We start from the raw sequence: 57,671 nt of genomic DNA, 5'->3' as shown, positions 1-57,671 counted from the left end.
CGCTTTGTGGTGCATTCTTTGTCGACTTGATTAATGCAACTGTGATTCAGCTTATGTTGAAATTTATTGCTTAATTAAAAAAAGCCCGTAAGGGCTTTTTTTATGGGGCATTTTATAGCCAACAATTTAAACCGTTAAATCTGCTGCACTTAGCATTTCTTGACCCACAATCATTTTGGCAAATTGATTGGCAATTCTTCCTGAGCGGTTGCCTTGCTGAGTTGCATATTGAATAGCTTTTAACTGAATCGTTTCCCAAGTTTCCCGTTGTTGCCATTTGTATTCATTTAGCCAGTATTGAACAGTTTTTAAATACTCTTGTTGGCTAAAGCCATAGAAATTAATTTGTAAACCAAATCTGTCTGCTAAAGAAATCTTTTGTTCAATGCTGTCGCCAGGGCGTAATTCGCCATTTTCCCCGACATTTAACTCGGTATTATCTTTATTGTATTCGGCCACCATATGCTTTCGATTTGATGTTGCATAAATGAGTGTATTGTCTGAACTAGAGGCCAGTGAACCATCTAATACAGTTTTTAAAGTTGCGTAACTTGAGTCACCGGCTTCAAAGGCCAAGTCATCACAAAAGATGATAAAACGCTCAGTACGGTCTTGTAGTAAGTTAATAATCTTAGGCAAATCTTCTAAATACTTTTTCTCAAGTTCAATCACTCGAAGGCCTAAGTGGTGATATTCATTTAAACAGGCTTTTACAATAGACGACTTGCCTGTACCACGTGAGCCTGTCATGAGTACATTATTTGCTAACAAGCCTTTTGCAAAGGCTTCAGTATTTAGTTTTACTTTGGTGAGTTGGCTGTCGATATTGCACAGATGATTAAAAGAAATGAGTTGAGGTTTACGGATCGCGACGAGCGAACCTTTATTATTTTCTCTTCCCATCTAAAGGCAATCGCCTCATCTAAGACATCTACAGAAATTTCTTGGGTTTTAGAAATTTTTTCGACTGCTTGAGTAAGCTTTTGAATTTCAAAAATAAGATTTGAAATTGTCTGACTTAATTCCATGAGCTCAACCTTTAAAATGCATGAAAGAGAAATTGAACAATTAAACATAGGATGATAGTATCACCGTATGTTTAAGCTTACTAGTACCAATTTTAATGATTGAGCAAATTCAAAAAAGATCTCTGGTCGATGAAGTGATTCATGTCATACGTCAGAATATTAAAAATGACATTTGGAAAGTAGATGAGAAAATTCCGACTGAACCTGAGCTTGTTCAAGGTTTGGGTGTGGGTCGAAACACCATTCGTGAAGCAATTAAAATTTTAGAATATTTAGGTGTTTTAGAAGTCAAACAGGGGCTGGGTACTTTTGTACGTACGAAGAATGACTTTTCGATTGTGATTAATTCAATTCATCATTCTGATTTATATGAACACGTAGAAGTAAGATGTTTATTAGAAATCGAAATTGCTAAATTAGCTGCTAGACATTGCACGCCTGAAGATATGCGCGATGTTATAGCGTGTTTAGAACATAGAGCAGCAACAAATCAACAAGATGTTGCTAACTTTATGTTAAGTGATAAGAAACTACATTTGGCAATTGCCAAGGCGACTCATAATAAAGCTTTACAGGCAACTTATGAGTATTTCTTAAACTCAAGCTATCAATACACCTTAGAGCTAGTGACTAATAAAAATTTACCTGACCCAAACCAGCAAATACATAGTGAACTTGTTCAAGCTATTCAACACAAGTCTGAGTCAGAAGCCATGCGAATTGCGGAGTCTATGTTGGCGCCCATATTACGTTCGTTAGATTCAATTAAAGCTGACTTTGTCCAAAATCACTGAATAGCTAGATCAAATACTATGAGTTTTATGATTGTTTCGAACAACTTTGCTGTTCCTTACTATTTAAATGTGAGGAAAGAAAAGGGAATGACAGCTTATTATTGGGCAACTCATCAATCTCAGTTAGCTCTATTTGACTCTTACGAATTGGCTTATCGCTTTTACTTTCCATCTCGACATATTTTGATTCGAAGTGAAATTAAAGCTTTCGCTCAGTAATATAATAATTGAGTACAACACCACCATATATTAAAAACATAGGAGAACTGGCTCCTATGTTTTAAAATTTATGGTTCACTGACTAATCTTAATATATTTTTTAACAGTATACTTCTTAAAAATTCTTTATAACTTTCATCTGTATTTTTGTTCGAATGTTGAACTAAATATCCATTAAGTTGAGTGATTATAATAATCGCTCTTTCTTTATATTCTTCTGAAGATATTTTATTATGAATGGGAGGATGATTTTATAGATAAGTTCGAGATTATACTTTTGTATGATTGACAAAGCTTCATATACATAGGGTAAATGATCTGAAATAGAGAAAAACTCTTTAAATGCATTTGTGATGATCGGTTGCTCTATTTCATAAATTATATTAGTGATAATATTCATAAACCGAATTAAAGGTGGTTCATTTGCATTCAAATTAATTAAAATTTCAATACGCTGTATATAGTCACAAATTAATTTATTAAGTAAAGCTTTTAATAAAATATCTTTATTTTGAAAATAATGTTGCAAAGTACTTAAACTAATATTTGATTGAGTTGCAACTCCTCTCATACTAAATCCGGAATAACCTTTAGTAAGAAAAACTATTTCAGCATTTCTTAAGATCTGCTTTATTCTTTCTTGCCCTTTTAGAGTGGTAAAGGACTTCTTTATTTGCATAGTATCAAAGGTATCAATTTTGATCATTATCCAGCCTGTAAGTACTATTTAAAAAAAGGCATTCTAAACCATGAAATTAAAAAAATATATAGGACTTACGCACTATTATTTATAGATTCTCTGTGGTAGCAGATGATTTTTATCGAGAATAAAGTCATCAATGAAGTTTTTGATAACTGGTCTAAATAATTTCTTCTGCCAACGATATACATTTTCAAAGATCCGCTCAAACTGGTTCTTTTGTATCTCAACGTAGGCCATCAAGGCTGAAAAAATATGATTCAAAATCAGTTTAGATCGTCTTACTTGAAACTTTTCAATATGACAAACCTGTTTAATCACCCGGTGATATTGCTCTATTTTCCAATGACTTGAATGTAATTCATGAAAACCCTCAAAGGACAATAAATCATCTTCATCTTGATGCACAATATAAAACCTCTGCTGTTCTTTTAACTGAGTCTTAAATAATTGTACAAAGCCAAAATCTTTGAGCCAGACCACTTGACCCTGATGGAAATCTGGCAATAAACGCAGTTGAAACCATTGTCCTTTTTCTGGGGAAACCTTACGGTTACAGTCGATACCAAACATAAATCGAATACCATATTTTCTTATGGTTTTTAGATTTCCAGTCGATGAATACCAACTATCACCTGTAATAAATTGAATCTTTGCACCCCAACTGAGTACTTCACTTAACATATCCATAAAGTAATCATTCTTGGTTTTACTTTCAGATTTGTCATAAATTCGGAAATTAATTGGAATATTTTGACCATTTTGATCTGTCGCATACAAGGTAATGAGATTAATACCCTTGACGGATCGGTGGTGTTTGCCTGACCAAAAATAGCTAACCAAGTCCATATGTTGACTATATGGTTTATCTAAAACAGTATCATCAATACTGACTATAAGTTTATTATTATCAATATGTTGAATTGATTCTTGATATAGGTCGTGCGGTGTGTAGTCTTCACGCTCTAGAAAGCGATTTACACTATCATGCGAGATATTATAAGTCTCGGCAAGTTGTGTGCAGCTAATAGAGTTCGGTTCTGTCATGAGAAAGCCCATATAAATGGGTAATGTACAAGTTGCTGTAGAAGCATGTTTAATTCGTCTGATCACAGATACTTTATAAAGTATTTTAATACTTTTTTGAATCCGTCAATGCGTAAGTCCTAATATAAATAAAATATTTAAATTCTATTAAACTAAAATTAGGTCGAACGACCTATATTTTTTTAATCTAGGTCATTCGACCTAATTAATGGTTAAAAAATGGGTCAAATGACTTATTTTTATTTCTTTAGGTAGGGTTAAAATAGGTCATGTTACCTATTTTAATAAAAACAAATAATACTTGTTTTTGTTGTGTGTATAAATAATTGTATTTGAATAATTATTTAAAAAGTATGATCGTTAAAAAGATAATTTCTTTTTCTAATTTTTAGCCATTTTAATAAAGTAGGGGTGGGTATTTAATTGGGAGTTTTTGTAAGATTAAAAAAATTGATTTTAAATAACTCAACATAGTCTTTTTGTAATATATGTATACAAGTTAAATAATTGTTATTAAATTGTGAAGAGAATCACACAATAGTAAAAGGTAGTTTGTTTTATATATAAAACAGATTAGCCATATTTTATTTGTCGAGTTTGATTCATTTTGTTCTACAAATCTAATCATTATATATGTAGGTTATGAATATGAAAAACATTCAGAAATCACTTCTTGCAGCATTAATAGTTGCTGGTTATGCGGTAAATACTCAAGCAGCTGTTACTGGTCAGGTTGACGTTAAATTAAATATCTCAACAGGCTGTACTGTAGGTGGTAGTCAAACTGAAGGAAATATGAACAAGTTTGGTACTTTAAATTTTGGTAAAACTTCCGGTACTTGGAACAACGTATTAACAGCTGAAGTTGCTTCAGCAGCAACAGGTGGCAATATTTCTGTGACTTGTGACGGAACAGATCCTGTTGATTTTACAGTCGCAATTGACGGTGGTGAACGTACAGACCGCACTTTAAAAAATACTGCTTCTGCTGATGTAGTTGCATATAACGTTTATCGTGATGCTGCACGTACAAACCTTTATGTTGTAAACCAACCACAACAGTTCACTACAGTAAGTGGCCAAGCTACTGCCGTACCAATTTTCGGTGCAATTGCTCCAAACACAGGTACACCAAAAGCACAAGGCGATTATAAAGATACTCTATTAGTCACTGTAAATTTCTAAATATAAAAAAGAAATAATTAATTGAGTAGCAGGTTTGCTCAAATATGAGTAGACCTGTTTTAAATGGAGGGAAGATGATATTCAATCGTGGTTCAGCATTTATAATTTCTTATTTTTTAATTTCTTTAGTAAATGCGGGTGAAATCGGAGCTAAATTAACTAGTCAAATTGAATTATTGCCTTCTTGTTCTGTTAATAATAATGTTGTAGAAAATAATGCAACAAATTTAAATTTTGGAACTATAGATTTTGGTGAAGCTACCACAGCTTTTAAAGGGGTTTTAGAAGCTAGTTTAGTTAATAATGGTAATTCAGGTTTTCAGATCGAGTGTGCTGGTATTTCAACTGTAAAAATAATATTTGGAGCAGGAAATAATGATAGTAATATTCCAGCTTCATTTTCACAAAATTATTATCATGCTTTAAGTAATGGTAGAGATTTTATTGCTTATAACTTGCTCTATGGTTTAAATAAACAAGTCATTAAAGCAAATGAAGCTTTTATTCTTAATGATATGAATAATAAAAAGAATATCGATATTTTTGGTCAAGCAACCCATGATGGTAGTCGTATATCTAAGGGTGAATATAAAGATATAGTACCAATTACGATTGAGTTTTAAGAAAAATGAAATACTTATATTTTAAAGCAATATTTTTGCTATCTGTTAGTCAATTTATATATGCAGCAGATCCTCAGCTCAATTCAAGTTTTAAAGTACAAGCTAAAATTGAAAATGGCTGTTCAATAGATAATATTGAGCAAAACATGGATTTTGGTAAATACTCTGCTTTATCAAAAAATAAAGTAGTGACTAATATTATTAATAGCAAAGGTTCTTGGAATATCCGTTGTACGGAAAGTTTACCTGTAAGTGTTTCTATAGATGGTGGTGAAAACCTTCAAAATAATACAAGACGTATGAAGAATGGTTCGTCCACTAATTATTTATCTTACAAGCTATATAACTCTAGTAGTTTATCCAATGAATATATTGTAGGTAATAAATATTTATTGCCTGCTACAACACCTACAAACCGTCTGGCAAATTTTGAAATATATGGTGTCGTTGATTTAGAAAATAATAATGAACCCCATACGGCCGGAATTTATAAAGATACTGTTTCAATAATGATTACATGGTGATTTGTATGAACAATTCTGCATTTATTAAAAATGGCATTTTAAAATCTTTTTTATTTGCAAGTACATTATCACTTGTTACACCTGTGATGGCACAAGCAACTTTTCTAATTTGGCCGATTTATCCAAAAATTGAAGCCAATGAAAAGGCAACTGCGGTTTGGCTTCAAAATACGGGTAAGACCGATGCGATGGTGCAAATTCGGGTATTTAAATGGAATCAAGATGGCTTAAAAGATAACTATAGTGAGCAATCAGAAATTATACCAAGCCCGCCTGTAGCTAAAATTAAAGCAGGCGAGAAGCATATGCTTCGCTTAACCAAAAGCGTCAATTTGCCGGATGGCAAAGAGCAGTCATATCGTCTGATTGTAGATGAGTTGCCGATCCGACTTTCTGATGGCAACGAGCAAGATGCTTCTAAAGTAAGTTTCCAAATGCGTTACTCAATTCCATTGTTTGCTTATGGGAAAGGAATTGGCAGTGGATTAACCGAAGAAAGTCAAAAACTTAATGCAAAAAATGCTTTAGCAAAACCGGTTTTACAGTGGTCAGTTCGCAATAATCAACAAGGCCAGTCTGAGCTATATCTTAAAAATAATGGTCAGAAGTTTGCGCGTCTTTCGGCACTGAAAACTTCAAAAACAGGTAATGATATCTCTTTAGGAAAGGCTGCTTTTGGCTATGTTTTATCAAATAGCACTGTAAAGTTTGCTATTGATCAGTCAACGGCACATGAGTTGGCAAAAACATCTAAAATTTATGGTGTGGACAGTTCTGGTATTAAACAAGAATTGATCGAAATCACCAAAATGGAGGATCCATCATGATCCTTCGGCATAATAATTTATGCAAAAGTATTTTGCTGATTTTATTGTCGGGTGGATGTTTAAATATTCCAAATACTGTGTTTGCAGGCGATTTGCCTCCACCACCAAGAGACATTAATGAAATTAATCAACTTTTTAAACTGTATCTCGATTTGGTTGTGAACCAATATTCGGTCCAGCAAGTTGTGCCAGTGATTGTGAAAAATGATGAGTACTTCATACAAAAAAAGAAGCTGATTGATGAATTAGAAATTAACATCCCTCAAGAGTTATTAACAAACACTGACACATCTTTATCGAATCAAGATGTTTTGACCTTGGGGTTTAGTGGTGATGCGAGTGATTGGATATCTTTAGATAAATTAAAAGATGTAAGCTATGAATATCAATCTTCGAACCAATACTTTAAGCTCAATTTTCCGCCCGCTTGGATGCCCACTCAAGTTTTGGGTAAAGACTCATGGTATAAGCCGGAAGTCGCTCAGTCTGGTATAGGGCTGCTCAATAACTATGATTTTTATACATATAGACCCTATCAAGGCGGTTCAACCAGTAGTTTATTTACTGAGCAGCGTTTTTTCTCTCCGTTAGGGGTCATTAAAAACTCTGGTGTCTATGTCAAAAACCAATACAAAAATGAAGGTAACGCCGAGTCTGTAGATAATGACGGCTATCGTCGTTATGACACATCTTGGCAGTTTGATAACCAAAAGAATGCTACATCTTTTTTACTGGGTGACATTATTACCGGTAGTAAAACGACGTGGGGAAGTTCTGTTCGACTAGGTGGTTTTCAGGTACAGAGAAACTATTCAACCCGACCGGATTTAATTACCTATCCATTGCCACAATTTATTGGGCAAGCCGCGTTGCCAAGTACAGTCGACTTAATTATTAATGGGCAAAAAACTAGCTCAACAGAAGTACAGTCCGGACCGTTTATTTTAAATAATGTTCCTTTTATTAACGGTAAAGGGGAAGCCGTTGTGGTTACGACTGATGCAGTCGGGCGTCAAGTCACAACATCGGTCCCATTTTATATTTCTAATACTTTGCTCAAGCCTGGCTTATTTGATTACTCATTGTCTTTAGGAAAAATTCGAGAAGACTACGGACTTAAGAATTTTTCTTATGGAAAATTTGCAAGTGCAGCCGATGCCCGTTATGGGGTAAATGACTGGCTGACTGTAGAAGGACGCACCGAGCTTTCTTCAGATTTACAGTTATTGGGTGCTGGGTCTGTACTCAAGCTTGCAAATTTAGGTGTGCTGAGTGCCTCTTTTACCCAAAGTAAAGCCGACAAATCTATGTCTGAAGATCGAACGAAAGACTTGGAAGGTAACCAATATACAGTTGGATACAGCTATAACCGTAATCGGTTTGGTTTTAGCATTAACCATAACCAACGTGATGATGAATATACCGACCTTTCACGGCTGCAATATAGCAATTTAATTTCAGTAAATAGCAATAAAAGCTTAACGGCCAATACTTATTTTGCGACCAAAAACTCTGGAACTTTTGGCGTCGGTTATATCAATACCAAGGCAAATGACTTTAAAAATCGCTTCTTAAATTTGTCTTGGGCGCCTGTTTTACCGACTTATATGAATGGTGTGACTGTTTCATTAAGTGCCAACCGTGATTTCATCGAAAAAGAATGGAGTGCTGCATTTCAGCTTTCGATACCGTTGTTTCAGCGAAACGCGACTGTTAACTCAGGTTATGCGTTTAATAAGCAGGGCGATACTGGCTACGTTAACTTCAACCGCTCTGTTCCGTCTGAAGGTGGTTTTGGTGTCGATTTAACCCGACGCTTTAATGAAAATAGTGAAGATTTAAATCAGGCACGTGTCAATTATCGCAACAGTTATATTAATACTGACTTTGGTCTGTCTGGAAACCATGACTATAACTACTGGTTTGGCCTATCCGGTTCCCTAATTTATATGGCAGGTGATTTATTTGCTTCAAACCGATTAGGTGAATCTTTTGCATTGATTGATACAAACCAAGTGCCTGATGTTCTGGTCAGATACGAAAACAGTTTAATTGGCCGCAGTAATAAAAAAGGCCATATTTTTGTGCCATCGGTGACGCCTTACTATTCGGGTAAATACAGCGTCGACCCAATCGATTTACCTTCAAACTTCACTATCACGCAAGTTGAACAACGTATTGCTGCTAAACGTGGCTCGGGTGTTGTGATTAAGTTCCCAGTTCATCAGTCTATTTCCGCAAATGTCTATTTGACTCAGGCAGATGGCAAACCTGTGCCGGTAGGGGCTGTAGTACATAGAGCTGATCAAGAGTCTTCTTATGTGGGAATGGATGGCATTGTCTATTTAGAAAATTTAAAACCGAATAACACCGTAACGGTTCAGCGTTCGGACCAAAGTATTTGTAAAGCAGATTTTTCTGTAGATGTAGAACAAGCCAAGCAGCAGATTGTGGTGGTTAAACCTGTTACTTGTCACGAGGTATCTTTGCCATGAATATAAAAACAAAAAAATTACTCAGACATTTATGCATGTTCTCTGGACTGATGTTGACGGGAAATATGGCTCATGCTGCATGTAGCGTGAGCGCTTCAGGTACATCTTCTATTTCGGTCCCGTCTATTTACTTAATGGAAAATGGTGAAAACTCATCACAATTTAATTCGGGTTTGTCGTGTACGGGTTTTAGCTTGGCTTTAGCAAACATGACCTACCTAAAATATCGGGTTGAGCAAATGTCAAATTCATTTACCAATGCTCAGACCGGAGAAAAACTTAACGCCATTATTCTAGACAGTAACAATGAAATCATTAGTCTAGGCCAAGAAAAAGACATGAGTAGCTTTACGCTGGTCAATCTTTTTAGCGGGCCTGATGGCAATTTACCTTTCTACATACGGCTTCCGGCTGGACAAAGTGTATCGCCGGGTGTTTATCAAGCCGACTCACCGTTAAAAGTAAAATGGTTCTATTCTGTGCCCGCAGTCGCGATTGTGGGAATCGGGGTGTTCTTTGAGAGTCCTGGGTTTAGACGCGGTGCATTGGGTATTGGTTTTAACTGGGGAAGTGGGGCAGACTCGCTTGGTTCACTCTCAATTACCGTACTTCCAGACTGCCGAATTTTAGCTCAAGACGTAAACTTTGGTACGGCGGCGTTTGCTTCCAAGCTTGAACCTGTTCAGTCTTCTATGGGAATACGTTGCTCTGTAAATACACCATATTATGTCAGTTTAAATAATGGACTTTCCCCGCAAAATGGCAACCAGCGAGCCATGAAGTCACAAACGGGAAATACATTTTTAAAATACGATATTTTCAAGAATTCATCGAATGACCGATGGGGAAGCGGTAACGAGCGTTGGTCGAGTTTAAATGCAACAATTAACCCGGGGGTACATAACGGGGTAACTCAGCAGAACTATGTGTTTACTACAAAAATTGTGGATGAAAACGCAGACACGATACCAGCGGGAACTTATCAAGATACGGTCACGGTACAAGTCGAGTTTTAAAAGCTGTTTTATATAGGAGATAAAAAGCTCAGTTCATGGGCTTTTATCTTTAACCAAACTATTCAATTTCTAACTGATCATCATCTTTGGTAATTTTAATTTTTATCTTTTTATATTTCCGCTTATTTGGATCGAGCGCCGAGTTTATTACTTCATCGGCAAAAGGCGGGCACTGCATGAGTTTTGCATAAGCTCTATAGCCGATGCGTATTCGACTAGGCGGGCAATCGGTTCTTTTTGAATAGTATTCAATGAGTGAGTTCAGTTCTTGTAATAAAGTTTGCTGTTCCATCATACATACTTAACAATTAGATAACTCAAGCATAATAGATTTAAACCTTTTGCTGTGTAGCTGTTTATCATAAGCACCCATCAAAATTGTGATGGAGTTCTCTAAAATAACTTATATATGTATTAAGTTTGTTTTGGGGTAGGCTGAGGCGTTTTTTTAATTGAATTGTCACAATGGAAAGCTAAGTTAGACCTATAACAAAAACGAATGAAGATTGTTGCGAACAATAAAACCAAGAAGCAATTTTCAACTAAAGCTGGTCTGCTGTAATTAAGCTAATTCGAAAGAATTGGCTTTTTTATTTATTAAATATTATTCCTAATAATAGATTTACTAAGTTAATTCTTTTTTACTATCAAATTGAATGAAAAATATATTAAAAGAATAGCGACATTTAAGTCGCTACTCTTATGAAAAACGTTGCTTCACTCATGCTATATCAGGGTGTTTATCTGCAAGTTTTTGACGTTTTTGTTGAAGCTCCTGAATTTTCTGATCAATATTTTCAATTTTCTGTTCAATAGTTTCATGAAACTCTTCAAGTAACTCTTGTGCTTCCTCTATATTGTGAGCAATAGGCACGCCCCCAATTAAAGGCTTATTGGCTGTTTCCTTTAAATACATTGCAGTAGCAATACCTACCACCCCGCAAATCATCAAGTAATAGGCTGGAACCATCAGATTATGGGTAGTTTCAACTAGCGTTGCGGTAAGAGTTGGGGTTAAACCAGCGATAACTACTGAGAAATTAAAGGCAATACCTAAAGCGCTATAACGGATTTCAGTTGGAAATAGGGCCGGTAAAGTTGATGCCATCACTCCGATAGACATATTGAGAGATAAAGCAAGAATAAGTAAGCCTATAAAAATTTGATAATTTACCCCAGAGTTAAGTAATACGAAGGCAGGATAGGACAAGAAAATAAGAGAAAAGCTTCCAATAAAAATAAATGGGCGACGTCCGAACTTATCACTCAAATAACCAATCACAGGTTGTACAAATAACATGCCAACCATAACCGCAATAATAATAAGTGCACCATGTGCTTCTGAATAGCCTAAGTTATGCGAAAAATAGCTTGGTAAATAAGTTAGCAACATGTAGTAAGTAACGTTAGTGCTGATTACTAGACCAATGCACACCAATAAACTACGCTTATGTTTAACAAAAATTTCTTTGAAACTAAATTTTTGAGGTTTGCTTTTTTGTGCTTGTTGCTCTGAATGCTGTTGATATACAGGGGTTTCTTCAAGGCGGTTTCGTAAATATAAACCGATTATGCCCAGTGGTAGAGCGAGAAAGAAGGGAATACGCCAACCCCACTCGGCAAAGCGTGTCTCACCCACGGCGTGTGTGATCAAGGCGACAGTTGCAGCCCCAAGTACAAAGCCAGCTATCGATCCAAAATCAAGCCAGCTTCCCATAAAGCCACGTTTTCGGTCCGGAGAATATTCAGCTACAAAAATCGCAGCACCTGAGTATTCACCACCAATGGAGAAGCCTTGTACAATTTTTACGATGAGTAAAAGAATAGGTGCCCATAAACCGATTGTTTCATAAGATGGAATAAGGCCAATACCAAAGGTACTGATGGACATAATAATGACAGTAATGGCCAGAACTTTTTGACGTCCGTATTTGTCACCTAAATGTCCAAAGAAAAGACCACCTAATGGACGGAAAATAAAAGGTACTGAAAATGTAGCAAGCGCGGCAATCATTTGCACACTTGGTGAAGCATCTGGGAAAAATACTTTACCGAGAACGTATGCCACATAACCATAAACGCCGAAATCAAACCATTCAATTGCATTACCTAATGCAGCTGCAGTAATCGCTTTTTTGGTTTTTTCGTTCTCGATGATATTGATATCATCAATCTCAATAGGTTTTACTTGTTTTTCAGATGTGCGCATATCTAGCCTAAGAATTGAATCTCAGTATTTAAAGTGAAAATATACGGTTTTAAATACTGAATTAAAAAATTGCAGAATAAAGAGACAGAATAACGATAAGTTACTCAAGAAAAGGGAATTAAGAGGTGTTCTCTTAATGATCAACAAGATAGCAAAAGAGAACTAATTATTTGTTTATGTTAGAGTTTTAAATTGTGGAGAAATTGTATGGATAAAGTTACATAAGTTTACTTAGTGGTAAAACTGAATCATGGGGTAAGAAAATTATATAAAAATTGATAAAAGACATAAGATTAGCATAAAAGTTAAGCGCTATTTTTTGAGTTTAAAAGACCAAGTTTTTTTTACTTTTCATATACAAAAACTGAGCTTGCCTTATATCAGGTTTTTATTAATCAAACTTCGTTGCTTCAGGGATTGACTCTAAATAATCAAAAAATTGTTGAATCTGTTCTTCAGTTACACGTGCTGTAGAAATCGGGGGTAATTCATCTCTACTAAAGAAGCCAACTTCTGGTGTTTCAATACTTGGGGTAAGCTCGCCATCAATAATTTCACACCAGAAAAATGCCTTATACACATGTAAAAACATTGGAGGATGAGGGTGCTTGGTTCTATCAGTTAAAGCTAATAATTTAATGGCTTTAACCCGCAATCCTGTCTCTTCTAAAACTTCTTTTTCTGCATTTTCCGATGCTGAGTAGCCTACATCAGCCCAACCACCGGGAACAGACCAGCGTCCATCGCCAATTTCTTTTGCTAATAACAATTTATTTTCTTTAAACACAACTGCTCTAACATCTAGTTTGGGAGTCGCATAACCCACATCTTGCAGAACATTATTAATAAAATTTTCTGTATTAATTTCTTTTAGTTCTAATAGATGTTCAATATGCCCTAAAAGCTGCTCATAACGTTCTTTGTCATAAACATCTTTTGAGTAATGTAAACCTGTTTGAGCAATACCAGTAATTTTATTTAGAATTTCTAGCCACTTAACTGAATCATTCATTAGAGCGGGTGCCTTTAATTTATATCTTTTGCATATATTAAGGCATACTCATGCTAAGGAATATAAAACAGTTGTTAATTGAAATTTCTCGTCATGATAGAAAAGTTGTTTTATGACTAATATGTTTAATTAAACTTATTCATTATATAAATTTGATTTAATCATGAGGGGTAATCCAAGGTCATATAATAAGCCTGTTCGCGAACTCGGAACTTTTTTTCTCTCTAAATTAATAAGTTTAATAAATTCTTTATTAAATTGATTTCTAGGATATTTTTCTAAAATTTCATTTCTAAAAGATAAGGGGAGCTTATATTGGTTGTCACTAATTACATCACAAGAAGCACCTTGCTGTAATAGAATAATCTCAGATGGATCAGAATCCTCTATATATCCATTCATGTGTAGACATATAGCATCTTTAATCACTTCGCTTTTCTTGTCATCAAAGTTATATTCTTTCGCCTTTTGCTCAAATTGTTTAGCGCTTTCATATGTAAAACATTGACAGCCTTTACTATGCATATGTTGCTCAGTTAGACCAATATCATGAAAAAGTGAAGCTAATAAGAGTGACTCAGGGTCAAACTGCCGGTTTTGTAAATGACCTAGGGCGGCTCCCCAGAAGTATGTTCGCCATGAATGATTGTAAATAGATATACTTGCTTTTGATTCTAATTCCTCAAGTGCGATTTTAATCATTTGAGTATCTGGTATTACAATTTGCCCTATATCAAAATCGTTACCAGTTTGAAATCGATAATAATTTATCTTTATAGAATTCAGGATGCTAGGCATCATAATTTTTTGAATTAATTTAATTTTTTCTTTGAAGCTGAGCTGACCATTTGTAGCTTGCATCCATTGATATGAACCAATTCTTATATTTTTCATTATTAGATCTCATTTTAGAGTAATTACTCTAAAATATTGTCATAGCAGCTATTTTGCAAGTTGTATCTTTTATGAAGCCGATAGCCATTTGATTAATATGGTTTTTATAGAATTAAAAGCTAACAGGAATCTCATAGGTTACAAGTTCGTATTTGGGGCCAGTAAACTTTGAAACTACTTTGCCCCCTAAAGATTCAGCAATTTTGCGACTTGGGTAGTTTTCTTCTGCGACGGGATAAACAAAAAAGTCCGGCTTAACAAAGTCAATTGCCCATTTTGCTACTGCTGTTACAGCTTCTCTACCATAGCCATGATAGTGGTAATCTTCGCGTATCCATATGCCTAACTCTGGGTTACTTGTTTGCATACGGTGTAGTCCTACAAGACCTATAAATACTTGAGAAGATGTCTCTCTAATAACAAAAATAATTTCATTGCCAAGAGCAAAATTCTTTAGCCAATTACTCCAAGTTTGATCGAATTCATGCCTTGGTTGAGGATCCCAAGCCATATAGCGTGTGAGCGTAGGGGTAATACAGTTATAGGTTTCATCTGCATCATTTGCGGTAAATGGTTTTAGGGTAAGCCTTTGAGTAGAGAGCATTACTGTATTTAAAGTCATAATTATCCTTGTATAAATGAATTAAATTGTTATCAAAATATATGATTCATACTCAAGTTAAAGTAAACAATAAACTTTTATTAGGTATATATACTACGTTTTATATAAATAATTTATAAACCCAAATGAACAATAAATTTTAATTATTTATCCTTAGTTTTTAATGATCTAATTTAAAACAAATGTCATTTTGTGTGCTTGACTGTAATAGGGCAGAGCACTATCCTTTGCCTGCTGGCCTACATTGCCAGTCAGCTTTTGACAGAGCTGGTACAAAAGGCGCACAACAACGTTTTATTTCGTTTTGTGCGTACTCCTAAGTCACGCCTTTATGGTGAGGCTAGGAGGGGCACGCTTGCGTGCGCTGGTTTCCTTTTGTACCAGTCTGTCAACCCTTCTAGTCTTGCCACCATTATTTGACAGTAATTGGTAAGACTCTTTTAAATCAAAAGGAGTCCGCACATGCGTACTATTTCTTATTTATTGGCCTTTGCCAAATTCTCTCTATTTATACCGCCTAAACAGTCATTAAAACGGCTCAATAGACCGTAGGTTTTCTACGCCTTAAGCATCGTTACGACTCAAAATCATAGCAACAATAAACCCGAGATAGGCGAGCACACCATTTTGTGCGGTTTTCGCATGCCTGTATTTAGCACTCATTTTAAGAGTGACGGCATTTTTATCTCTTTTTACATACAACAAAAAATTATTTTAAGCGGTATACATGAAAAATTTAGGCACTTCATTTAGAGCATTACACGTGCTCTACATAGCATCGGATTTATTTAAACAATACGGGTTTCATAAGGTTGGGGTAGACCGAATTATTAGTGAAACTAAAATTTCCAAAGCTACTTTTTATAACTACTTTCATTCAAAAGAACGTCTGATTGAAATGTGCCTCTTACTTCAAAAAGACACATTAATGGAAAAAGTAAGAGTGGAGATAGAAACGACTCACTATTCAACTTTCGCTCATAAACTCAGGCAAATCTATCTCTTACATGCCAATTTAAAGAGCGCTTATTATCTGTTGTTTAAAGCAATTTTTGAAATTAAAACGAGTTATCCTATAGCTTACCAAACGGCAATACGCTATAGACGATGGATTAAAAATGAAATTTTCTGCCTGCTTATGGAAACTAAAAAAGCCGTTTCATATGCCGAAGCGGAAATTTTTATATTTATGATAGATGGGGCAATTTTAGGACTTTTGACTTCAGATAGCGTTGAAGAACAAACCAAGTTGTTAGATTACTTTTTAGTGAGGGTTAACTAAATTTATTGAGCTAAAGAATTAGTATTTTAGAATGAATTAACTATCTTTTTATTTTGAAATAATGATTTCTTAATTAAAAATTAACATGATTAATCTTTTATTTTATTGTTCTAGATTTTAAAAAGGACAAGTTATTTAGACTAAAAACTCACCAAATACTAAGAAAGAGTGAGTTTATAAAATCTGAAATAAAAATAGATGAAGACTTAACAATATAAATTTTTGGAGAAATTCGTGGATGATCATCATTTAAAAAGAAAAGTCGGCACGCTTGAAATGGTCGTAGCCATGCTGCTTTCAGGGAGTATTGGTCTATTTGTGATTAAGTCAGGTCAATCACCCGTTAATATTGTATTTTTCCGTTGCCTTATTTCAGCATTGTGTTTAATACCGATTTGTTACTACTATGGTCATTTTAAAAAAGTATACTTCGGTAAAAAAGAACTGTTTTTAATGGTGACTTCGGGCCTTCTAATTATTTTTAACTGGGTTCTACTGTTTGCCGCTTTTCCTAAAACTTCTATTTCTTTAGCGACGATTGTTTATCACGTGAATCCGTTTGTCATTTTATTTTTAGGGGCTTTGGTCTTTCACGAAAAGCTCAATAAAAATGATGTGCTATGGACCATCGTTGCTTTTATAGGGCTAATCGTGATTATAGGCTTAGGCAATGCTTCGGTGAACTCTAATGAGTTAGTCGGTTTGGGACTGGTTCTTATTGCTACAACACTTTATTCAATATCGGTATTAATCACTAAAAAATTAAGTAATACCCCGCCGTTATTAATTGTATTTATACAAACCCTGAGCGGGGCCATTGCCATGACTCCATTTATGTCGGTTTTTGAAAACCCGCCGATCGGTCAACAATGGCTGTTTGTGGTCGGATTGGGAGTTTTGCATACTGCATTTCTCTACTATTTAATGTATTCGGCGATTAAGAAAATACCTTTAAATAATATTGCGATCTTATCTTTTATTTATCCAATATCGACCATAGTGATTGATTATTTCTTCTTTGATCATGTGTTGACGAGTACTCAAGTTTTAGGTGCAGGTTTAATTTTATTAGGCGTATTGGGTGTGAAGTTGCATTGGAATATTTTTGCGTTGAAGAGCGCCTAATTTTATTCAAATATAATATCCATTTAATTTTAAACGTGTTAAAAGCTCCTTTGAGAAAAGGGGCTTTTAGTTCTTTTTCTTTTATTTAATAAAATAATTCATTGATACAGCCACTAATTTTTTCTTGAAGAAATGAGATTAGTTTGGCACATTGCTTATAAATACTATTTTAGGCAAGCGTTATAGTAAGCAATTATTAGCAGAGTAAAACGATAAATCTTAGAGTATAACTATGAAGCTTAAAGAATTAGCAGGATGTGAGGAGTGCGATACCGTCTATCGTAGAGTCCCGCTTGCTTACGGAAAAAGAGCTTATTGTGTCTGCTGTGGTGCAGAGCTTTATCGGCATACCAAGCCTTTTACTACATTGTTAGCTCTAATTTTAACGGCCCTCATTGTATTTGTTATTGCCAATAGCTTTCCCATTGTCAAAATTGAACTGCAAGGCAACATATCCGAAACCACTTTACTGGGCGCCGTGTGGGTAATGTTTCATTACGATCGGGCATTTGTCGGTGTTCTTATTTTAATTACTACATTCATTGTGCCACTTACGTATTTGTTATTGCTGGGCTATGTACTCGGTACGGTCAGTATATTAAAGAAACGCCCCCAATTTTTAGTCGGTGCCTTGCGAACACTTTATTTTATGAGAGTGTGGGGAATGGTTGAGGTGTTCCTGATTGGAATTCTGGTCACGCTTGTAAAATTAATGGGCATGGTTCTTGTTATTCCGGAAATTGCTCTATGGGCATTTGCGGTCTTGAGCCTATTAATGGTTTATATTACTTCCGTAAAGGTGAGTGATATATGGAATGAAATTGATAGGTCACAGCCATGGCAAAAATAAAAAATGTGACTCCTGAAAAAATCACAAATACCAATATGATTTTAAAACAATATCCAAGAGCCAAAGATCTTTCACTGATATTGTGTCATTGCTGTGGCTTATTGAATTCTTCAAAAGTAAATAAAACTGATGCTCATAAAAACCAATTTCTCCGCTGTGTTAGATGCCATAGCGTTTTGCACGAGCGTAAGCCGGGAAGTTTAAATCGTACCTTCGCTTTAGTGGTAGCTGCGACCATTCTCTATATTCCTGCAAATGTCCTTCCTATGACGGTAACTGACTCTCTTTTGGGCCGTCAGCAAGATACCATCATGAGTGGGGTCATTTACTTTTGGCAAAGTGGAGACTATTTAGTATCGGTGGTCATTTTTATGGCGAGTATTTTTATTCCGATGCTAAAGCTTCTTATTTTGTATTTCCTGTTGTTGGTTGTATATATACAGTCATCCGCGGCGTGGAAGTTTGCACCGGAGCAATGCATTAAACTCTACCGCATTGTTGAATTTGTAGGGCGCTGGTCCATGATTGATGTGTTTGTGGTAGCCTTACTTACCGCTCTTATTCAAATTCAATCACTTGCAACTATTTTAGCGGGACCGGGTTCAATTGCTTTTGGTGCGGTTGTGGTTTTAACCATGTTTGCATCTTTAAGTTTTGACCCACGTATTATTTGGGATAATTTTTATGCATCTCAAAATACAAATAAACCTAACCGTGTTTCTTCGGAAAAAAACACAATTATTCAGGCAGAGCATTCGCCTTTGAATAATGATTCCATTAATCCCAGTCAATAAAAGAACAATGAGTATGTCTGAAAACAAAACAACCAGTGAGACCTCAGATCATCATGAAACAGATGTTGAACTGGAAAACATGAATGATTTACCAGAACCCCAAGAAAAGAAAAATCGGTGGAAGCCTCTACTAATCTGGATTATTCCACTTATTGCGCTGCTGATTGCGCTTTCTTTGGCGGTGAAAGCATTACTTTCTAATGGACCAACCATTGAAGTATCTTTTCGTACCGCCGAAGGTTTAGTCGCAGGTAAAACAACAGTACGCTATAAGCAGGTAGACATTGGGGTGGTACGGCAAATCGATCTTGCAGAAGACCGATCTCACATTATTGCGCGCATTGATTTACGTAAGGATGCAAGCAATTTCGCCGCTCAAGATTCACGGTTCTGGGTAGTGCGTCCACGGATTGGGACAAGTGGGGTTTCAGGCATCGATACTTTATTATCGGGTTCATATATTGAAGTGGATGGCGGGAAATCACCCGAGAAAAAACTTGAATTCACAGGTCTGGAAATACCGCCAGTGATTACGTCCGATGTGCCGGGCAAAGAGTTTTTCTTGAAAGCCGATGATTTGGGATCTTTAGATATTGGTTCGCCAATTTATTACCGAAGAATTAACGTAGGACAAATTACAGCTTATAAGCTATCTGATGACGGTAAAAGTGTAGAACTTCAGACGTTTATTCGTGCGCCGTACGATAAATTTGTAACGACTGACACACGTTTCTGGCAGGCAAGTGGTATTGATGTGACGTTAAATGCTTCAGGCTTTAACTTAGATACTCAATCGCTTGCAAGTATTGTTGCTGGTGGTATTGCGTTTGGTTTCCCTGAAAACTCAAATGCGACTGTCGCTGCTAACAAGAGCCGTTTTAATCTTTGGGACTCAAAAGCTGAAGCATTAAAAGAGCCGGATGGTCTACCGCGTGGCGTGATTATGTACTTTGATCACTCATTACGTGGTTTGGCTGTGGGTGCGCCAATCGACTTCATGGGAATTGAAATTGGTAGTATTAAATCAATTAATGCAGAGTTTTATAACAACTATAAGCAGATTCGCATGCGTGTTGAGGCAGTGATTTATCCTTCACGCGTTGAAAATGGTCAAGCACTCAATCCAAACAGCGACATTTTCAAAGATTTTGTTGAGCATGGATGGCGTGCCCAAATGAGAACCGGCAACCTCTTAACGGGTCAAAACTATATTGCTTTAGATAAGTTCTCTAAAGCAAAACCTGCCACTCTACAAATCTTGAATGATGGCCGTGTAGTAATTCCAACTACTGCAACAGAGTTAAGTGGTTTACAGGCACAGGTTTCCCAAATTGCTGATAAATTAACAAAATTCCCACTAGTCGAAATTGGGCAGGATGTTCGCAAAACGCTTAAGAATATGAATACAGCCATTGAGTCTACCGACAAGCTGGTTAAACAGTTAGATGGTAAAGTTGCTCCTGGTTTACAAGCAACCTTAGACGATGTTCGTAAAACTGTAAGATCTTCCGAGTCTATTTTGTCGAGCGATGCGCCGTTACAACAAGACGTACGTAAAGCACTACAACAAATGACTCGTGCGGCTGCGTCATTACAGTTAATGGCAGACTATATTGAACAACATCCTGAATCTATTATTCGTGGTAAGAGACCAGAGGCCAACGATGAAAAATAAAAAGAACCGATCATTGCAACACTCTAAAGTAGCCAAATGGCTGCTTGGGAGTGGAGTGCTTTTGACAGCCATAGCTATGACAGCATGTTCTAGTTCACCAACACCAAACTATTATACGCTTACACCTAAAGTGACTCCGGTCTCGAACTCGACTGTGCAGGTGATTGAGGTCTTGCCGGTCGGGATTCCAGATCGCTTAGACCGTGCGCCACTGGTGCTACAAGACAGTAATGGTAAGTCGACTGTACTTGATAATGAGCGCTGGACATCGACTTTGGGTACACAGCTACGCGATACCTTATCGGCTGGTTTGCAACAAAAACTTGGAGCAATTGACAGTTATAGCAGTGGGCTTTCTGGAAACAATCAGCCTCTATATCGAGTTTCTACTGACTTTTCTCATTTTGATATTGTAGATAATAGCAATATCAACGTTGCCGTATCTTGGGTAGTGAAGCGCCAAATACCGCCTACGCAACTAGAGTCAACGAATCCTAAAGTAATCTCGAATAGAGGAGCGCAGCTCAATTGTAGAATTGCGTTTAAACAGCCGATTGATCAAAAAGCTAAAAAAATGGAAGCAATTGTAGGTGCTTCAAATGAAGCGATGAGCCAAATTATTAATACCATCTCTTCTTCAATTGTGGCGCTAGATTCAAATAAAAAATCGATTATTAGCAATGGTGTCTGTTCGTAAAACGCATCGTTTTTAATCAACCCCTTTATTTGTACAACAGATAAAGGGGGTTTTTATTTTAGTTGCCTCTATAGGTTGAATAACCGTAAGGGCTAAGTAGTAACGGAATATGGTAGTGATTTACGCTTCCATCGACTTTAAAAATTACTGGAACCTCGGCAAAAAAAGTTTGTTGTTTGTTCTTCTTAAACCAGTCTTCAGTTTTAAAGGTAACTTTATAAACTCCTTGCTCTAGTTTTTTATTTTCTGGATAGAGCGCAGTAATACGACCATTTGAATCGGTCACTTGCTGGTTGAGTTTAACCCACTGGTTATTGGTATTTTTTTCTAAAACCACTTCAACCTGAGAAGAGGGCAAACCCGTCTCTAGGTTTAACACATGAACACTTAGTGGATTAGTTTGTGCAAATGTAGCTGAAGCTATAAATAATGAAGATAAAGCAATAAATGATTTAGTCATGATGAACTCCTTATGAACGAAAAACGGTTTCAATGGCTTTGCTTGCGCATTGATTGTCATTTTGTGCGCCGCCAGCACCTGCAACCCCAATGGCTCCGATCACTTGGTTCTCAAAACGGACAGGTACGCCACCGCCTAACAAAAGTAAATTTGCTACGGTAGTTAAATTTTTTGCATCGGGGTTTTGGTTACTATTTTGGCTTAAAACTAAGGTCGATGTTTTGGTAGATAACGCGGTATAGGCTTTTTTCTCGGCAGCCATTAAGTTATGCGGGCCCACCAACTCATGCCGTTCGGCAGTTAATGGATTACCACCGCGATCTACAACAACAACCGCAATGTTTTGATTTAATTTTTTGCATGCCTCTTTTGCACTGTCGGCTAGCAGGTGGGCAGTTTGAAGATCTAACGAATAAACTTGATTCAAAGCAGGGGGCTGTGCAAAAGTACTACTACCGAATAGCATGGCTGCTAACATCAGCCAGTTCAATTTTTTCATGATGATTGCCTCTATGTCGCTTTGAAAATCTTAAACAAATTGCTTAATTTCAAGCATGACAATCACATTACAAAGTTGTCATCTTTCAAATGAGTCTCTACAAAATGCGTATCCTTATTATTGAAGACGAGATGAAGATCGCCACTTATTTGGTCAAAGGATTAAAAGAGTCTGGATATCAAGCGGAGTGTGTTCACTTAGGGCTGCAAGGTTTGGAAATGCTAAAGAGAGATCAATATGACTTGCTTATTCTTGATGTCATGCTGCCAGACATAGACGGCTGGAGCGTATTACAAGTCCTACGCCAGTTTTCAAAAATTCCGGTGATTTTTTTAACGGCGAAAGATCAGGTGATGGATAGAGTGAAAGGTTTGGAGTTGGGAGCAGATGATTACTTGGCTAAACCCTTTTCCTATATTGAACTATTGGCACGCATTAAAAGTCTGTTAAGACGACAGCAATACCTGCAAGAAAATGAGTTGTCTATTAGTGATCTAAAAATGGATATGGTTGGTCATAAAGTATGGCGTAGTGGCAACTTAATTGAGCTGAGTAAAACCGAATTTAATTTGTTGCGTTATTTGTTGCTCAACAAAGAGCAAATTGTGACGCGCAGACAAATTGGTTCCGAAGTTTGGAATATTAACTTTGACACCGATACCAACTTTATTGACGTCGCAGTACGCCGTTTACGAAGCAAAATTGATGAGGGATATGAATTAAAACTTATTCATACCATACGTGGCTTGGGCTATAAAATTTCGGTTAGTTTATGAACTTTAAATTTGTGCGTTCTCTTGAAGTCCGTATTACATTACTGGTCACGCTTTGTTCTGCCTTAATTTTATGTTCAGTCGGCTTTATGACCTATTTGGGTATTAACCAGATTTTGTTAAAGCAGCAAGATAAAGCTTTAGCAGACAGAATTAACCGTTTGGAAATTTTGCTGCAAGATAGCGAAAATGTAGAGCAAATCATTGCGCGGCCTAAGCTGTATCAAAACATGCTTGGCAATCAAGACAACTTATTTCTTTTTATTCATAAAGACAAAACTTTAATTAATATCAATCCGCTTCACATTCAACTACCTCCGCTTGCACAGCGCGACAGTCTTCAATTTCAAGATTTAGCTAACAACTCATATCCAACGAGAATTGCGTGGAAAACCATAAAAATTAATAACGAACCTTATCTGCTCATTGCAGGTAAACAATGGTCGGAACGCATTAATATTCTTTTACCTTTTCAAGAAAGTCTCTTGATCTATGTGGTCGGGGGCGTGTTTGCGATCTTTGTGCTTTGCATTTTAGTGTGTCATTTAGGTTTAAAGTCGCTACAACAGCTTCGCAAGCAAACTCATTCTATTAACGTAAATCAGCTACAAAAACGGTTAAACCTCCCAAATTCACCTTTAGAAGTTGATCTGCTTTCAAAAGATATAAACCACATGCTTGAGCGTATTGAAAAGGGCTATACGCAGCTCAACCGTTTTTCTGAAGATATCGCACATGAGTTCCGCACACCTTTAAATAATCTGATTGGGCAAACTGAGATTGCTTTAACTGGTGAACGTTCGGTTGAACAATATGAAGATTTACTGGTTTCTCATTTAGATGATTATCACAGATTAAAACGCATGATTGATAGCATGCTTTTCTTGGCAAGAGCCGATCAGAAAATGGTGCTTGTAAATAAACAAGAAATAAACCTCCAAGATGTTATGGATAGGTTATGCCAGATTTTTGAATATCAGGCCGAGGAACAAGACTGTCATTTTAGTTTTAACTTAGAAGCTCAAACGTTATTTGCAGATCCTGAGCTTTTTCAAAGAGCCGTTTATAACCTGATTTTAAATGCGTTGGTTCACGGTGGTGACAAGCGAACTATTTATATCGCAACAAAACATAAGATGATTGAGCATAAGCAATGGGTGAGTCTGACTGTGGTCACGGGTGGTATTTCAATTGCTGAACATCAACTTGAGCATCTTTTTGAAAGATTTTACCAATGCCACGCAAGTCGAAGTGATGAGAATCAAACAGGTGGATTAGGTTTGTCGATTGTTGCTTCAATTCTGGATCTACATCATGGCCGCTATCGAGTTTATAACACGGTTGAGGGTGTGTGCTTTGAGCTTGATTTTCCAGTTGCAGATGCACTAAAGAAATACAATTAAATCCTTATTAATGTTGCTTAATTTTTAAAATTCACACTTTGTTCACAGCCCTCTGACGTATGTTTAAACGTATGAAATAAACAGAAGAGGGCAATCATGAAATTATTATTTAAATCACTTGTCATCAGCAGTAGCCTTGCAGCGGTCAGTTTAATGCTTCCTTTGAGCACCTTTGCAGACACCAATACTAAACCTGTCGCTGTTGATTCTATTGATATTAATAAATACGCAGGTAAGTGGTATGAAATTGCGCATTTACCGATGTTTTTTCAGCGTAATTGTGTAGCAAATACAACTGCAAACTATTCTATTAACGCGGACAAAACCGTTGGTGTTTTAAATAGCTGTACGACAAAAAAAGGCGAAATGATCTCATCTGAAGGAGTTGCTTATCCGCAAAATGAAGGCAACAGTAAATTGAAGGTGAGCTTTTTACCTTCTGGTCTTAGATGGATTCCTTTTACAAAAGGCGATTACTGGGTTTTAAGAGTTGACCCAAATTATCAGGTCGCTTTAGTGGGTGGTCCAAGCCATAAATATTTATGGATTCTTTCTCGTAGCCCTCAACTTGATGAGGCGACATATCAATCTTATCTGCAAACCGCGAAAAGCTATGGCTACGACGTTTCTAAACTCGTTAAAACAACACAATCTAAATAGTGAAATTCTGGTTGCGTAGATGCTTATATTTATCTCGTAACCGAGTGAACTTCACATAAAATTCATTGCGCATTTTCTAAATTAGAACCAAAAGAAATGCTTTAGATCAGGAAGAATCAATGTCTAAATTTTTTCTGCGCTGGATCGATAGCTGGTCAGATTCAGAAAATGCGCAAGTGGGTGCTTCTAGCGAATATGTCATTGAAAAGAAAATTCAATGGTTAAGAATTATTCCTTTTATTTTATTACATATCGCTTGTTTAGCTGCATTTTGGGTGGGCGTATCTTGGTTTGCTGTGATCTTCATGCTGGGGTTTTATTTTCTTCGCATGTTTGCAATTACTGCTTTTTTCCACCGCTATCTTTCGCATAAAACTTTTCAGACATCACGTATTGTTCAATTCATTTTTGTACTGATCGGAACCATGAGTGCGCAGCGCGGACCTTTATGGTGGGCAGCCCATCACCGTTATCACCATCACTTTACCGACACCGATCAGGACCCGCATTCAGCAAAAGCAGGCTTTTGGTATTCGCATGTAGGCTGGTTTTTAAATGAGCAAAATTTTGCTACTCGAAAAAAAGTCATTAAAGACTGGTTGAAATATCCAGAGCTGATTTGGCTAGACCGATTTAGTTTGCCTATTGTGATTTTGACGGCCTTAGCAATTTATGGATTAGGTTCATGGCTTGCACAACATTTCCCTGAGTTGGGCACCAATGGTTTACAGCTTTTAGTGTGGGGATTTGTGATTTCCACTGTTCTATTAACACATGCAACCTTGTGTATTAATTCACTCGCTCATCGTTATGGTTCACGTGAGTTTAACACCCCAGATGATAGCCGTAATAACTTCCTACTTTCTTTAATTACCTTGGGTGAAGGATGGCATAACAATCATCACTTTTACGCAGGCAGTGTGCGTCAAGGTTTTTATTGGTGGCAGATAGATATCACTTTTTATGTGCTCAAGCTGATGTCTTTATTTGGTTTAGTGTGGGGCCTAAAGCCCGTACCAGACAAGGTTTATCAATATAAAAAGATTAAAAACCTATCGATAGAAAAAATTGAAAACGGTGAAGTGTTATGAAAATTGCCATTATTGGTTCAGGTATATCTGGACTTTACGCAGCTTGGAGATTGTCAGAACAACATCAAGTCACTGTGTATGAAAAAAATAACTATTTTGGCGGTCATACTGACACTCACGAGCTAGAGATAGAAGGCACTAAAGTCGCGGTAGATAGTGGTTTTATTGTGTTTAACGACTATAACTATCCGTTATTTACTGACATGCTTAAAAAATTAGGCGTAGAAACTCAAAGCAGCGATATGAGTTTTTCGGTGAATAATCTGGTCAGTGGACTACAATATAACCCTTCAAAAAAATGGTCGCTCTTTGCCCGTCCGCAGAACTTTTTAAACCGAAAATTTCTGCAAATGCTCTCAGATTTGCTGCGTTTTTATGATGACAATAAAGATATAGATGTGGCGGATATCGATCCTAATTTATCGATTGAAGAGTATTTGGACCTTCACAAATATAGTCATGAGTTTCGTTATGAACATCTTTATCCGATGTGCGGTGCCTTATGGTCGGCACCCGTTGAGCAGGTAGGCCAAATTCCATATCGATTTGTCGTGAGCTTTTTTCAGCATCACCGCATGTTGCAGTTAAAAGAGCGGCCGCAATGGCAAACGGTTAAACACGGTTCAGCAAGCTATATTCGTGCTATTCAAAAGAAATGCCCACCCATTGAGTGGAAATTTGCAGAAGTAAAAGCTGTGAGCCGTTCACCAGAAACAGTTTTAATCGAAACCGTTGAAGGGCAAGAGCAATATGACTGGGTGATTTTTGCAAGCCATGCTGACGATAGCCTAAGTTTAATTAAAGATGCGTCAGAGCTTGAACAAGAAATATTAAGCCAATTTGGTTATCAAGATAATCGAATGGTCGTTCATCGTGATCTTTCAATTATGCCTAAAAGCCGTTTGCAGTGGGCAAGCTGGCATGTACATGTAACACCAAAATCTCAAGTCCAAAACGATGAGGCCGACATACATTATGGTTTTACCTACTGGATGAACAATTTGCAGAATTTATCCTGCGCTACGCAAATTTTTTCTACTTTAAATCCGAATATGAAAATCAAAGCCGAAGACATCTTGGTTGAGCGGCAATACCGGCATCCCGTATTTGATGCAAAAGCGATTCAAGCTCAATCTCGTTGGCACGAAATTAATGGGCAAAATCGGACTTCATTTTGTGGAGCATATTGGGGCTGGGGCTTTCATGAAGACGGCGCCCGCAGTGCGGCACGTGTTGTTGAGCAACTCTTAGCGTTATAAGAATAAATAAGGAGCTATCAAATGTTATTAAATAAACTTGCTATCGCTCCTGCGCTTATTCGTCATCGGCGTTATAGCCCTAAACCGCATGAGTTTACATCGACCTTAAATTATTTATGGTTCGATCCAGATCAATTAGTTGATATCACAAACGATTGTTCACTCTGGTCGACGGATCACTGGAATGTATTAAAACTATCTAAAAATGATTTTTTAAACATGTATCACGGTTCTATAAGGGATAGAGTAGAGAAAGCGATACTGCAAAATAATCACTTACACCTTCGGCCAGACTGGCAAATCAGAGTGTTGGCTTTGCCTCGTTGTTTGGGCTTTCGGTTTAATTCGGTCGTATTTTATTTTGTTTTAAATAAAGCCGGAAAACCGCTCTTTATTCTTAGTGAAATCACCAATACTCCGTGGAATGAACGAGAAGTCTATACACACGACTGTATAAAACAACAAGGTCAGGTAGGTGATTACCAAAGTTTCGATTTTAACTTTGAAAAATCATTTCATGTTTCGCCATTCATGCCCATGCAGTTGACTTACCGTTGGCGATTTAGTTTTTCAGATCAGCAGAATGTCATTCACATGCAACTTTTTGAAGAGCAGAAACAAGTCTTTGATGCCACTATGCGTTTTGAGCTTGTGCCCATCACATTTCCTTCACAGCAATATCGATATGCTCTTATAAACAGCCTAGCGCCTTTTAAAATGTTGTTTTCAATATATTTAGAGGCATTTAAGTTGTGGCGAAAAAAAGTTCCATTTTATCGTCATCCTAAAAAGATCAAGGTAGATAAGACATGATAAAAACATTTCTTTATGGTGAAGATGACTCACTGCCGTTATTGCTCAAGAGTCTTCTCAAACTACGTCATGGACAGATCACTTTTCAGGGCGCGTGGAATGGGACGGTCGGTGAAGTTTCAGACTTACATGCTGTGATTGAAGTTCACAATCCTTTATTGATGGATCTCATTTTAAAAAATGGTGTTTTGGGAGCAGCAGAAGGCTACATCCGTGGTGACTGGAGCAGCGAGCACCTTGTCGAGTTGATTCAGATCTTGGCACGTAATCGAGCTGTATTGGACCAAATCAACCAGAATGTTATTGCTCAAGCGAGCCAGTTTTTTCTTAAAGCGTGGTATCAAAATCGAAAGAACTCTATAAGTGGTAGCCGTAAAAATATTGCCGAGCACTACGACTTAAGCAACGACTTTTTTAAATTATTTTTAGATCCATCTTTAATGTATTCGAGCGCCGTTTTTGAAAATGAAAACATGACTCTCGAAGAAGCATCTGATTTAAAAAAAGAGATCATTTGTAAAAAGTTAGATTTAAAACCACTAGATCATTTAGTTGAAATTGGAAGTGGATGGGGTGGTTTTGCCATTTATGCAGCTCAACATTATGGCTGTAGAGTAACCACCATTACCATTTCACAAGCTCAATATGATGAAGCCGTTACTCGTGTAAATGAAGCTGGCTTGGCGCATCGAATTGATGTGCAACTTGAAGACTACCGTTTGCTCGAAGGCAAGTTCGATAAGCTGGTTTCAATTGAAATGGTTGAGGCAGTTGGTGCGCAATATTTATCGACATACTTTGATCAATGTAAAGCACTCTTAAAACCGAAAGGCTTGGCATTTATTCAAGCCATTATTATTGAAGATTTCCGATATAAAAAAGCATTAAATACAGTTGATTATATTAAGCGCTATATTTTCCCAGGTAGTTTTATCCCTAGCGTGAGTGTGTTGACTCAAACCGCCTCTGAGAGTGGTTTAAGGTTAAAGCATTTAAATGATATTGGTTTAAGTTATGCGCACACACTTCATCACTGGCGAGCGCGGTTTTTAGCAGCGCGGGAACAAGTATTGGCTCTAGGTTTTGATGAAAACTTCATTCGCATGTGGGATTTTTATTTATGTTATTGCGAAGGTGGTTTTAAAGAAGGCGTGATAAGCAATGTTCACTTGTTGTTTGAAAGTACCAGTTACTAAATCAAACAGCTCAAGTAAGGAGACTGCTCATGTTTTGGAATTTACTGATTCTAGATTTAATGATCATGTTGCTGAGCTGGCTACTTGCCACTCTAAATGGCAGAGCTGGAATTGTAGATGCTGCATGGAGTTTCTGTCTGGCAGTAAACATTATCGTGTCTTCTTTACTCATTTCAGTTGCCCCAGTTGAAGTGCGTCTTTTTATCGGTATTTTTAGCGGCTTATGGTTTTTAAGATTATTTTGGCACCTGTTAAGACGTTATCAATCTGAACAAAAAGAAGATGGCCGTTACGCGAGCATGCGTAAAGCGATGGGTAAGTTTCAGCATATTGGCTTTTTATTCTTTTTTATCTTTCAAACACTTTTAGTGCTTTTGTTCTTTTTACCGATGTGGACGCTACTCAATGTAGAGGCAACTGAATGGAGTAGTGGATATAAAGTCGCTTTAGTAATTGCTGCTGTCATCATGGCAATTGCTTTCATGGGAGAGCAGCTCGCTGATCAGCAGTTATACCGATTTAAATTAAATCCAGATCATCATGGCAAAACGATGGATCAGGGTTTATGGCGTTATTCACGTCACCCCAATTATTTTTTTGAATGGTTACACTGGTTTGCCTATCCAATTATTGGTTTAGCGGCAGGCCAATATGTATTGTGGATTTATCCGTTACTGATGTGGCTATTTTTATATTACGTCACGGGTATTCCATTTAGTGAAAAACAAGCAATTAAAAGTCGCGGTCAAAATTATCTTGATTATCAACAAAAAACATCAATGTTTATTCCGCGAAAACCAAAAAAATAGGTGCGTATATGGATTTTATTGTTCATCAGTCTTTGAAAATTGTTGAAAGTGGTGTGATTCCAGATCATGCAATTCGAGCTGCAATTCGAGCTTTAAGTAAAAAGCGCTTAATCCAAGAAGGCCGTTATGACCCTGAACAAGGGGCGCATCGCTACATGGATGTGCTTAATATGCTGAAGAAGAGCGAAATCGCGGTTGAAACGGATAAGGCAAATGAGCAGCACTATGAATTGCCGACCGAGTTTTTTCAGGCGGTGCTTGGAAAAAGACTCAAATATAGTGCGTGCTATTTCCCGACTAAAACGACAACTTTAGATCAGGCAGAAGAGTTGGCTCTTCAGATTTATTGTGAAAGAGCACAACTTAAAAACGGTCAACAGATTTTAGAGTTAGGCTGTGGCTGGGGTTCTTTAACTTTGTGGATGGCAGAAAACTATCCACGCTCACAGATTACTGCTGTTTCAAATTCTGCAACGCAGAAAAAGCATATTCTTCGGCAAGCAGAATTGAGAGGTTTAACCAATGTTGAAGTGCTTACCTGTGATGTGAATGTACTCGACTTGGACCAAGACAAGTTTGATCGTGTTGTATCGGTCGAAATGTTTGAACATGTTCGTAATTACCAACTTCTTTTTGAAAAAATTCAGGGCTGGTTAAAGGCAGACGGCTTACTTTGGTGTCATATTTTTTGCCATCGCTTTTTACATTATCCTTTTGAAGTGAAATCAGATTATGATTGGATGTCCAAGTATTTCTTTACTGGTGGTTTAATGCCTTCGACTTCGACTTTTTTGCATTTTCAAGAGCATTTAGAGTTGACCCAACAGTGGCAATGGTCGGGTGAGCACTATATGAGAACGGCAAATGCTTGGCTTGAGAATATGGATAACCAAGAAGTCGAACTGAAACCACTGTTTAAAAAAATCTATGGAAAAGATGCCAATATTTGGTGGCAACGCTGGCGTATTTTCTTCATGGCTTGTGCTGAGCTATTCGGTTTTGAGCAAGGACAAGAATGGGTCATTGGTCACTTTTTATTTAAAAAGCGATCATAGTAATTTCTATAGCCTATCCCGACGATAAAGATATGATAAGAACTCGACATGATGGCAAAACGAGTCATCCATTAGCCCAAATGTTCAATCGATATTACTGGTTGCAAATTGGTCTGATTGCATTATCGATCGTGGTCGGGTTGGCTTGTAGTGCTTGGGTGATTAAGGGTTCTTTACTTAAAACCGCTTTAGAACAGGAAATGGAGCATTACTGGTTACGTATAGAACGTAACCCAAATGCTGATTTACCAGATACTAAAAATTTATATGGATATCGGTGGAATACACAGGTCGCGCCTCAACCTTTTCGGGGCATGCATTTAGAAAGTGGCGTGCACCGAGTATTCGTTGATGGTAAAGAACGAATGACGGTCTATGGTGAGCGTAATGGTCAACATGTTCTATTGGTATTTGGCGAAAGCAATGTTAATAAGCTGATCTGGTTATTTGGTCTTGCTCCACTCATGTTCAGCTTATCTGTTCTATATAGTTTTTTGTGGTGGTCAAACCGAAGAGCAAGACGCTATTTTTCCCCAATTACGCGTTTAGCAAATGCTTTAGAAAATATTGATTGGGCACATCAAGACACTCAGGCATCTCCTTTTAGAGATATTAATACCAATGGCAATATGGAAGCCGAATATCTCAAACAAGCTTTAGAAAAATATCATCAGGTTTTAAGTGATTTTATTCGACGTGAAAGAGAATTTACTGGAGATGTGAGCCATGAGTTACGCACTCCACTCACCATTTTGAAAGGTAATGTACAACTGTGTCAGGCGAAATTCGGAGACGATAAATCTTTAGTCCGTCTTCATAACACAATTGAAGATATGCAGTTGCTCGTCGATACCTTACTGGCGATTGCTCGGAATACGGTAAAAAGCTTGCCATCTGAGAAAAATTTATTATCCAAAACGGTAAAAGATCTTGTTGAAAGTTTAGAAGCGGTGAGCGCGGGTAAAGGGATACAGATTAATATTCAACCTGATGTTTCTGAACAGCCGCGTTGGTTATATCCTTCTATGACTCAAATGGTTTTAGGTAATATTTTACGTAATGCGCTGAACTATTCTCAAGGCTCACAAATCGACATTATTCAACAAAAAAACAGCCTGATTATTGCTGATAATGGAATTGGAATTTCTTTACCTAACGATGTGAAAGTGCAAGAGCTCAGCGATTCGCAACTTTCCTTAAAGGCTAAAGGTCATGGCATTGGTTTGCAATTGGTACAAAAGCTTTGCAAACAACTAGGATGGAGAGTGGAGCTGTTTGATCGACAATATTATTTAACCACTCATCCTGAACTCGATTTGGAGCCAACCACAGGCTTAATTGTTGTGGTCTATTTAAGTTAAGTCGCGGAATCTTCCAAAGCAATTTTTAAACCGACACCTGCCACTGTATGTAATAGCTTTGGGTCAAAAGGTTTATCAACCATTTTTCTTAAGTTATAGATATGACTGCGTAACGCATCACTTTCAGGCTCTTCGTCGCCCCATAATTCCATCATCAGTTCTTGCTTGGTCACCACTTTTGGAGACTGGCGCATCAAAATTTTTAATAGTTTGAATTGAATAGGGGGTAACTCGATATTATTTCCAGCACGAACCACGGTTTGAGTTGCGCTATCAAGAATTAAGTCGTGAATTTGAATTTTATGGTGAGTGACTTCGCCAGCTGCTCTTTTTATTAATGCACGAATCCGCATCACTAGTTCATTAAAATCAAAAGGTTTTACCAAATAATCATCTGTTCCAGCGGTAAAACCTTTAAGTTTGTCATCTAAAGTATCTCTTGCTGTGAGCATAAGAACAGGAATATCAACGCCTTGTTCGGTGCGTAGCCAGTTGCATAGGTCATAACCCGAGCCATCGGGCAAATTTATATCTAGCAACAAAAGATGATAATGCTGAGATTTGAGAAAAGTCCGTGCAGCCTCTAAATTACGTGCATGATCGACAACATAACCATGCACTTCAAGAAATTCGCAGACCGTTGCTGCAAGTTCAAAATGGTCCTCAACCATGAGGATAAAGTGATTACCCATGAGATTTTATTAAGCCATTAATTTAATAATTGTTGTTTTAATTTAGCATTAAACGGTTCACTACCAAACCAGATTTTAAAATATTGATTTGCATTCGGATTGTTCAAAGAACCGAGTAGCTTCTGGTTTAATTTCAGTTCTAGTTTTTGATTTTCATGTTGATAATAGAGACTATAAAGATCTCCACTCTTAATTGGCCTATATAGTTCATTAATATGATTAAGCGGAGATTTAGCATCAAAGCCGCTAACATTTTTCTTCAAAAAGTGCGTGGCTGCGCGTTTAAATGCCCATTCGGGAATATCGCGGTTATAGCTAAAGTCCATTTTGATGCTTTGGCTTTGCCAATTTTTTTGGCAATCTTCAGCAAAGTAACTGACATTTCCCACCTTTTTACTCGTAACCATTAAAGGTGCTGAACTGCATTTTTTCAATTCAGCCGCATTGGCTTGAGATACGATTAAGATTCCTAGAAATATCAAGATTCGACTTTTTTGAACGGCAATATCCATTTATATACTCCTCCAAATATGGGTAAAGAACGGTAGAGGCCATTCGCTGGATCCCAATAATCTTGCTGGAAAATAATTTTTTGTTGGTCATTAATCTTAATTTGACTAATTCCATAAGAAGCCATCGTTTTTGAACGACCTAGCATTTTAAAGTCATAGGTCATGTACCAATGAATGTAGGCTGTATCTTGGTGATGAGTTGCACTAATGAGTTTTACCGTGACATTATTCACTCGGGCATTCATGCCTTCAAAATGCTTAATCAGATCTTTCTTTTGAGAGAACTGCGAGAGTGTATCGTTGATATAGAGCTGATCAGCGTAAAGATTGCTAGCATTATTAACAAAAGAAGGAGTACCGAGCGTATTAAATGCAGCGACAAAACGATTGCCCACATCTAGCGCCTGTTGGTCATCTAATTCTATACCAGTAATTTTTTGTTCAGCTTTGCCATAGTCACCTGAGTAGCTAGGCACACTTTTACACGCCGTTAAACCTGCCAAGGTAATCAGCCCTAGGGCTGTAGTTATAATTTTCATGTCTATATCCGAGCCAACTTTATAAGATTAAATTAAAGAGCTGGTCGTGAATTTTGCGTGAATTCTTATGTTTTATGATTTGGGTTTAATAGTGGTTTTCTTGAAACCAATAGATCTTCATTCACTTAAAGTTTTTTAAGGTAATACGTTATTTTTATCGAAGAAATGACAGGTCTTTTTTGAAAAAGATAACATCCATATTCATGTAACTAGATGAATTTGTTTTTTCAAAACCAAGTTTATTTAATAGGTTGTGGGCAGGTAAATTATCTTTTTCTGAAAAAGCGATCACATGCTTAAAGTTTCGACTTTGCATGTCTTCTAGTAACTTAAGTGAAGCTTCAACAATATAACCTTTATTTCGCTCAGTTTTAATAAGTCTAAAACCTAGTTTAGCTTCTGTCTTGCTATCAACCTCACAAGTTTCAAAACCACAATAACCAATAATTTTATGGGTATCTTTTAAAACGATAGCCATCTTGCCAAAATTATGATTTTTATAGTGCTCCAAAATTTCTAAAAAACGATCAGTTGCTGCCTCAGTTGATAAGGCACCATGAGGTGAAAAAGCCATAAAATCTTTGTCTTGAAACATCTCCAACATAATAGGTAAGTTTTCTTCAAGGAATGGCCGTAAAATTAAACGTTCTGTTTCTAACATAGAGTTCTTATTAAATAGTTTAAAAAATTATAGCTTATAAGATGAATAATAATTCAATAAAGAAAGCAATTTTATTCTAGCTGCGCTTTACCCATAAGAGATATAGATAAGTTTTGCATAAATAGAAGGATTCAATAATGAAAACAATCGGCTTATTAGGCGGCATGAGCTGGGAGTCTACAGCACTTTACTATCAACAAATTAATAGAATGGTTCAGAACAAGTTAGGGAAACTACATTCAGCCAAAATCATTCTAAATAGTGTCGATTTTGAAGAAATAGCAGCATTACAAGCGAAAGGTTTATGGCAAGAAGCTGGAGCCTACTTAGCTGAGCAAGCACAAAATTTAGAAAAAGCAGGGGCAGACTGTATTTTAGTCTGTACTAATACCATGCATAAGGTAGCACCTCAAATTGAAGATGCCATTACGGTTCCATTTATACATATTGCTGATGCCACAGCAAAAGAAATTTTAAGTCAAAATATCCGAAAAGTTGCACTGTTGGGAACCGCTTTCACCATGGAACAAGACTTTTATAAAGCCAGATTACAAGATCGTGGTATTGAGGTGATTATTCCAAATGATGCAAATCGGAAAATAGTACATAGCATTATCTATGACGAGCTTTGTTTAGGTGTGATCAACCCCGATTCGCAAAACAAGTATATGACCATTGTTGAAGAGTTGATTGGGCAGGGTGCCGAGGGCATTATTTTGGGGTGTACCGAAATTTGTATGTTGATTGGTGATATCAAATTTTCTGTGCCTCTATTTGATACCACCACCATTCATGCGAAAGAAGCTGTAAATTTTGCATTAGAGCAAAAAACGGCAGCCCGTTCTATTGCTGCTAGTTCGGTATAAATACTCATCAGCTTTTAATTTATTCTGAAATAGGAACGTATCACAGCCCAATTTGTTGAAAGCCAGCAGATCAGTGAACCCGCCGTGACCATGGCTGTACCTTGCCAAAAGCTGATTGATAATTCTGTCTGTAAAACCAGCATGGCAAGTAAAGATGAAATGATTGGGGTAAAGTAAGACGCAACCACCAGCATGGTAATGTTGCCATGAATAATGCCAATATTCCATGCTGCATAACCGAGGCCAATTGCAGCAGAAGCAACGATTAAAGATAAAATTGTATTTAAATCGAGTGAAGGCAAACTCACTTGACCGCTAAAAAGCAATTTTAGCCATAAGGTTATGGCAACACCAAGAAAGAAAATAGAAATAGGGTTTTGTCCTTTACCCATTTTCTTGGTCAACACACAGTAAAAAGCCCAAATAATGGCACCTATAAAGGCCAAAACATAACTTAAAGGATTACTATGAAAATTATCGACAACACGACCTAAACTAAAATCTCCGTTCCCGGTCTGAATAAAAATGATACCGGAAATTGAAATGAGTAATCCTAAAATAATAAACACATTAAATTTTAACTCTCTAAAAATAACAAAAGCTAAAACAGTCAGGCTTGGCCAAAGGTAGTTCACAATACTTACTTCAATCGCTTGTTGCGCCGTCTTTGAATAGGCAAGTGCAAACGAAAAGCAAAGCTCATAAGCAATAAATAAAATTGCCCCTAAAATTAAGTATCTTTTAGAAATTAATTTAAAATTTGGCACCCTAAAAATAATGAGCAGGAGTAAAGCACTTAAGGAATAGATCAGCGTAATGCCAACATCTGGACCGATTGCGGTCGTAATATGTTTTACAAAGCCTACCATAGAGGCCCACATTAGGATGGCACTTAAACCAATCAAGGTTGCTAAATTTTTTGACATAAGAAATAAATGAACTTAATTGAGCACCTGAGCTACAGTGAAAGTTAAAAATAATTAAAGTAAGTCAGGGTAAAGGAATTTTTAATTAAAAAATAGGCACGATAGACCAAATTACCTAATAAGTATTATCAGCCAACATAAATACTTTTGGTAATTAAACTAAATGTCAGGTATTAATTTATAGCTAAGCATTAGGGTAAGCTAAACCTCTAGAAAACACCCAGTTATGTATTAAAATTTTAAAAATATAGACTGTAATGCTCAGTACAGTTAAATAAATCAACTATAAGTCTCTCTTCTAAAGCATTACCCTGTGTTTATTGCGAAAAAATAATAAATGGAGATAAAAGATGCTTACACGTTTTTTACTGCCGATTTTGGGCACTACCGTTTTAGTTACAGGCTGTGCTTCTTCCTCTCAATATCCGATTAACGAGAGTTATGGTCCGGAACCAAAGTTGCCTGAACCGAAAACAAGCTTATTTCCGACCGTAAATATAGCACCGGCACAAGGTTGGCCAAGTGGTGTGATGCCGACTCCGGCGGAAGGTTTAAAAGTAAAAGCATTTGCTAAAGGACTTGAGCACCCACGTTGGCTTTATGTGTTACCAAATGGTGATGTGCTGGTGGCTGAAACGGATGCTCCGCCTAAACCTGAAGACAGCAAAGGGATTAAAGGCAAGATTATGACCTTCGTAATGAGACGGGCAGGGTCATCTCATCCAAGCGCAAACCGAATTAGTTTACTCCGTGATACGAATGGCGATGGTATAGCTGACCAAAAAACAGTATTCCTTAAAAACCTAAACTCACCGTTTGGTATGGTACTGGTAGGTAATCATTTATACGTTGCCAATACGGATTCACTCATGCGTTTTCCTTACCAAGAAGGGGAAACACATATTACTTCAACCGGTACTAAAGTATTGGACTTACCGGGTGGGCCTCTAAACCATCATTGGACCAAAAATGTTATTGCCAATCGTGAAGGTACAAAGCTCTACATTACCGTTGGCTCCAATAGTAATGTGGCCGAAAATGGTCTAGATCAAGAAAAAGGCCGTGCACAAATTATGGAGTTTGATATTGCAAGTGGTCAGTCACGTCCATTTGCAACAGGACTGCGTAATCCAAATGGTATGGCTTGGCAGCCTCAAAGTGGAAAACTTTGGACAGTTGTAAATGAGCGCGATGAAATTGGTAGTGATTTAGTGCCCGACTATATGACGTCGGTACAAGATGGCGCTTTTTATGGCTGGCCTTATAGTTACTATGGTCAACACGTAGATGTACGAGTCAAACCACAAAATCCTGACATGGTGGCTCGTGCAATTAAACCAGACTATGCTCTAGGTAACCACACTGCTTCGTTAGGTCTTGCATTTTATACAGCCGAACTCATGCTACAATTTAGAGGCGGAGCATTTATTGGACAGCACGGTTCTTGGAACCGTAAACCACATAGTGGATATAAAGTCATTTTTGTGCCATTTAGAAGTGGTCAGCCCTCTGGTCCACCGCAAGATATTTTGACAGGGTTTTTAAGTGAAAAAGGCAAAGCGTATGGGCGTCCTGTCGGGGTAGCAATTGATTTTTCGGGTGCAGTATTAGTCGCAGATGATGTTGGTAATACAATATGGCGTGTTTCACCAGTTGCTGAAACAACTTATGAGAGTCCAACCCAGCAATCCATTCGTAGTTCAGTAACTCAACCTTAAAAAGGTTGGGCAAAATAGGTTTATTTTATGCAAATATTACGGTTATCTGATTACCCTCAATACAAAGAAATGGCTGCACAGTGGTTTTCTGAAAAATGGCAAATCCCTGTGGAAGCCTATCTTGAGAGTATTCAGATTTCCATTGATCAAAAGCATGCTATTCCACAGTGGTACATTGTTTTAAATAAAGATAAGCATTTAATTGCTGGAGCAGGAGTTATTGATAATGACTTCCATGAGCGTAAAGATTTAACACCAAACTTATGTGCTTTATTTGTAGAAGAGAACTATCGAAACCAAAATATTGCAAAACAGATTTTAGATTTTGTACGTGAAGACTTGAGTAATCAGGGCATCCAAACACTTTATTTAATAACAGACCATACCGAGTTTTATGAAAAATGTGGTTGGCGGTTTTTAACGTTGGTAAAGGATGAGGAAGGCGAGATGGTACGTATGTATGTAGCAGATACTTTTTAATAGAACTTAAAGAGCATCTATTAAAAAATAGCCTCTAGTGAGGCTATTTTTTATGGCTTATTTATTTTTAAAATTTTTAATAATCATTAGAAGGGCGACCAGTGACAATAAGATAATAAAACTAATATAACTATTTGCCGTACTCATCAGCCCAATTTTACCTACAAAATAGCCAGCTAAAATTGCAGGAATACTAAAAGCCAAATAGCTTTCAACAAAAAAAGCAGCCATAAGACCCGCACGTTCTTCGGGAAGCGCCAATGGCATTACACTACGAATAGCCCCCATAAATGCTGTACCAAAACCAACACCAGTAATAATAGAACCTAAAAATAGAACTACAGCATTGGTTAGATTAATGGCGATGAATAAGACAATGGCACCAATAGCAATCGATAGCGTACCGGTTAATAAAATACGGAAATTTGTCGACTTCCTAAGCGTTAATATACCTACCGCACCGGAAAGGGCGAGCGCCATAAACATAATCCCGTTTAGCCATGCCGATGACGTGTGGAAAATTTTTGCCAGTAAAGAGGGCATAAGCGATAGGAAGAAACCACTGACCATCCAAAGTGCAATGTTAATCGGGCTAATACTCAATAAAGCGCTTTTTGTCTGTGGCGGAATGGCCATATTGGGTTTTAATGAAGCAAGTGCACCGGATCTTCTTTGTGCGGTCTCTGGAGTAAGAAAACTTAAAATGAGTTCACAAATAAGAAGAAAACATAAGAACTCAAAAACAAGCTGTAAGGGGTGGGCAGAGAATTGCAAAATAGAACAAGTCAGAAAAATCCCAACAGCCATACCTATCATTGGTGCAATACTATTAATCAGTGAGCCATGAAGCTTACTAAAATCTAAAATTGCTGCGCCTATAGCTGAAACAGCAAGCCCTGTTGCGATTCCTTGTAAGCCTCGGGCGATAAATAACATCGAAACATCTGAAGCAAATAAGAAAAAGCTCATTGAAATAATTTGCAGAGAAATAGCTGCAATAATGACTGGGCGGCGTCCAATATAGTCAGACAAAGAACCAATAATGAGTAATGAGCCAAGCAGCGTAAAAGCATAGGTGGCAAAAATCAAAGTCAATGTAACCGGTGAAAATTGCCAAAGCTGTTGGTATAGGCGGTAGAGTGGTGTCGGCGCACTAGATGCGGCCATGAATGTCATGAGCGTGATGGTATTAAGTGTCAAAGCACTTGCCGCATCTAATTGAAAAACAGCTCTTGACCGTTTTGAACTTGAATTGTTCATATAAGATGAATAACATAAAAGCAAATATTTAGCTTTTATACATTATTTTTCCACTAAAGCAAATCCTTAGCTTTAGTGTATTTTGTATATAGTTATAAATATTTATAAATTTTTTGATCCCTTTACAGAGTTTATAAATGGCAAAAGTTGTTACTGGATTACGCCCTGGTGGACGCAGCGAAAGAATACAAACTGCGGTACATCAAGCTGTAAAAGAACTACAAAAAGATTTTGAGCAAAGCCAAATTACTATTCCTATGATTGCAGCGCAGGCAGGAGTTACGCCTTCAACCATTTACCGTCGATGGGGTGACATCAATCAATTATTTTCAGATGTAGCTTTAAATGAACTCAAACCTGACATGGAACCCAAAGATTTAGGTTCGTTCCAACAAGATATTACAGCATGGGTTGAGCAATATTTTGAAGAATATGCTTCAGAGGTTGGGCAAGACTTATTGCGAGATGTACTCTATACATCAAACTCGGATTCTAATGCCCGTAAATGTGAGACTTTAATTATCCAGCAGCTCGATATTATTCAAAACAGGGCAAAATTACGTAATGAGCTTACTATACCTAATCAGGAAATCATCGAGGCAGTAATCGCACCTATGTTATTTCGAATTTTATTTACCAATCATGATCTTAGTCTTGAGTATGTATATGACCTTTTAAACCGTCTTTTTATAAAAAATAAGTAGATAAAATCTATAAAAAGACTAGTCCCTTGTTTTTATTAAATAAATATATATCAATCTTTCTTATTATTTAAAAAATAAATTCTCATAATTTAAGATTGATATGAGGATGAGTTAATCATTTATTTTTAAAATACCTGTTCTGCTCATTTAAAAATCAAAAATAAACATAGATAATGCATGATGTAATTAATTAAATTATTTTATAAACATGCATTTATGTAAATTTTTAAAGACTTTTAGTTTTATGAAACTTATTGAGATAAATATTTTCTATACAAAAATATGCATGGTTTTTAAATTTTACATTTTTTAAATTTATGACACAGGGTGTTTTTTATTCTTTACAATGGCTCCACTTCATTTAAAGCAGCTTGTGGTGCACGCTTTATATTTTATTTTTTTATCCCCATCGAAAAGGTATTTAGATAATGGATTTCAATACCCTTGACCAAGAAACGGTACAGAAAAAACAAAAGTTTCATCAAATTTTGTATGTACAGGTCATCTTTGCAATTATTTTGGGCATTTTAATTGGTCATTTTTACCCAGAACTTGGCGAGAGCTTAAAACCGCTTGGTGATGCATTCATCAAAATCGTCAAAATGATTATTGCTCCCGTAATCTTTTTGACAGTGGTTACCGGTATTGCCAGCATGACGAACATGAGTCGAGTTGGGCGAGTGACAGGTAAGGCAATGCTATATTTCCTTACTTTCTCTAGCCTTGCGCTTGTGGTTGGTATGATTGTGGCTAATATCATTCAACCTGGTAAAGGCTTAAATATTGACCCGGCAACCTTAGTCAACGATAAAGTAAATAGTTACGTTGAAAAGGCTCATGCTACAAATATCACTGACTTTTTCATGAATATTATTCCGCAAACATTAGTGAGTCCGCTTGCTGGTGGTGAAATTTTGCAGGTTCTATTTGTGGCAGTCCTATTTGGTATTTCCTTAGCTGCATTGGGTGACCGTGCACGTCCAATTACTGATTTTTTAAATAACCTCACGGCTCCGGTTTTCTATTTGGTTGGCATGTTAATGAAACTTGCACCAATTGGAGCTTTTGGTGCTATGGCATTTACTATCGGTGCGTATGGAATCGAATCAATCGGTAATTTATTACTATTGATTATGACTTTCTATATCACGGCAGTGCTGTTCGTATTAATCATTTTAGGGGCTGTAGCACGCTACAATGGCTTTTCAATTATTGATTTAATTCGTTACATCAAAGACGAACTCTGGTTAGTTTTAGGTACAAGCTCTTCTGAAGCTGCTTTACCATCTTTAATGGATAAAATGCAAAAAGCAGGTTGTGAAAAATCTGTAGTAGGTCTTGTCATTCCGACAGGTTACTCATTTAACCTTGATGGAACTAACATCTATATGACTATGGCGGCTTTATTTATTGCACAAGCATGTAATGTTGATTTATCAATTGGTGAGCAGGTTGCATTGCTTTTAGTGGCAATGGTGAGTTCTAAAGGTGCGGCAGGAGTAACGGGCGCAGGCTTTATTACACTCTCAGCTACTTTATCGGTAGTACCTGCTGTACCAGTGGCAGGTATGGCGCTTATTTTAGGTATTGATCGTTTTATGTCGGAGTGTCGTGCATTAACCAATTTAATTGGTAATGCATGTGCAACCATTGTGGTTGCCCGTTGGGACAAAGCTCTGGACAAGGACGTTCTAGATAAAGCTTTACGCAAATCGAAAACGAATTAATTTTTTAATTCGAAATAAAAAACCTGTAGCAACTGGCAAATCGGGAGAGGTGCTGTGCTACAGGTTTTATTATTTAATGATCAAAAAAATATAATTTAAAAACTATATACTCATTAATAGTTATTAAGGAAAGCCACTATAAAAATTTCGTAAATTCTCGTATAGAACTACTTTTTAAAAAGCAGAACTTCTGAGTTATCTACACTATAAAAATAGTATACAAACTCGCCTGGGTTTATGCTTTTAAGTGATCCTCAAACTCTTCACCTAATTGCATTGCTAAAGCATTACCTGCCAAATCACAGGTCACTAAGCCATATTCTTTTTTAAAACTGAAAGTAAAACCTTTTCCATCAGCAAGGTTTTTAACCGAATACCCTAATTTTTCTAACCAAATACGGAACGCAATTAAATTTTTCGCTTTAACAACCTTTTTCACGTGAGAACTCCTTCTATCCGTGTCTTACACCTTATTTATTAATAGGGATTTACTCGAATTTTTTAAAGGGGGAAAACTTTGTTTTATTTTGCATCTTGTAAAAAAAGTAAAATAGATAAAACAATATCCTTCATTTTATAAATTTATTAAGTTTTTATGTAATTAATCTGAATGCTTATAAATTTTAAGCTTTTGTTTTTTATATAGATTTTAAAATAATGATATTAGGTTGAAATTTAATCAATTTAAATTAATCTAAAATCAATAAATGTAAAAAATAATTTCATGCAACATGCTTTATTCAAAAAGATACAGTTCTTAAAATTAAACTGTATCTTGGTTGAAAGCTTATAATTTTAAAAATTATCTTTTAAGCTACGTAAGTGAGCGAACTCATCTACACTTTCAGCACGTAAAAAGGGATTTGTTGCTAGTTCAAGTTCAATACTACTTGGCAAGGTAATTTTACCTTCTTGACGAAGCATGCGGACTTGTTCAGCACGTTCTTGCAGTGCGTGGTTTTCAGGTTCTACACTTAAGGCAAATTCCGCATTAGAAAGTGTATATTCATGTGTGCAATACACTTTTGTTGCAGTGGGTAGTGCAGCAAGACGATTTAGTGAGTGGTACATCTGTTCTGCTGTACCTTCAAATAGTCGCCCGCATCCCATTGCAAATAAGGTATCTCCACAAAAGAGGGCATTAAGCTCTTCAATAAAATATACAATATGACCTAAAGTATGGCCTGGTGTTGCAATAATCTCTACTTTTAAATCATTAAATTTTAGATGATCATCGTGTTGTAAGGGATGAGTAATGCCAGGGATTTTACTTAGTTCATCTCTTGGGCCATATACCGCCATAGGCGTGTTAGCCGTTAAATCAGCAACACCGCCGATATGGTCTTTATGCCAATGGGTAAGCCAAATCTGTTTTAGAGTTAATTGATGTTCTTGGCAAAAGTGGATGACTAACTCAGCCTCTGTTGGATCAACTGCAACAGCTTCATGAGTCTCAGTATCTTCTAAAATCCAGATATAGTTTTGTAGGGCATTTTGCACATCAATATAATGAATTCTATAACGCATTTTTTTATCCTGAAACTAAATCCAAAAGCAGTATCTACGGGCTAATTTTGATAATAACAGAAATTACCTTGAGTAACCTGTCTAATAAAATGTCCTATAAATTAGACTCTCTAAAATAAAAAAGCCCTCATAAAAGAGGGCTTTTTTAGGAGTTCAATTAGCGCATTTTTGCGAGCCAATTTCCTAGCATTTGAACGATTTGTACCAAAAGTAATAATACAATAACCGTTAAAATAACGACGCTTGTATCAAAACGTTGATAGCCATAAGAAATTGCCAAGTCACCAATACCACCAGCACCAACTGCACCAGCCATAGCGGTTGCACCAATAAGGCTAATCGTAGCAGTCGTTAAGTTCAAAATAAGCGAACTACGAGCTTCAGGTAAGATAAAGCGCGAAATAATCTGCCAAGGTGTTGCACCCATAGCTTGAGCAGATTCGATAATTCCTTCATTTACTTCAAGCAGGGAAGTCTCAATAAGACGTCCCATATATGGCCCAACGTAAATTGTTAAAGGAACGATCGCTGCCCATGTACCAATTGAAGTTCCTACCAATAATTTGGTCAGTGGAATAACTGCAATAAGTAAAATAATAAATGGCAGAGAGCGTAAAGCATTTACAATTGGGTTGAGTAAATGATAAATGAATTTATTTGGCAAAATGCCTTCTGGGCGGGTTACAAGTAGAATAATCCCTTGGATAAAGCCCCAAATACCACCAAATAAAAGCGCAAAGAACACCATATGGAAGGTTTCTTGCAACGCAGTTACAAACTGGTCAATTGAAAGAGAACTGTGCCAGAAAGGTTGAGTAAGTTCAGTTAACCACTGTACGATTAAATCTCTCATACTTGATCTCCTGATTGAACTACACTCACTTCATTTTTCTCTAAAAACTCAATCGCCTGACGAATCAACTGTGGATCACCTAAAAGCTGTACAAACATCTGACCAATGACGGTGCCGTTAATTTCAGTCATATTGGCAAATAAGATATTTAAACTAATATCAAATTGTTTAATAAGCGACTGAATCACAGGCTCTTGTGCTGAACGCCCTAAGAACTGTAAGCAATAAATGCTGTGATGATGCTGGTTTTCCAGTTGATTTAAAATATTTACAGGCAACTGCTGATGTAAAACAGTTTGTATAAAGTTTTTAGTTGTCGGATGTTGTGGATTACTAAAGATATCAATGGTTGAGCCTTGCTCAATCACTTTACCAGCTTCCATGACAGCAACATGGTCACATACAGTCTCAATCACATCCATTTCATGAGTTACCATGACGATTGTGATTTTTTGCTCTTGGTTAATTTTCTTTAATAATTCTAAAACCGACTTTGTCGTTTGTGGGTCGAGGGCAGAGGTGGCCTCATCACACAAAAGAATTTTAGGGTGGTTGGCTAAAGCACGAGCGATACCAACACGTTGTTTCTGACCGCCAGATAATTCATCCGGATAAGCATCTTTTTTATGCTTAAGATCAATGAATTCAAGTAACTCATTTAAACGCTTTTCACGTTCTGCTTTGCTGTAATTTAGCAGACGCATTGGCATTTCAATATTTTCAGCAACTGTTTTGGTTTGAAGCAAATTGAAGTGCTGGAAAATCATACCAATATTTGCACGTTCCTGACGTAATGAACGCGCATCCAAAGCAGTGAAGTCCTTTTGATTAATGATAACCTGACCTTCATTTGGTCGTTCAAGTAAGTTAATCAGGCGGATTAAAGTACTTTTACCTGCACCACTATAGCCAATAATGCCGAAAATACTGCCTTCAGGAATTTCCAAATTAATTTGGTCCAGTGCACGTATAGTTTGGCCTTTAAGCTGATAGTGCTTTGAAATGTTTTTAAATTGAATCATGTCGTCAAAAACTATGCTAAAAAGAAAAAACAGGCAAAGAGTCTTTGCCTGTTTCGCGTTGCAGCTATTATATTACTATTTAGCTTGCGTGAGGTAGCTGATTGGCTGATTCACGTCAACTTTTGTACCACCAAAGTGTTGTTCAACGTATTTTTTAACAGCTTCAGTGTGGTAAAGCTGACCAACTTTCTGAAGAACAGGGTCATCTTTACGTGATTCAGCAGTTGCAAGAATATTTACATTCAGCTTTGTACTTTGGTCAACTGGCTCATAATAGATAGAATCTTTAAGCACATTTAAACCACCTTCCATTGCTAAAGTATTCCCTAAAACAATTGCATCAACTTCGTCTTTTACACGAACAGCAGTTGCCATTTGAATTGGTTTAATGTCAATTTTTTTGCTGTTGTCAGTAATATCGCTTGGAGTGCCTTTCGCTGGATCAAAGTCAGCTTTAAGCTTGATTAGACCTGCGCTTTGTAACAATAACAATGCACGAGCTTCGTTCGCTGCATCATTAGGAATAGCAATGCTTGCACCTTGAGGGAACTCATCAACTTTTTTGTATTTACTCGAGTAAATACCCATTGGTTCAAGATAAGTTGTAGCAACAGGAGCAATCTTATCTTTATTTGAAGCATTAAATGCAACAAGGTAGGCATAAGATTGGAATGCATTTAGGTCAACTTCTTTGTTTGCAGTAGCTGTATTCATTGCAACATAATCAGTGAAGTTTTTCACCTCAAGTTTAAGACCGGCAGCTTTAGTTTCCGGTAAAGTTGCAATATAGCGCCAAATATCAGCGTCAGAACCAGTTGAAGCAATGACTACAGTTTGTAACTGAGCAGAGTCTTTGCCATTTTGTGGTTCATTTTGCTGTTTGCCGCAAGCTGCAAGTAATACTACAGACACGCTTAAAAAAAGACTGATCAGCTTTTTCATGTAAAAAAAGTCCTGATTATGAGAGATCTCAACCATTCGGGTTGGCTCTCAGCTGGGAAAATTGGTGATGTTGAAAGTTCCAACGGTTTAACCAATCATAACAATAAAAACATATTCAATATAGTGGACATGTTTCGATCTTATTAATCAGAATTGAATAAAAATTAAGATTAATATGAATATTTGTGATAAGTGAATAAGCAAAATAAAAAAGCCCTCATAAGAGAGCTTTTTTACTATTTAAATTTTTATTCAGCTTTTTCACGAGCAATAGCACGGTAACCAATGTCACTGCGGTATTGCATACCTGTGAAGGTTACTTGCCCACATACTTCTAAAGCATTGATTTGTGCTTCAAGAACGCTATCACCTAGAGCAGTCACGCAAAGTACACGTCCGCCAGAAGTAACGATATGCCCATCTTCACGAGTAGCAGTGCCTGCATGGAAGATTTTAGTATCTTCTGGTGATTGACCGATACCTGAGATAACGTCACCTTTACGCACGCTGTCTGGGTAACCTTCTGCTGCAAGTACAATACCGATTGACTTACGCTCATCCCATTCTGCTTCGCTTGGTAAGTTACCTGCGATACCTGCTTCAACCAAATCAACAAGAGATGACTTCAAACGCATCATGATAGGTTGAGTTTCCGGATCACCGAAACGGCAGTTAAACTCAATTACGCGTGGTTGACCTTGTTCATCAATCATTAAACCAGCATATAAGAAGCCAGTATAAACATGTCCATCAGCAGCCATACCATCAACAGTTGGGCGCATAATTTCATTCATTACACGCTCAAAAACGTCTGGAGTCACAACTGGAGCAGGAGAGTAGGCACCCATACCACCTGTGTTAGGACCTTGGTCACCTTCAAAAATACGTTTGTGATCTTGTGAAGTTGCCATTGGTAAAATGTTTTTACCGTCAATCATACAAATGAAAGAAGCTTCTTCACCAGCAAGGAACTGTTCAATTACAACACGTGAGCCTGCATCACCAAATTTGTTGCCTGCAAGCATGTCATCAATGGCTGCAAAAGCTTCTTCATTGGTCATTGCAACGATAACACCTTTACCAGCCGCAAGACCGTCAGCTTTAATTACAATTGGTGCACCATTTTTTTCAACATAAGCTTTTGCTGCATCAACTTCCGTAAATACTTCATAAAAAGCTGTTGGAATGTTGTGGCGTTTTAAAAAGTGCTTAGCAAATGCTTTTGAACCTTCAAGCTGTGCTGCATATTGAGTAGGTCCCCAAATTTTTACGCCTGCTTCACGCGCAGCATCAACAACACCATTTACTAATGGCGCTTCTGGGCCAACAACAATCAGTTCAACATTATTTTCTTTAGCAAAAGCAATAATTGCCGGGTTGTCTAAAATATCGAGCTGAACGTTAACGCATTTTGGTTCTGTTGCAGTTCCTGCGTTACCAGGCGCAACGAAAACTTGAGTAACTTTGGCATCTTGCGCGATTTTCCATGCTAAAGCATGCTCACGACCACCACTACCTAAAACTAAAATATTCATTTTTAATTTGTTCCTTAACTTTAATCCTTTTTCATCCCCCTCTATTTCTCAAGGTGGAGAGATAGTTCCATTATTGTGGAAAACCCTCCTGAATAAAAGGAGGGTTAGGGAGGACTAAATTTAAATTAGTGGCGGAAATGGCGCATACCAGTGAAGACCATTGCAATGCCAGCTTCATCAGCAGCTGCAATAACTTCTTCATCACGCATAGAACCACCCGGTTGAATAATGCATTTAATGCCAGCTTTCGCTGCATTATCAATACCGTCACGGAACGGGAAGAATGCATCAGATGCCATAACTGCGCCTTCAACAACCAGACCAGCATGCTCAGCTTTAATTGCCGCGATACGTGCTGAGTTAACACGGCTCATTTGGCCTGCACCTACACCAATAGTTTGACGGTTTTTGGCATAAACAATAGCGTTTGATTTTACGTATTTCGCAACTTTCCATGCAAAAATAAGATCATCAATTTCTTGTTCAGTTGGTGCACGTTTAGTCACAACTTTAAGATCATCTTTAGTAATCATGCCCAAGTCTTGGTCTTGAACAAGTAAACCGCCGTTAACGCGTTTATAGTCAAGTTGTAGAGCACGTGCATCAATTGCAGGTAATTCACCACATACTAAAACACGAACATTTTTCTTCGCGCCAGTAACTTCAAGTACACCATCAGCAATACTTGGAGCAATAATTACTTCAACGAATTGGCGGTCTACAATTGCTTGGGCAGTAGCAACATCTAACTCACGGTTAAATGCAATAATACCGCCGAAAGCAGATTCTGGATCTGTTGCGTAAGCTAAATCATAAGCAGCTTTAATACCGTCTAAAGAAACGGCAACACCACAAGGGTTAGCATGTTTTACGATGACACAAGCTGGTTTTGCAAATGATTTCACGCACTCAAGGGCAGCATCAGTATCAGCAATGTTGTTATAAGACAATTCTTTGCCTTGTAATTGTTTTGCAGTAGAAACAGAAGCTTCTTTTGCATTTGCTTCAACATAGAAAGCAGCAGATTGGTGTGGATTTTCGCCGTAACGTAAATCTTGTGCTTTGTTTAATTGGGTATTGAACGTACGAGGGAATAAATCTGCTTCACCTTCGGCCTTACCAACGCGAGCGCCTAAGTAAGAAGCAATCATGCCGTCATATTGAGCTGTATGTTCAAATGCTTTAACCGCTAAATCGAAGCGTGTTTCGTAAGAAAGTGAACCAGAAGCTTTTAATTCGCTAATAACTGTATCGTAATCTGAAGCATTTACCACAATACCGACAGATGCATGGTTCTTAGCAGCAGCACGTACCATTGTTGGACCACCGATGTCGATATTTTCGATAGCATCAGCAAGAGAACAGTTAGGTTTAGCTACTGTAGCCGCAAATGGGTAAAGGTTAACTACAACTAAATCGATTGGATCGATGTTGTGTTCTTGCATAACAGCTTCGTCTAGACCACGACGAGCCAAAATACCGCCATGAATTTTTGGATGTAGTGTTTTAACACGGCCATCCATCATTTCCGGGAAACCGGTATGTTCAGATACTTCAACAACAGCAATATTATTATCTTTAAGCAACTTGTATGTGCCGCCTGTAGATAATAATTCTACCCCTAAAGCTGCAAGGTTTTGAGCAAATTCGACAATTCCTGTTTTGTCTGATACAGAAATCAAAGCACGTTTAATAGTCATGATGTTCAAGTCAACAATTTCAAGTCTACGGATTAAAACCAATTAGAAGCACAAAAAAAATGCCCACGAAGCCGTGAGCATTTTATCATTTATTCACTCATTAAACCGTGAGCTTTTAACTTTTTACGTAAAGTGCCACGGTTGAGTCCAAGAATTTCTGCGGCACGTGTTTGGTTACCACGAGTATATTCTAGAACTACAGATAAAAGAGGTTTCTCCATTTCTGCTAGCACCATGTCATATACCTGAGATGGTTGCTCACCTTGCAATTGTGCAAAATAATGGCGAACTGCGCGATCCACGTGGATGCGAAGAGCAACATCAGATTGTGCAGTAAAAATAGGAGATTTGCTATTCATGCGAGTTAATCCGAAAATCAAATACTAGCTTGGGTAAAGTAGTATATAAATGTGGTCTAAAAATACGGAGTCCTGTTTTAGATCCTAAAACAGTGACTCTAAAACATAAGAACAATTAGCTTGCCATATTTCTTCGTATTGAGTAAAAAATAAGCGTAACAATAATTAAATATTTGTTACAGCCCCCTCAAAAACAAAAAAAGTTAGGCTATGCGCTTAATGTAGAAAAGCACACATGCTTAACAGTATATTTTTTGAATTGAGAGCGAGGAGTATATGAGTCAAAGCTTTCGTGGCGCGTATCATACCATTGTCTAGGAAAAAGTGAGCAAATTAACTGCATTTTTTTTTAATTTTTTTTCACTTTTTTTACAAATTAGGGGTGGACAATTTCTAATCGATAATTTACTAGGCTTTTTTTGCTTTTATTTAGCTCAACTTGGAATCTAAAAGGTGTATTGGTCGGAATACGTTGAATACCACGTAAATTTTCGACCAAGTATTGTTGAGGGGTAAAAATGATTTCTTCTTGATCGGTTCCTTTGCCAAAGCTGAGTTTTAGGTTGGGCAACTCAATACTTTTATTATTCTGATTTATGAGAACACCTGAAAGTTGAGTATGCTCTGTACCAATTTTACGTAGCTTTACCTTTTCTATATAAAGAAGTTGATATTGTTCAGCTGACTTGTTGCAATGCAATATTTGACAAACATAATTAAATGCATGGCTAATCGCAGGGCTTTGTTGCATGAGTTTAGGGTTAAACCAAAGAATCTGAAAAGTAAAAACCAAAATCAGAATCAGATTTGCAGAACTCCAAAGCGTATAGTACAACCAGCTATGCTTTTTACCGTTATCTTGTTCAGGAGAGGTTGCTTGCTCAGCCAAATTAAGATTAGGAAGAGCATTAATAGGTTCATTATGGAAGTAATTTAAATTATTCAAATAAGTCAAAAGATCAATATTAGAGTTTTCAACTTTTTGATCAAAGATATCTAACACATGAGAATGGGTCATATATCGTGTTTGCATAGAGCCATGAGCTAAAGCAGATGAGTTTACCGTTTCCGGCTGCTCAACATTTACTAAATTAGTCAGAGCATTAAAATTTAAATTACATTTAGGGCAACAAACCATACCCTGAGCAACAGTTAACTGAGTAAGAGAAACTTTATAAACTGTTAGACACTTAGGGCAGCGGGTTTGTTTTTCATTCATGAGTTAAAACATCTCAATTTGTTGTTTTACGTTTTCCTGAAATGCGGCACCAGTTTTCTTCGCGCTTTTCGACATCTAATATATCAAAAAATTCAGAATAAACACCTGAAACATCAGCAACTTGCTCTTCGATTACACCAGCAAGTGCGAAATCACCATCAGATTTAAGTAATTTTGCGAACTCTGGCGCAAGTGCCATTAAAGGACCCGCTAAAATATTTGCGACTAAAACATCTGCTTGTTGAGGTTTGAATTCTTGATCAAACTCTTCAGGAAGACCTACATATAAACGGTCTAATACACCATTGAGTTCTGCATTTTGTTTAGTTGCTAAAACTGCTTGTGGGTCGATGTCTGTCGCATAGACTTTCTTAGCGCCTAATAATAAAGCTGCAACACCTAAAATGCCTGAGCCACAACCATAATCAATCACGATCTTATCTTTAACATCAGTTTTACCTAACCATTGTAAGCATAAGAAAGTACTTGCATGATTACCTGTACCAAAAGCAAGGCCTGGGTCAAGCTTAATATTTGTAGCATCTGCTTCTGGTGGCTCTAACCATTCAGGAACAATCCAGAATTTTTCCCCGATCTGAATTGGCTCATAATAATCCATCCATGCGCGTTCCCAAACTTGATCTTCAAGTTCTTCATGACGCATCGGCACATCTGGAAGTTGTGCTTTTAAGAAAGCTTCTAAAGTATCAACATCAATTGGGTCTTGTTCGTCTTGTTGGTAAATACCAGTAACAATGACTTTGTTCCAGAGTGGTGTTTCACCTGGTAATGGTTCCAGTAAAGCCTGATCTTCGGCATCATCCAAAGTTACGCTTACCGCACCTAGAGACATTAAAAGTGTTTCTGTGAATTCAACTTGTTCTTGATCAACGGTAATGTGTATTTGTAACCACTTCACGAAAAGGACCTAAAATTTTATTTAAAGGCATATTGTAGCTGACTAGAGTAGTTTAAAAAAGAAAACGGCCCATCTTTAATGGACCGCTTTTTAAAAATGATGATGTGATATAGAAGAATATAAAACGATTTCTCTATATCTTAAGTCAAAACTGTATTAAGGAGCAGGGGCCTTGAATTGTAATTTGCCATTTTCGTTCGGCTGGCAAGTACCATTAAAGGTTACACCGTTGTGATTGTAAGAAACCCATTCACCTTGCTGTTTTTTTGCACACACTCGAATTTGTTTTTGAGTTTCGGCTTTGCTCGTGTCAGCAGCGTGTGTAAAAGTGACGCCTGAAAAACAAATTAGAGATGCTGTTAAGATTTTCAACATGGTCGTTTTCATTTTGTGTTCCTTCTAGTTGCGTTAATTTTAAAGTCATAGAAGTGCTGTACGTTTTTTATTCTAAAATGAAAAAGTTTTAAAAACATTCACTTTGTATTGAATTCATGAAACAAAATGTCAAAACATGTGGCTTACCGTAAATCATGTCACGACAATTTTGTAATTATGTACATCTATAAGCAGATAATTTTGCTATAATGTTCCGTCTTTTTTTTCTGGTGTTTTTGTACTCATGCACTATCCTAAAGTTTATGATGTTATCGTTATCGGTGGCGGTCACGCAGGTACGGAAGCGGCGCTTGCTGCTGCGCGTATGGGACGACAGACTTTGCTTTTGACCCATAACATTGAGACTTTGGGTCAGATGAGCTGTAACCCAGCAATTGGTGGCATTGGTAAGTCGCACTTAGTTCGTGAAATTGATGCGCTTGGCGGTGCAATGGCTTTAGCTGCCGATAAAGGCGGTATTCAATTCCGTATTTTAAACTCGCGTAAAGGTGCAGCAGTACGTGCAACGCGTGCTCAGGCTGACCGTGTTCGCTATAAAGCTGCGATTCGTGAGACCTTAGAAAATCAAGCAAATCTTGATATTTTCCAACAAGCGGCTGATGACCTGATTGTTGAAGGCGATACAGTTAAGGGTGTTGTGACCCAAATGGGTATCCGCTTTGATGCAAAAACTGTTGTGTTAACTACTGGTACATTCTTGGGCGGTGTTATTCACGTTGGTTTAGAGAAATCAAGCGGCGGTCGTGCTGGTGATCCTCCTTCTATTGCTCTTGCTCAGCGTCTTCGTGAATTGAAATTACCGGTAGGCCGTTTAAAAACAGGTACACCTCCACGTATTGATGCACGTTCAGTTGATTTTTCAGTTATGACACCACAACCAGGCGACTTCCCGTCTCCGGTAATGTCGTTCATGGGTGATGTGTCTATGCACCCAGAACAAGTGAATTGCTATATCACGCATACTAACGAAAAAACTCATGACATTATTCGTGGTGGCTTAGACCGTTCACCAATGTATACCGGTGTTATTGAAGGGGTAGGTCCACGTTACTGTCCTTCAATTGAAGATAAGATTCATCGTTTCTCTGATAAAGACTCGCATCAGGTATTCTTAGAGCCAGAAGGCCTTGATACACATGAGCTTTATCCAAATGGTATTTCGACTTCATTACCATTTGATGTTCAGTTTGAACTTGTGCGCTCGATTCGCGGTATGGAAAATGCCCATATCTTACGTCCGGGTTATGCAATCGAATATGACTATTTCAACCCGCAAGCTTTGAAATTTACTCTAGAAACTAAAGCAATTAACGGCTTGTATTTTGCAGGGCAAATTAATGGTACTACTGGTTATGAAGAAGCGGGTGCCCAAGGTTTACTTGCAGGCTTGAATGCTGCACGCCGTGCATGGGAACAAGAAGAATGGACACCTAAACGTGACCAAGCTTATATGGGTGTATTGGTTGACGACTTGATTACTTTAGGTACGAAAGAGCCATACCGTATGTTCACTTCACGTGCGGAATATCGTTTGATGTTACGTGAAGATAATGCCGATCAACGTTTAACAACTATTGGTCGTGAGCTTGGTTTGGTTGATGATGTTCGTTGGGCGGCTTATTGCGAAAAAATGGAAGCAGTTGAGCGCGAAACATCTCGTTTACAACATTTATGGGCGGCACCTAACAACCCAATGGGTAAAAAGTTTGTTGAAATGACCGGTGCTGACTTAAGTAAAGAATGTAGTGCGATTGACTTGCTTAAACGTCCTAATATTAATTTTGGCCAAATTGCGGAACTTACAGGTTCTGAAGTATCACAGCAAGTCGGTGAGCAAATTGAAATTGCTGTTAAATATGAAGGTTATATCAACCGTCAGCATGAAGATGTGGCTCAATTAAAACGTCTTGAAGAAACTAAAATTCCTGCTGATTTTGATTATGACGTCGTTTCAGGTTTATCTCGCGAAATTACTCAGAAGTTGAAAACAGTTCGCCCGGAAACATTAGCTCAAGCGAGCCGTATTCCTGGTGTTACCCCAGCTGCTGTTCAGCTTGTAATGATCACGATTCGTAAAAATAATATGACGAAAAAAACGGCTTAATTATTTAAGCGTGTAAAAAAGCCCGGTTAAGACTGGGCTTTTTTATTTTCTGATCAAAAAATATCTGGAATTTTCCTAAGCATCAAAAAAGATTTTGCATCCTTTTTTTCTTATTTCACAAGTTTTAAAGCGAAAGTTATATTAAATTCACGTTCAAACAAGAGGGCTTTAAACATGACAATGAAATCAATTCGCTACAATGGATATGAAATGGCATGCCAATGCTCATGTTCAAAATAGCGCAAAAGAAAGAGCAGATCAGTTTTGGTGGGGGTAAACACATTGATCTGAAAACAAGTAAAAATATAAGAACAATATAAAATTAAGAAAATTACAATTCAAAATCTAAAGAGAACCATATGGTTCTCTTTTTTATATCTATTGATTATTTGCTATCAGGCTCAATTTCTCGCACAGCATTGTGTACTTGAACTGGCTCAATATGAAGCAGTTTTTTACCAAAACTCCGTAACCACCATACGAGTTGGGATGTAAATGGAACGGTCGCCGTAACTTCGACAATATTTTCTTCAATTGGGGTAATGGTCTGATCTTTACTTAACTGACTTTCATAAAAAGTTTTAGCAGTTTGCTCGGTCATGGTTAAAGTAAGCTGAATAGATTCAGTGGGTTGGTTGTAATCTACTCTGAAACCTAAAGCTCCTGAGTCAATATAATGGTCAATATCGAAATTGACAGGGTGTAAAGCCCGACTTTCTAAAACTTTAGCAGATTTGAATCGGTGCAAGGCAAATGTTTGTACTTCAGTTTTATCATGGCGAGTACAAATTAAGTAAATCACAGCACCTTTTTGGACCAAAGCAAGAGGATTTAAAATATAAGTTTTATCTTCGCCTTGATTTACACGGGCCCGATAGACGCACTCAATCTGTTTGTCTTGTAGTAGACCTTCATAAATTGCCTGCTGAGCAGCACGGTCCACTACAGGTGGAATAAGAGGTTGGCTTGCTGGCACAATACGGACACGATTAATCCACTGTCTCACATTATTTTGTGTAGACAGACTACGTTTTGCTAAATCAAACCAAGGCCCCATCTCATCAAGTAGACTGGGTGGAAGTAAATGTTTGAGATGTTCCTCAACCATCATAAAAGTTACAGCTTGAGAGCTTGTCATATGCGGTAAGCTTTGAATTGGTGCATCTGATTGCCAACGCCAGCCTTGAGGTACAGCTTTATTACTTTCAATTGGAAAACGCTGAGCAATTTGGTTTAAATCACGCTGAATTGTCCTTAAACTGATTTCAATACCTTCACGCTCAAGCATTTCTTGCAATTCTCGAGTTCCGATCCATTTACCGGTAGGAAGGCGAGATAGAATCTGCCATTGGCGATATAAACTATTTGAAGTTTCTTTTTCTGTTACAGACATAAGCGTAATACATCTATATCCAATTGCTTTGGTGTCAACACAATAAAAAAACTTTACAGATTTAGCAAGTTTGTCAGATTCGGTTTATAGCAGCTTTTACAATCAATGCTAAAATTTAGAAGAAAGTTATAACAATGATACTCAATAAGCATTATAGATATATAAGTGGCACTGAAATTGCTTATTTAAAAATGAAATATAGATAAATGATAAGACGAGGTTGCTATGTCAGAACAAGAGAAAGACCTACAAGCCGATATTGATTATTTTTTACAGGAACAGGCGACCAACGCATTACTTAACCAAACTTCGTTTATAGAAAATCTTTCCGTACAGTCGAACCTATTTGAACAACTAAAATCGCAGTTTTTTAATGAGATGTTAGATGATGCAACGTCTAACGGTGTGGCCTCTAAAAAAATTGAACAATGGCTGAGCATTCGTACTTTGGATGAGTTGAAACAATTAAATGCGGAAGCTAAGCAACATTTTCTCTATCACGGCATTACATTTAACGTATACGGCGATAAAGAAGGAGTGGAGAGAACGATACCTTTTGATCTCATCCCAAGGGTTATTGAAAAAAAACAGTGGGAAAAAATCGCAGCTGGCTGCGCACA

At 37.2% G+C, this 57,671-nt stretch carries 57 protein-coding genes and 3 pseudogenes (2 of these 60 running past the window's edge); 32 read left to right on the top strand and 28 right to left on the bottom strand.

Going from position 1 to position 57,671, the window contains the following annotated elements; genetic code table 11:
- Positions 1–74, top strand: a pseudogene (gene gltS / locus GO593_RS18950) (sodium/glutamate symporter) (it extends 1,121 nt beyond the left edge of the window).
- A gap of 52 nt (positions 75–126) precedes the next feature.
- On the opposite strand, the pseudogene GO593_RS18945 reads toward gltS, so the two are convergent.
- Positions 127–1,028 (bottom strand): annotated as a pseudogene (locus GO593_RS18945) (ATP-binding protein).
- 95 nt (positions 1,029–1,123) lie between these two features.
- Between GO593_RS18945 and GO593_RS18940 the strand changes: the two are divergent.
- Together GO593_RS18940 and GO593_RS18935 are read left to right on the top strand one after the other, a co-directional pair.
- Positions 1,124–1,822: a FadR/GntR family transcriptional regulator gene (locus tag GO593_RS18940; RefSeq protein WP_000572510.1), complete on the top strand. Its 699-nt coding sequence runs from the start codon at positions 1,124–1,126 to the stop codon at positions 1,820–1,822.
- A gap of 27 nt (positions 1,823–1,849) precedes the next feature.
- The gene (locus tag GO593_RS18935; protein ID WP_000637306.1) at positions 1,850–2,041 is read left to right on the top strand and encodes a hypothetical protein; all 192 of its coding nucleotides are present in this window, start codon (positions 1,850–1,852) and stop codon (positions 2,039–2,041) included.
- 68 nt (positions 2,042–2,109) lie between these two features.
- Here GO593_RS18935 and GO593_RS18930 read toward each other — a convergent pair.
- A pseudogene (locus GO593_RS18930) lies at positions 2,110–2,747 on the bottom strand (TetR/AcrR family transcriptional regulator).
- 78 nt (positions 2,748–2,825) lie between these two features.
- Entirely contained in the window at positions 2,826–3,854 is a 1,029-nt protein-coding gene (locus tag GO593_RS18925) for an IS701 family transposase (protein WP_079255106.1), read from the bottom strand.
- 582 nt (positions 3,855–4,436) lie between these two features.
- Between GO593_RS18925 and csuAB the strand changes: the two genes are divergently transcribed.
- The 6 genes from csuAB (at position 4,437) to csuE (ending at position 10,458) form a co-directional block, all read left to right on the top strand.
- Entirely contained in the window at positions 4,437–4,973 is a 537-nt protein-coding gene (gene csuAB / locus GO593_RS18920; RefSeq protein ID WP_000790106.1) for a Csu fimbrial major subunit CsuAB, read from the top strand.
- Between the two features lie 74 nt (positions 4,974–5,047).
- Positions 5,048–5,596 carry a Csu fimbrial biogenesis protein CsuA gene (gene csuA / locus GO593_RS18915; protein WP_000577018.1) on the top strand — a complete coding sequence of 183 codons (549 nt, stop codon included), beginning with the start codon at positions 5,048–5,050 and terminating at the stop codon, positions 5,594–5,596.
- Between the two features lie 5 nt (positions 5,597–5,601).
- The gene (gene csuB, locus GO593_RS18910) at positions 5,602–6,120 is read left to right on the top strand and encodes a Csu fimbrial biogenesis protein CsuB (protein ID WP_000876487.1); all 519 of its coding nucleotides are present in this window, start codon (positions 5,602–5,604) and stop codon (positions 6,118–6,120) included.
- Positions 6,114–6,947 (top strand): Csu fimbrial biogenesis chaperone CsuC, encoded by an 834-nt coding sequence (gene csuC, locus GO593_RS18905; protein WP_001983622.1) that lies wholly within the window; start codon positions 6,114–6,116, stop codon positions 6,945–6,947. Before csuB ends, csuC begins: the two co-directional genes overlap by 7 nt.
- Positions 6,944–9,442 carry a Csu fimbrial usher CsuD gene (gene csuD, locus GO593_RS18900; RefSeq protein WP_000603317.1) on the top strand — a complete coding sequence of 833 codons (2,499 nt, stop codon included), beginning with the start codon at positions 6,944–6,946 and terminating at the stop codon, positions 9,440–9,442. The genes csuC and csuD overlap by 4 nt, the downstream gene beginning before the upstream one ends.
- Positions 9,439–10,458, top strand: a complete 1,020-nt coding sequence (gene csuE, locus GO593_RS18895) for a Csu fimbrial tip adhesin CsuE (RefSeq protein WP_001022741.1) — start codon at positions 9,439–9,441, stop codon at positions 10,456–10,458. The genes csuD and csuE overlap by 4 nt, the downstream gene beginning before the upstream one ends.
- A 58-nt stretch (positions 10,459–10,516) precedes the next feature.
- Here csuE and GO593_RS19200 read toward each other — a convergent pair whose 3' ends face one another.
- The 5 genes from GO593_RS19200 to GO593_RS18870 form a co-directional block, all read right to left on the bottom strand.
- Entirely contained in the window at positions 10,517–10,750 is a 234-nt protein-coding gene (locus GO593_RS19200) for a hypothetical protein (RefSeq protein ID WP_000437833.1), read from the bottom strand.
- 429 nt (positions 10,751–11,179) lie between these two features.
- The gene (gene proP / locus GO593_RS18885; protein WP_001260526.1) at positions 11,180–12,667 is read right to left on the bottom strand and encodes a glycine betaine/L-proline transporter ProP; all 1,488 of its coding nucleotides are present in this window, start codon (positions 12,665–12,667) and stop codon (positions 11,180–11,182) included.
- A 391-nt stretch (positions 12,668–13,058) separates the two neighbouring features.
- Positions 13,059–13,679, bottom strand: a complete 621-nt coding sequence (locus GO593_RS18880) for an NUDIX hydrolase (RefSeq protein ID WP_001000111.1) — start codon at positions 13,677–13,679, stop codon at positions 13,059–13,061.
- Between the two features lie 135 nt (positions 13,680–13,814).
- On the bottom strand, positions 13,815–14,573 hold the full coding sequence (locus tag GO593_RS18875) for an HD domain-containing protein (RefSeq protein ID WP_000790140.1): 759 nt from the start codon (positions 14,571–14,573) through the stop codon (positions 13,815–13,817).
- Positions 14,574–14,685: 112 nt separating this feature from the next.
- Positions 14,686–15,195, bottom strand: coding sequence for a GNAT family N-acetyltransferase (locus GO593_RS18870; RefSeq protein WP_000174405.1), 510 nt, complete (start codon positions 15,193–15,195; stop codon positions 14,686–14,688).
- A gap of 727 nt (positions 15,196–15,922) precedes the next feature.
- On the opposite strand from GO593_RS18870, the gene GO593_RS18865 reads away from it, so the two are divergent.
- From GO593_RS18865 to GO593_RS18840, 6 genes are all read left to right on the top strand, one after another.
- A complete protein-coding gene (locus tag GO593_RS18865) occupies positions 15,923–16,477 on the top strand; it encodes a TetR/AcrR family transcriptional regulator (protein ID WP_000792951.1) in 555 nt (184 codons plus the stop codon).
- A gap of 234 nt (positions 16,478–16,711) precedes the next feature.
- Positions 16,712–17,602, top strand: a complete 891-nt coding sequence (locus GO593_RS18860) for a DMT family transporter (protein WP_000340906.1) — start codon at positions 16,712–16,714, stop codon at positions 17,600–17,602.
- A gap of 232 nt (positions 17,603–17,834) precedes the next feature.
- A complete protein-coding gene (locus GO593_RS18855) occupies positions 17,835–18,452 on the top strand; it encodes a paraquat-inducible protein A (protein WP_000768111.1) in 618 nt (205 codons plus the stop codon).
- Positions 18,440–19,246, top strand: a complete 807-nt coding sequence (locus GO593_RS18850) for a paraquat-inducible protein A (protein ID WP_001062698.1) — start codon at positions 18,440–18,442, stop codon at positions 19,244–19,246. Before GO593_RS18855 ends, GO593_RS18850 begins: the two co-directional genes overlap by 13 nt.
- Positions 19,247–19,253: 7 nt before the next feature.
- Complete coding sequence (locus GO593_RS18845) at positions 19,254–20,921, top strand: PqiB family protein (protein ID WP_029777639.1); 1,668 nt, start codon at positions 19,254–19,256, stop codon at positions 20,919–20,921.
- Complete coding sequence (locus GO593_RS18840; RefSeq protein ID WP_000791368.1) at positions 20,911–21,618, top strand: PqiC family protein; 708 nt, start codon at positions 20,911–20,913, stop codon at positions 21,616–21,618. The genes GO593_RS18845 and GO593_RS18840 overlap by 11 nt, the downstream gene beginning before the upstream one ends.
- A gap of 58 nt (positions 21,619–21,676) precedes the next feature.
- Here the strand turns inward: GO593_RS18840 and uraH are convergent, their stop codons facing one another.
- Positions 21,677–22,078, bottom strand: a complete 402-nt coding sequence (gene uraH / locus GO593_RS18835) for a hydroxyisourate hydrolase (RefSeq protein ID WP_000167347.1) — start codon at positions 22,076–22,078, stop codon at positions 21,677–21,679.
- A 10-nt stretch (positions 22,079–22,088) separates the two neighbouring features.
- Positions 22,089–22,556 (bottom strand): GlcG/HbpS family heme-binding protein, encoded by a 468-nt coding sequence (locus tag GO593_RS18830; protein WP_085941192.1) that lies wholly within the window; start codon positions 22,554–22,556, stop codon positions 22,089–22,091.
- A gap of 125 nt (positions 22,557–22,681) precedes the next feature.
- On the opposite strand from GO593_RS18830, the gene GO593_RS18825 reads away from it, so the two are divergent.
- From GO593_RS18825 to GO593_RS18780, 10 genes are all read left to right on the top strand, one after another.
- Entirely contained in the window at positions 22,682–23,353 is a 672-nt protein-coding gene (locus GO593_RS18825; RefSeq protein WP_001221370.1) for a heavy metal response regulator transcription factor, read from the top strand.
- Complete coding sequence (locus GO593_RS18820; protein ID WP_001009554.1) at positions 23,350–24,753, top strand: heavy metal sensor histidine kinase; 1,404 nt, start codon at positions 23,350–23,352, stop codon at positions 24,751–24,753. The genes GO593_RS18825 and GO593_RS18820 overlap by 4 nt, the downstream gene beginning before the upstream one ends.
- A 96-nt stretch (positions 24,754–24,849) precedes the next feature.
- Positions 24,850–25,413 (top strand): lipocalin family protein, encoded by a 564-nt coding sequence (locus GO593_RS18815; RefSeq protein ID WP_000770558.1) that lies wholly within the window; start codon positions 24,850–24,852, stop codon positions 25,411–25,413.
- A gap of 119 nt (positions 25,414–25,532) precedes the next feature.
- The gene (locus tag GO593_RS18810) at positions 25,533–26,504 is read left to right on the top strand and encodes an acyl-CoA desaturase (protein WP_000032710.1); all 972 of its coding nucleotides are present in this window, start codon (positions 25,533–25,535) and stop codon (positions 26,502–26,504) included.
- Positions 26,501–27,763, top strand: coding sequence for an NAD(P)/FAD-dependent oxidoreductase (locus tag GO593_RS18805; protein ID WP_000684184.1), 1,263 nt, complete (start codon positions 26,501–26,503; stop codon positions 27,761–27,763). Before GO593_RS18810 ends, GO593_RS18805 begins: the two co-directional genes overlap by 4 nt.
- Positions 27,764–27,784: 21 nt before the next feature.
- Positions 27,785–28,576: a DUF1365 domain-containing protein gene (locus tag GO593_RS18800; protein WP_000925860.1), complete on the top strand. Its 792-nt coding sequence runs from the start codon at positions 27,785–27,787 to the stop codon at positions 28,574–28,576.
- Positions 28,573–29,772, top strand: coding sequence for an SAM-dependent methyltransferase (locus tag GO593_RS18795; RefSeq protein WP_000598001.1), 1,200 nt, complete (start codon positions 28,573–28,575; stop codon positions 29,770–29,772). The genes GO593_RS18800 and GO593_RS18795 overlap by 4 nt, the downstream gene beginning before the upstream one ends.
- Positions 29,773–29,801: 29 nt before the next feature.
- Positions 29,802–30,581, top strand: coding sequence for a DUF1295 domain-containing protein (locus GO593_RS18790; protein WP_000498738.1), 780 nt, complete (start codon positions 29,802–29,804; stop codon positions 30,579–30,581).
- A gap of 8 nt (positions 30,582–30,589) precedes the next feature.
- Positions 30,590–31,636: an SAM-dependent methyltransferase gene (locus tag GO593_RS18785; protein ID WP_000345898.1), complete on the top strand. Its 1,047-nt coding sequence runs from the start codon at positions 30,590–30,592 to the stop codon at positions 31,634–31,636.
- 32 nt (positions 31,637–31,668) lie between these two features.
- A complete protein-coding gene (locus GO593_RS18780; RefSeq protein ID WP_001983635.1) occupies positions 31,669–32,997 on the top strand; it encodes a sensor histidine kinase in 1,329 nt (442 codons plus the stop codon).
- Here the strand turns inward: GO593_RS18780 and GO593_RS18775 are convergent.
- The 4 genes from GO593_RS18775 to GO593_RS18760 all read right to left on the bottom strand — a co-directional run bounded on the left by GO593_RS18775 (position 32,994) and on the right by GO593_RS18760 (position 35,401).
- Positions 32,994–33,689, bottom strand: a complete 696-nt coding sequence (locus GO593_RS18775) for a response regulator transcription factor (RefSeq protein ID WP_000526534.1) — start codon at positions 33,687–33,689, stop codon at positions 32,994–32,996. The two genes, GO593_RS18780 and GO593_RS18775, sit on opposite strands and share 4 nt — an antisense overlap.
- A gap of 17 nt (positions 33,690–33,706) precedes the next feature.
- Positions 33,707–34,201: a chalcone isomerase family protein gene (locus GO593_RS18770; RefSeq protein ID WP_000350280.1), complete on the bottom strand. Its 495-nt coding sequence runs from the start codon at positions 34,199–34,201 to the stop codon at positions 33,707–33,709.
- Positions 34,168–34,740 carry a nuclear transport factor 2 family protein gene (locus GO593_RS18765; RefSeq protein ID WP_000692365.1) on the bottom strand — a complete coding sequence of 191 codons (573 nt, stop codon included), beginning with the start codon at positions 34,738–34,740 and terminating at the stop codon, positions 34,168–34,170. The genes GO593_RS18770 and GO593_RS18765 overlap by 34 nt, the downstream gene beginning before the upstream one ends.
- A 154-nt stretch (positions 34,741–34,894) precedes the next feature.
- The gene (locus GO593_RS18760) at positions 34,895–35,401 is read right to left on the bottom strand and encodes a GNAT family N-acetyltransferase (RefSeq protein ID WP_000894332.1); all 507 of its coding nucleotides are present in this window, start codon (positions 35,399–35,401) and stop codon (positions 34,895–34,897) included.
- 137 nt (positions 35,402–35,538) lie between these two features.
- Here GO593_RS18760 and GO593_RS18755 point away from each other — a divergent pair, with 137 nt between their 5' ends.
- Positions 35,539–36,267: an aspartate/glutamate racemase family protein gene (locus tag GO593_RS18755; protein ID WP_000848606.1), complete on the top strand. Its 729-nt coding sequence runs from the start codon at positions 35,539–35,541 to the stop codon at positions 36,265–36,267.
- Between the two features lie 14 nt (positions 36,268–36,281).
- Here the strand turns inward: GO593_RS18755 and yddG are convergent, their stop codons facing one another.
- Positions 36,282–37,193, bottom strand: a complete 912-nt coding sequence (yddG, locus tag GO593_RS18750; RefSeq protein ID WP_000042009.1) for an aromatic amino acid DMT transporter YddG — start codon at positions 37,191–37,193, stop codon at positions 36,282–36,284.
- Between the two features lie 350 nt (positions 37,194–37,543).
- On the opposite strand from yddG, the gene GO593_RS18745 reads away from it, so the two are divergent.
- The gene (locus GO593_RS18745; RefSeq protein WP_000957809.1) at positions 37,544–38,911 is read left to right on the top strand and encodes a PQQ-dependent sugar dehydrogenase; all 1,368 of its coding nucleotides are present in this window, start codon (positions 37,544–37,546) and stop codon (positions 38,909–38,911) included.
- A gap of 27 nt (positions 38,912–38,938) precedes the next feature.
- Positions 38,939–39,391, top strand: coding sequence for a GNAT family N-acetyltransferase (locus tag GO593_RS18740; protein WP_001166563.1), 453 nt, complete (start codon positions 38,939–38,941; stop codon positions 39,389–39,391).
- A 57-nt stretch (positions 39,392–39,448) separates the two neighbouring features.
- On the opposite strand, the gene GO593_RS18735 is transcribed toward GO593_RS18740, so the two are convergent.
- Positions 39,449–40,651, bottom strand: a complete 1,203-nt coding sequence (locus GO593_RS18735; RefSeq protein ID WP_001066100.1) for an MFS transporter — start codon at positions 40,649–40,651, stop codon at positions 39,449–39,451.
- A 137-nt stretch (positions 40,652–40,788) separates the two neighbouring features.
- Between GO593_RS18735 and GO593_RS18730 the strand changes: the two genes are divergently transcribed.
- Both GO593_RS18730 and GO593_RS18725 read left to right on the top strand, forming a co-directional pair.
- Positions 40,789–41,355: a TetR/AcrR family transcriptional regulator gene (locus GO593_RS18730; RefSeq protein WP_001151697.1), complete on the top strand. Its 567-nt coding sequence runs from the start codon at positions 40,789–40,791 to the stop codon at positions 41,353–41,355.
- 428 nt (positions 41,356–41,783) lie between these two features.
- Complete coding sequence (locus GO593_RS18725) at positions 41,784–43,082, top strand: dicarboxylate/amino acid:cation symporter (protein ID WP_000347182.1); 1,299 nt, start codon at positions 41,784–41,786, stop codon at positions 43,080–43,082.
- Between the two features lie 235 nt (positions 43,083–43,317).
- On the opposite strand, the gene GO593_RS18720 is transcribed toward GO593_RS18725, so the two are convergent.
- The 11 genes from GO593_RS18720 to GO593_RS18670 form a co-directional block, all read right to left on the bottom strand.
- A complete protein-coding gene (locus GO593_RS18720) occupies positions 43,318–43,521 on the bottom strand; it encodes a hypothetical protein (protein WP_000758190.1) in 204 nt (67 codons plus the stop codon).
- A 356-nt stretch (positions 43,522–43,877) separates the two neighbouring features.
- Positions 43,878–44,609 (bottom strand): hydroxyacylglutathione hydrolase, encoded by a 732-nt coding sequence (gene gloB, locus GO593_RS18715; protein WP_001270557.1) that lies wholly within the window; start codon positions 44,607–44,609, stop codon positions 43,878–43,880.
- Between the two features lie 157 nt (positions 44,610–44,766).
- The gene (locus GO593_RS18710; RefSeq protein WP_001205190.1) at positions 44,767–45,462 is read right to left on the bottom strand and encodes a methionine ABC transporter permease; all 696 of its coding nucleotides are present in this window, start codon (positions 45,460–45,462) and stop codon (positions 44,767–44,769) included.
- Complete coding sequence (locus tag GO593_RS18705; protein ID WP_000614025.1) at positions 45,459–46,484, bottom strand: methionine ABC transporter ATP-binding protein; 1,026 nt, start codon at positions 46,482–46,484, stop codon at positions 45,459–45,461. The genes GO593_RS18710 and GO593_RS18705 overlap by 4 nt, the downstream gene beginning before the upstream one ends.
- A gap of 75 nt (positions 46,485–46,559) precedes the next feature.
- On the bottom strand, positions 46,560–47,426 hold the full coding sequence (locus GO593_RS18700) for a MetQ/NlpA family ABC transporter substrate-binding protein (protein ID WP_000733779.1): 867 nt from the start codon (positions 47,424–47,426) through the stop codon (positions 46,560–46,562).
- Between the two features lie 248 nt (positions 47,427–47,674).
- On the bottom strand, positions 47,675–48,961 hold the full coding sequence (gene purD / locus GO593_RS18695) for a phosphoribosylamine--glycine ligase (RefSeq protein ID WP_001024112.1): 1,287 nt from the start codon (positions 48,959–48,961) through the stop codon (positions 47,675–47,677).
- Between the two features lie 125 nt (positions 48,962–49,086).
- Positions 49,087–50,661, bottom strand: a complete 1,575-nt coding sequence (gene purH, locus GO593_RS18690) for a bifunctional phosphoribosylaminoimidazolecarboxamide formyltransferase/IMP cyclohydrolase (protein WP_001983639.1) — start codon at positions 50,659–50,661, stop codon at positions 49,087–49,089.
- An 89-nt stretch (positions 50,662–50,750) separates the two neighbouring features.
- The gene (gene fis, locus GO593_RS18685; RefSeq protein WP_001086304.1) at positions 50,751–51,020 is read right to left on the bottom strand and encodes a DNA-binding transcriptional regulator Fis; all 270 of its coding nucleotides are present in this window, start codon (positions 51,018–51,020) and stop codon (positions 50,751–50,753) included.
- 376 nt (positions 51,021–51,396) lie between these two features.
- On the bottom strand, positions 51,397–52,239 hold the full coding sequence (locus GO593_RS18680; RefSeq protein WP_001003278.1) for a zinc-ribbon and DUF3426 domain-containing protein: 843 nt from the start codon (positions 52,237–52,239) through the stop codon (positions 51,397–51,399).
- 13 nt (positions 52,240–52,252) lie between these two features.
- The gene (gene prmA / locus GO593_RS18675; RefSeq protein WP_000871703.1) at positions 52,253–53,158 is read right to left on the bottom strand and encodes a 50S ribosomal protein L11 methyltransferase; all 906 of its coding nucleotides are present in this window, start codon (positions 53,156–53,158) and stop codon (positions 52,253–52,255) included.
- A gap of 156 nt (positions 53,159–53,314) precedes the next feature.
- Positions 53,315–53,545, bottom strand: a complete 231-nt coding sequence (locus GO593_RS18670) for a hypothetical protein (protein WP_000859008.1) — start codon at positions 53,543–53,545, stop codon at positions 53,315–53,317.
- A gap of 232 nt (positions 53,546–53,777) precedes the next feature.
- On the opposite strand from GO593_RS18670, the gene mnmG reads away from it, so the two are divergent.
- Positions 53,778–55,658, top strand: coding sequence for a tRNA uridine-5-carboxymethylaminomethyl(34) synthesis enzyme MnmG (gene mnmG, locus GO593_RS18665; RefSeq protein WP_000559183.1), 1,881 nt, complete (start codon positions 53,778–53,780; stop codon positions 55,656–55,658).
- A 385-nt stretch (positions 55,659–56,043) separates the two neighbouring features.
- Here the strand turns inward: mnmG and GO593_RS19195 are convergent, their stop codons facing one another.
- Entirely contained in the window at positions 56,044–57,051 is a 1,008-nt protein-coding gene (locus GO593_RS19195; protein ID WP_000117148.1) for a helix-turn-helix transcriptional regulator, read from the bottom strand.
- Between the two features lie 225 nt (positions 57,052–57,276).
- Here GO593_RS19195 and GO593_RS18655 point away from each other — a divergent pair, with 225 nt between their 5' ends.
- Positions 57,277–57,671: the beginning of a circularly permuted type 2 ATP-grasp protein gene (locus tag GO593_RS18655; RefSeq protein ID WP_001295018.1), read on the top strand. The gene runs 1,156 nt beyond the window's last position; 395 of the gene's 1,551 nt are visible here — the first part of the coding sequence; the start codon lies at positions 57,277–57,279; its stop codon lies beyond the right edge, outside the window.

This window comes from Acinetobacter baumannii, assembly GCF_009759685.1.
In the GTDB taxonomy this organism is placed as follows: Bacteria; Pseudomonadota; Gammaproteobacteria; order Pseudomonadales; family Moraxellaceae; genus Acinetobacter; species Acinetobacter baumannii.
Note: the sequence above shows the minus strand (reverse complement) of the source record. Positions and strands in the feature narration are given on the sequence as shown.

Excerpts from the sequence above, each read along its gene's own strand:
- GO593_RS18935 (WP_000637306.1), top strand. The coding sequence starts at position 1,850 with ATGATTGTTTCGAACAACTTTGCTGTTCCTTACTATTTAAATGTGAGG.
- csuA (WP_000577018.1), top strand. The coding sequence starts at position 5,048 with ATGATATTCAATCGTGGTTCAGCATTTATAATTTCTTATTTTTTAATT.
- GO593_RS18855 (WP_000768111.1), top strand. The coding sequence starts at position 17,835 with ATGAAGCTTAAAGAATTAGCAGGATGTGAGGAGTGCGATACCGTCTAT.
- GO593_RS18730 (WP_001151697.1), top strand. The coding sequence starts at position 40,789 with ATGGCAAAAGTTGTTACTGGATTACGCCCTGGTGGACGCAGCGAAAGA.
- GO593_RS18845 (WP_029777639.1), top strand. The coding sequence starts at position 19,254 with ATGAGTATGTCTGAAAACAAAACAACCAGTGAGACCTCAGATCATCAT.
- GO593_RS18805 (WP_000684184.1), top strand. The coding sequence starts at position 26,501 with ATGAAAATTGCCATTATTGGTTCAGGTATATCTGGACTTTACGCAGCT.
- GO593_RS18775 (WP_000526534.1), bottom strand. The coding sequence starts at position 33,689 with ATGGGTAATCACTTTATCCTCATGGTTGAGGACCATTTTGAACTTGCA.
- GO593_RS18785 (WP_000345898.1), top strand. The coding sequence starts at position 30,590 with ATGGATTTTATTGTTCATCAGTCTTTGAAAATTGTTGAAAGTGGTGTG.
- GO593_RS18700 (WP_000733779.1), bottom strand. The coding sequence starts at position 47,426 with ATGAAAAAGCTGATCAGTCTTTTTTTAAGCGTGTCTGTAGTATTACTT.
- GO593_RS18815 (WP_000770558.1), top strand. The coding sequence starts at position 24,850 with ATGAAATTATTATTTAAATCACTTGTCATCAGCAGTAGCCTTGCAGCG.
- GO593_RS18680 (WP_001003278.1), bottom strand. The coding sequence starts at position 52,239 with ATGAATGAAAAACAAACCCGCTGCCCTAAGTGTCTAACAGTTTATAAA.
- GO593_RS18865 (WP_000792951.1), top strand. The coding sequence starts at position 15,923 with ATGAAAAATTTAGGCACTTCATTTAGAGCATTACACGTGCTCTACATA.
- GO593_RS18755 (WP_000848606.1), top strand. The coding sequence starts at position 35,539 with ATGAAAACAATCGGCTTATTAGGCGGCATGAGCTGGGAGTCTACAGCA.
- GO593_RS18820 (WP_001009554.1), top strand. The coding sequence starts at position 23,350 with ATGAACTTTAAATTTGTGCGTTCTCTTGAAGTCCGTATTACATTACTG.
- GO593_RS18770 (WP_000350280.1), bottom strand. The coding sequence starts at position 34,201 with ATGGATATTGCCGTTCAAAAAAGTCGAATCTTGATATTTCTAGGAATC.
- uraH (WP_000167347.1), bottom strand. The coding sequence starts at position 22,078 with ATGACTAAATCATTTATTGCTTTATCTTCATTATTTATAGCTTCAGCT.
- GO593_RS18840 (WP_000791368.1), top strand. The coding sequence starts at position 20,911 with ATGAAAAATAAAAAGAACCGATCATTGCAACACTCTAAAGTAGCCAAA.
- GO593_RS18765 (WP_000692365.1), bottom strand. The coding sequence starts at position 34,740 with ATGAAAATTATAACTACAGCCCTAGGGCTGATTACCTTGGCAGGTTTA.
- GO593_RS18740 (WP_001166563.1), top strand. The coding sequence starts at position 38,939 with ATGCAAATATTACGGTTATCTGATTACCCTCAATACAAAGAAATGGCT.
- GO593_RS18880 (WP_001000111.1), bottom strand. The coding sequence starts at position 13,679 with ATGAATGATTCAGTTAAGTGGCTAGAAATTCTAAATAAAATTACTGGT.
- purH (WP_001983639.1), bottom strand. The coding sequence starts at position 50,661 with ATGACTATTAAACGTGCTTTGATTTCTGTATCAGACAAAACAGGAATT.
- GO593_RS18780 (WP_001983635.1), top strand. The coding sequence starts at position 31,669 with ATGATAAGAACTCGACATGATGGCAAAACGAGTCATCCATTAGCCCAA.
- GO593_RS18830 (WP_085941192.1), bottom strand. The coding sequence starts at position 22,556 with ATGTTAGCAGCCATGCTATTCGGTAGTAGTACTTTTGCACAGCCCCCT.
- GO593_RS18795 (WP_000598001.1), top strand. The coding sequence starts at position 28,573 with ATGATAAAAACATTTCTTTATGGTGAAGATGACTCACTGCCGTTATTG.
- GO593_RS18735 (WP_001066100.1), bottom strand. The coding sequence starts at position 40,651 with ATGAACAATTCAAGTTCAAAACGGTCAAGAGCTGTTTTTCAATTAGAT.
- GO593_RS18725 (WP_000347182.1), top strand. The coding sequence starts at position 41,784 with ATGGATTTCAATACCCTTGACCAAGAAACGGTACAGAAAAAACAAAAG.
- GO593_RS18800 (WP_000925860.1), top strand. The coding sequence starts at position 27,785 with ATGTTATTAAATAAACTTGCTATCGCTCCTGCGCTTATTCGTCATCGG.
- GO593_RS18745 (WP_000957809.1), top strand. The coding sequence starts at position 37,544 with ATGCTTACACGTTTTTTACTGCCGATTTTGGGCACTACCGTTTTAGTT.
- GO593_RS18870 (WP_000174405.1), bottom strand. The coding sequence starts at position 15,195 with ATGACTTTAAATACAGTAATGCTCTCTACTCAAAGGCTTACCCTAAAA.
- purD (WP_001024112.1), bottom strand. The coding sequence starts at position 48,961 with ATGAATATTTTAGTTTTAGGTAGTGGTGGTCGTGAGCATGCTTTAGCA.
- GO593_RS18705 (WP_000614025.1), bottom strand. The coding sequence starts at position 46,484 with ATGATTCAATTTAAAAACATTTCAAAGCACTATCAGCTTAAAGGCCAA.
- GO593_RS18850 (WP_001062698.1), top strand. The coding sequence starts at position 18,440 with ATGGCAAAAATAAAAAATGTGACTCCTGAAAAAATCACAAATACCAAT.
- GO593_RS18825 (WP_001221370.1), top strand. The coding sequence starts at position 22,682 with ATGCGTATCCTTATTATTGAAGACGAGATGAAGATCGCCACTTATTTG.
- GO593_RS19200 (WP_000437833.1), bottom strand. The coding sequence starts at position 10,750 with ATGGAACAGCAAACTTTATTACAAGAACTGAACTCACTCATTGAATAC.
- csuE (WP_001022741.1), top strand. The coding sequence starts at position 9,439 with ATGAATATAAAAACAAAAAAATTACTCAGACATTTATGCATGTTCTCT.
- proP (WP_001260526.1), bottom strand. The coding sequence starts at position 12,667 with ATGCGCACATCTGAAAAACAAGTAAAACCTATTGAGATTGATGATATC.
- fis (WP_001086304.1), bottom strand. The coding sequence starts at position 51,020 with ATGAATAGCAAATCTCCTATTTTTACTGCACAATCTGATGTTGCTCTT.
- GO593_RS19195 (WP_000117148.1), bottom strand. The coding sequence starts at position 57,051 with ATGTCTGTAACAGAAAAAGAAACTTCAAATAGTTTATATCGCCAATGG.
- GO593_RS18940 (WP_000572510.1), top strand. The coding sequence starts at position 1,124 with ATGATTGAGCAAATTCAAAAAAGATCTCTGGTCGATGAAGTGATTCAT.
- csuC (WP_001983622.1), top strand. The coding sequence starts at position 6,114 with ATGGTGATTTGTATGAACAATTCTGCATTTATTAAAAATGGCATTTTA.
- GO593_RS18670 (WP_000859008.1), bottom strand. The coding sequence starts at position 53,545 with ATGAAAACGACCATGTTGAAAATCTTAACAGCATCTCTAATTTGTTTT.
- GO593_RS18875 (WP_000790140.1), bottom strand. The coding sequence starts at position 14,573 with ATGAAAAATATAAGAATTGGTTCATATCAATGGATGCAAGCTACAAAT.
- GO593_RS18760 (WP_000894332.1), bottom strand. The coding sequence starts at position 35,401 with ATGTTAGAAACAGAACGTTTAATTTTACGGCCATTCCTTGAAGAAAAC.
- csuD (WP_000603317.1), top strand. The coding sequence starts at position 6,944 with ATGATCCTTCGGCATAATAATTTATGCAAAAGTATTTTGCTGATTTTA.
- GO593_RS18710 (WP_001205190.1), bottom strand. The coding sequence starts at position 45,462 with ATGAGAGATTTAATCGTACAGTGGTTAACTGAACTTACTCAACCTTTC.
- gloB (WP_001270557.1), bottom strand. The coding sequence starts at position 44,609 with ATGCGTTATAGAATTCATTATATTGATGTGCAAAATGCCCTACAAAAC.
- GO593_RS18790 (WP_000498738.1), top strand. The coding sequence starts at position 29,802 with ATGTTTTGGAATTTACTGATTCTAGATTTAATGATCATGTTGCTGAGC.
- csuB (WP_000876487.1), top strand. The coding sequence starts at position 5,602 with ATGAAATACTTATATTTTAAAGCAATATTTTTGCTATCTGTTAGTCAA.
- GO593_RS18810 (WP_000032710.1), top strand. The coding sequence starts at position 25,533 with ATGTCTAAATTTTTTCTGCGCTGGATCGATAGCTGGTCAGATTCAGAA.
- mnmG (WP_000559183.1), top strand. The coding sequence starts at position 53,778 with ATGCACTATCCTAAAGTTTATGATGTTATCGTTATCGGTGGCGGTCAC.
- csuAB (WP_000790106.1), top strand. The coding sequence starts at position 4,437 with ATGAAAAACATTCAGAAATCACTTCTTGCAGCATTAATAGTTGCTGGT.
- yddG (WP_000042009.1), bottom strand. The coding sequence starts at position 37,193 with ATGTCAAAAAATTTAGCAACCTTGATTGGTTTAAGTGCCATCCTAATG.